We start from the raw sequence: 53,414 nt of genomic DNA, 5'->3' as shown, positions 1-53,414 counted from the left end.
CAGGATTTGCAGGGCTTGGGATCTTGCCAAACGGCCAATCAGTTGCTGCGGGCGAAGCCCAGAATGCTCAGCAGGCTGATGAACATATTGTACAGTGATACGTACAGGCTGACAGTGGCACGGATATAGTTGGTCTCGCCGCCATGAATGATATTGCTGGTTTCCCACAGCATGGCGCCAGCAGAGAACAAAATAAACAGGGCGCTGATCGCCAGGTGTAAAGCCGGGATCTGCAAGAACAGGTTAGCGATAACCGCCACCAGCAGCACCACGAAACCCGCCATCAGCATGCCAGAAAGGAATGACATATCTTTACGGGTAGTCAGCACATAGGCTGAACAGCAGAAGAACACCGCTGCGGTGCCCCCCAGTGCCAGCATGATCAAGTCGCCAGCGCCGGCGTTAAGGAATGAACTCAGGATCGGGCCGAGGGCATAGCCCATAAAACCAGTGAAGGCGAAAGCAGCCAGAATACCTGCCGGGCTATTTGCCAGCTTGTGGGTCAGGAACATCAGGCCATAAAAACCGACCAGCATTAGCAATAACCCAGGAGCGGGCAAGCCCAGCATGGTGCTGGCCGTAGCGGTCAGCGCAGAAAAGCCCAGCGTCAGTGACAGCAGGAAATAGGTGTTACGCAGCACTCGGTGCGTGCTCAGCAACGAATCGCGCGAGGAGGATGAGACGACAATGCGGTCCATAATGATCTCTCTTATCAGGTCATCACAAAATTAGTCACGATGATAGGCAGCACAACCGTTTGATTAAAGAGTGTTTACTCATCTTTACTCATTAGCGAACGCGCTGGGGTTCTGGACATGATAAATGGCGATTTCTTCAGCGCACAGTGGCTATATGCCTGTTTTTCACTCGGTTAAACGGTTTCAGGCTTTACAAGATGATCGGCTGTGTTTATAGTTCGCTTCGTTGCGGAGGGGTGGCCGAGTGGCTGAAGGCAACGGTCTTGAAAACCGTCGACGGGAAACCGTTCCAGAGTTCGAATCTCTGCTCCTCCGCCATTTATTCCTTTCAGTTGTTTCCTAACCATTTTCTCCCCAAGAATTCCTAGTGCTACACACAGATGCTACACAACGCTTCATTATGTGCACTCATCTGGTTAAACGTAACTCAAGCTATTACTTCCGCCGAAGAATCCCTTTATCTTTAATTCCCCATTTCCAACGCACAGAAATCCTCAAGGCTCTAGGCACGTCCAATTGCTCTGAAGCAGAAAGGCTGGTCCGACAGGAAGGTTGCCGCTGGGATAGCGAATTCGCTCGCCTGCAAGGTGAAGTCATTCAAGAGTTGCCAGATGACGAAATCCACCAAGGGCCCAAACTCACCGATCTCTACCAGCAGTGGCTATCCAGCGGGGAAAAAGCCCCGAAGACACGTAACCTTTACCTGAGGGCATTGGAGCGATTCGCCGCTATCCTTCTCTGTTATCGGCAGAACGGATTGCTGGGCCTTTCTGGGCGCTCTTTAAGGAGCAGCGATTAAGTGTCGGAACGATAAAACTAATCAGAGGTTGTGACGAAAATGTTACAAAGTGAGCAGGGTGGCAAATTAAAGGACACAGCCTAGCTTGCTGTGCGCCGGGGTTATCGCCTCAGATTGCCCCCGATTTACGCGCAGAATCACCAGCGCATTTTGTTTTAGAGCCAGCTACATCGCTGGATAACGGGGCAGGGTGTGGTTAGCTATCAGTTTTTATTAGCTATTATTTCATTGTTCACTAAAATGAAACCTCGATGTAATAGACGGTTTTTATTCTTATTTTTCTATATTTAATCATGGACTGATGTTTTCTATGGCGTCAATCAATGTTTAAGTGACGCCCCTATTTCCTGGAGAGCTTATGTTAGCCGGTTTTAAGAAAAATATTATTTCCCTGTCTTTTCTATCCATCGTGGTATTGGTATTAGACGCCTGTGATTCAAGCAACAATCTAACAGATACTGCCGTTGCTCCAGTTGTCGGCACCAGCGAACTGACGCTGGTTTCGACCACCGACCTTCATGCCAACGCCCTCAGTTATGACTATTTCAAGCTTAGCGAGGATAATAGCGTCGGGTTTGAGCGAACGGCAACGCTGTTGCGGGAAATTAAAAGTAAATACAGCAACGTTCTGTTATTTGATAACGGCGACACCATTCAGGGTACGGCCTTGGCAGACTATCAGGCGCAGGTTAATCCGATTAGTTGCGATGAAAAGCTGGCTATTTACCAAGCAATGGATGAGATAGGTTATGATGCGGCTACTCTGGGTAATCATGAATTCAATTACGGTTTACCTTATCTGGCCCAGGTGACTGGAGCAACCTTTAATATAGCGGCGCTGCCTGCGGTGAGTGAGCAAAAAAAGTGTGTCGGCCCCAACTTTCCGCTGGTCTTATCTAATGTCTGGAGCCAGAAGGACGGCAAGCCACTTTATAAGCCGTATATCATTCTGAATAAAAGCTTGAAAACCTATGACGCACAGGGTCAGGAAAATCTGGCGTCTATCAAGATCGCCGTGATTGGTTTCACTCCTCCTCCTATTATGAACTGGGACAAGCGCTGGCTGGATGGGCAGATCGGCGTCAGCGGCGTTGTCGAAGCTGCCGAAAAATATGTTCCCATGGCTAAAGCGGAGGGGGCCGATCTGGTTATCGCACTCTCCCACGGTGGATATAGCGCCGATGCTTACTCCGCAGAGATGGAAAACGCCAACTATTATCTTGCAAAAGTCCCTGGAATAGACGCGATCATTATGGGGCATTCCCACAATGAATTCCCGCTGGCATCCTGTAATAGCAACGCCTGCAATGCTTCAGGCGTCGACAGCAAAAATGGTTTTCTGAATGGCGTTCCGGCAGTGATGGCCAGCTATTGGGGGAAGGCGGTGGGTTTAATTCATTTAACCCTACAGCACGATCAATCTGGCTGGAAGGTTATCAAAGAAAACACCCGTGTTGAATTGGAAAAAACGCTATTAGATCCGAGCACAAAAACGCATGTCGCCGCCGATCCGTCAATTTTACAAACGATTCAGGCCGTTCATGAAGACGTGATTGATTATGTCAAAACGCCGATTGGAAAAAGTGATTTTGATATGACAACCTATTTTGCCGATGTTGGTGAAGCCTCTGCCATTCAGATTGTTAACGCTGCTCAGGCTGATTACGTCAAGGCTTATGTCGATCTTAATCTCCCTCAGTATCATGATATTCCGGTTCTCTCTGTCAGTGCGCCATTTAAGGGGGGCTTTTCTGGTGTGGGTGATTTTACGGTGGTTGAAGCGGGGGATCTCTCTATCTATAACGCCGCCGACCTTTATCTATATCCGAATACTGTCTATGCGGTGCTGGTCACGGGGGATATTGTCAAAGGTTGGCTGGAAAAAGCGGCGGAGCGCTTCAATCAGATTGATCCCGCTTCTGAAGTGGCGCAAAACTTGACCACCTCATTTCCCAGTTTTAACTTTGATATGTTTACGTCCGATGATCTGAAATATCAGATTGATATCACGCAACCCGTCGGCAAGCGGATTGTTGATCTCACCTATAAGGGGCAAGCAATAGATGCCAGCCAGCAGTTTATTATTGCCACCAACAATTATCGAGCAACCGGCGGCGGCGGTTTCCCAGGGCTCACGGCGGATCGGATCATTTATGCATCACCGGATAACAACCGCGATGTACTGATAAATTACATCAAGGATCGGGCAGTATTGACACGGGAACAGGATGGCAGCGCACGTAGTTGGCGTTTTGTCCCGGTGATCACCGCAGGCCCGGTTATTTTCCGTTCTGCCGCAGATAAGCTGACCTATGCGCAGAGCATCGGCTTGAAGAATATCAGCGTCTATAAAGCCGATGATGGCAATGGTATGAGCCTATACCAGATTGATCTCTCTAAGTAATCTAAAATTTAACGTCACATTGTTCGACAAAACTTTTCCATTACAGCAGGGTAATACTCCTGCTGTAATGGAACGATGATATAGAGATCCCTCTTATTTCCAATGTCATACTAATTACATATTTCCTTAATATATATACCATTATTTATCAGTATCTTTTTCTGGGATCACGTTGCCGATGCATGGCTTTTGCTACTTCCTGCCGTAACTTGAACAATACAAAGCATAAGGCAATGGAAAACGTGATATGCCCGAAGTCATTCGAGGGGCTGATAACGGGAACAGAGCGATTTGAACCGCGCTTGCGCTGGCCCGTATGGAACGAGTCATGCAGTCAGCATTCATGCAACATGAAGTATGACGAGTCTATATTCTAAATTTTTAAAAGGAGAAGGTTATGAGGAGAAATAGAGTATGTAATCTTAGTGCAGTCGCCGTAGGGGCGATATTTTTCACAGGCTGCGATGGTGATACCGAGTATATTACCAAGACGGAGACTGAATATGTGACAAAAAAAGAAACGGAATATATCACCAAGCTAGAGTACATCGAACCAGAACTCAAACCCATTAAGTCACCGATAATCATTGCTCACAGAGGCGCAAGCGGATATTTACCCGAACACACGTTAGGGGCCTACGAGTTAGCCGTTAAAATGGGAGCCGAATACATTGAGCCCGATCTTCAATTAACAAAAGATGGTGAGCTTGTCGCTGTTCATGATACGACCTTGGAACGGACGACCGATGTTTTGGAACGTTTTGGTGCCCGAAATGGTTCTACGAATGTAGGGGAGTATACCTTAGCAGAGATCAAGCAACTTGAAATGAAGCTAAATGGCACGGCTAAATATACTTACCCAGGTTTTACCCCAACGTCGAACGATCCTTTTAAAGTACCTACTTTTGATGAAGTGATTAAGCTGGCTCAAAGGCTTTCAACGGAGACAGCAAAAGAAATTGGCATCTACCCAGAAGCAAAATTAAAAGATGAACTTCAAGAAAATAAAATATTAGAGTCATTAGAAAAGTATGGTTACACTGAAAAGAATAAAATTTACATTCAGTCTTTTAGTGCGGAGACATTAAAAAGCTTAAAGAATAAAATGCAAAACAGAGGGTATCTATTACCTCTGGTACAACTGGGCAATGCGATTGATAGCAGCTTTAATGACACTGAGTATAGTGGGACTTTAGGCTTGGATTGCCAGGATTACTGCGTACTTACACAAGACAGCCCCCCACAGGTGATTCGTCTTGCTGATATCAAAGAATATGCGCCAGATATTGGTGTATCCCTCTCTACGTCAAAGGCGTTAACAACCAGTTCGAGCTGGCCTTTATATACACCTGATTTTTATACTTATGCTCATGAGCTTGGTATGACCGTTACAGGTTGGACGTTTAATAAATCAAGGCTGGATGCTCTGTCTATTGCTGAATATTTAGGTTTTTTTGAACTTGGAATGGATGGTTTTTTCTCCAATTATCCTGATATTGCCGTTGAAGCCAAAGCGCTGTTTATTGAAACGCAAAAACGCTTGCCTACAGAGACTCAGAATCCATAATCAGAGGGGTGAGCTAATTTAACGATAACGTGATGTTATACCTAAAATAATTTGAAGGAGCGGTAGGTTATTTTGCAGCAAAAGCACTCTTCTTTCTCACCGGCGATCGTCCGGTGAGAAGGGAGACCTCGTGCTCACGAAAAGGTTGGCTGAGGTATAAATAACGACAAGACGCGCCATACCCCCTGCATTGTTCATCAATTCGCCATCCCCACGTAACGCCATTGTCATCAGCGGTCGGCACCATAACGCTAACTTTTGTTATGGAGTGCCGATCATGAACGCCATCACTGCCTGCATATGCCACCAGTTAGATAACGTGTCGGAGTTTTTGCTATGACGCACTTATCTAGACATCCGACCAGTTACCCAACACGTTATCAGCAGATCGCCGCACAGTTGGAACAGGAACTGGGCAGCCAATACCGCTGTGGGGATTATCTGCCCTCTGAACAACAGCTTGCCGAACGTTACCAGGTTAACCGCCACACGCTACGCCGCGCAGTAGACCAACTGGTAGAGCGCGGCTGGCTGCAGCGTCGCCACGGTATCGGCATTCTGGTGCTGATGCGCCCCTTTAATTATCCGCTGCATGCCAATGCCCGTTTCAGCCAGAACCTGCTGGAGCAGGGCAGTCATCCCACCAGTGAACGTTTACTGGCGGTATTGCGCCCGTGCAACGGGCATATTGCCAGCGCACTCTCACGCGAAGAAGGGGAAACCATCATTCATCTGCGCACCCTGCGCCGCGTGAATGGTATTCCGATCAGTGTGATCGACCACTATCTGCCCGATCTGGATTGGTGGCCCGCATTGCAACAGTTCCATAGCGGTTCACTGCATCAGTTTATCCAGCAACATATCCATCAGTCGCTCACGCGCTATCAGACGCGCATCAGCGCGCGCCGTGCACAGGCGAAAGAGAGCCGCCTGCTGGAGATCGCCACCCATGCCCCTTTGCTGTGTGTGCGCACCCTGAACACCTGTACCGGCAGCGATCGGGTGGCGGAATATTCCGTCAGCCTGGCGCGCGCCGACATGATCGAACTGACGATGGAGCACTGAATGCAAGCCTTACAGCAGAGACAACGCTGGATGTCGGTATTGGCACACAGCCAGCCAGCCCAGTTGCGCAGCCACTGGCAGGCGCTGAACCTCAGCCCCGGCTACCACAGCCTGCGCGCACCGGAGATCGGCCTGGCCCAGTTGCAGGGGCGAATGGGCGCCACGGGTCGCCGTTTTGTACTGGGGGATATGACCGTCACCCGCGCAGTGGTGCAGTTGGAAAACGGCGGCCAGGGTTACAGCTATATCAGCGGGCGTGACAAAGCCCATGCCGAGCTGTGTGCGCTGATTGATGCCCTGCTGCAACAACCGGGCAGCCATGAACTGCTGCAACAGCGGTTGATTGAACCCTTGGCGGCACAGCAGCAGGAACAGCGCCAGCAGCGCGCCCGTTCGGTAGCGGCTAGCCGGGTGGATTTCTTTACGCTAGTACGAGGGGACTAAGCCATGACGTTACTGGCCGGATTTGACCAACCGATTGAGCAATCTCAACAGGCTTTCCGATTGATTTTAAAAGCGTTAAGCGAACCGGGGCAGAAGGTAACGCTACAAGGCGGCCCGGTGTGGGGCGCGCTGAACGCCGCCAGCACCGCACTGCTGCTGACGTTGGCCGATCGGGAAACTCCGCTTCAGCTCTCGGCGGCTTTAAACAGTGAGCAAGTGCTGACCAATATTCGTTTTCATACCGGCGCACCGCTGGCCATCAGCAACGCAGAGATCGGCCTGGCGCTGTTCGATGCACAGTTGCAGTCTGCCGAGCTGCTGGCATTACCGCACGGCAGCGAAATCTCACCGGAACTTGGTGCCACCGTGGTGGTGCAGATCGCCGCGCTAGAGGGGGGCTTAAGGCTGCGTTTGACGGGACCCGGTATTGAAAAACCACGGGAAGTCTCGCCCCAGTTGCCCAGTGCGTTGCGGGATTACCTGCTGGAGCGGCCACAGCGTTTCCCGCTGGGGCTGGATATTGTACTGACCTGCGGTGAATGCCTGATGGCGCTGCCGCGTACCACCCGTGTGGAGGAGTGCTGATGTACGTTGCGGTAAAAGGGGGCGAAAAAGCCATTGCGGCGGCCCATCAATTGCAAGAAAACCTGCGGCGTGGCGATGAAAGCGTGCTCGAGCTCAGCGCGGAGCAGATCGGCCAACAGCTTGGGCTGGCGGTGGATCGAGTGATGACCGAAGGCGGCATCTACGATCGCGAATTAGCAGCGCTGGCGATCAAACAGGCCAGCGGCGATCTGGTCGAAGCCATCTTTCTGCTGCGCGCCTATCGCACCACCTTACCGCGCCTGGCGGTAAGCGAACCTTTGTTCACTGCCCATATGCGGCTGGAGCGGCGCATCTCGGCGGTTTACAAGGATTTGCCCGGTGGTCAGGTGCTTGGCCCGACATACGACTACACCCATCGGCTGCTGGATTTTGCGCTGCTGGCGGAAGGAACAACGCCAGCGGCACCACAGGGGGATGAACTGCTGCCGGAAAGCTGCGTTCATGTGTTTGACTTGCTCTGTCAGCAGCAGTTGGCTCATGAAGAGCAGGATGATGGCAGCACGCCGGACGACATCACCCGTAATCCGCCGGTCTATCCCTGCTCGCGTTCGGCACGTCTGCAACAGTTGGTGCGTGGCGACGAAGGTTTTCTGCTGGCGTTGAGTTATTCCACCCAGCGTGGCTATGGCCGCAATCACCCGTTTGCCGGGGAGATCCGCAGCGGATCGGTTGCGGTGGAAATCGTGCCGGAAGAGCTGGGTTTTGCGATAGAGATTGGCGAGATCCTGCTGACCGAATGCGAAACGGTGAATGGTTTTGTCGATCCGCCCGGTCAGTTGCCGCATTTCACCCGTGGCTATGGGCTGGTGTTTGGCCGTTCAGAGCGTAAAGCCATGGCGATGGCGATGGTAGATCGCGCCCTGCAAACCGCCGAATACGGCGAAAGCGTTGCTAGCCCGGCGCAGGACGAAGAGTTTGTGCTGGCCCATGCCGATAACGTGGAGGCCGCTGGCTTTGTTTCCCATCTCAAGCTGCCGCACTACGTTGATTTCCAGGCCGAGCTGGAACTGCTTAAGCGCTTGCAACAAGGGGCCCGCGATGAGTGACGTATTAACTGGCTACAACCTGGGTTATCTGGATGAGCAAACCAAACGCATGATCCGCCGTGCCATTCTGAAAGCAGTAGCGATCCCCGGCTATCAGGTGCCGTTCGGTGGCCGCGAGATGCCGATGCCTTACGGCTGGGGCACCGGTGGCATTCAGATCACCGCCAGCATTATTGGCCGCGCCGACGTGCTGAAGGTGATCGACCAAGGGGCCGACGATACTACTAACGCCGTGTCGATCCGCCGCTTCTTCCAGCGCGTCGCAGGTGTAGCCACCACCGAACGCACGCCGCAGGCCACGCTGATCCAGACGCGCCACCGCATTCCGGAAACCGCGTTGCAGGCGGATCAGATCCTGATCTATCAGGTGCCGATCCCGGAACCGCTGCGCTTTATCGAACCGCGTGAAACCGAAACGCGCAAAATGCACGCGCTGGAGGAGTACGGCGTGATGCAGGTGAAGCTGTACGAAGATATTGCCCGCTACGGTCATATCGCCACCACCTATGCCTACCCGGTGAAGGTCAACGATCGCTACGTGATGGACCCTTCACCTATCCCGAAATTCGACAACCCGAAGATGCACATGATGCCCGCGCTGCAACTGTTCGGTGCCGGGCGAGAAAAACGCATCTACGCCTTGCCGCCGTTCACCAAGGTGGAAAGCCTGGACTTTGACGATCACCCGTTCAGCGTGCAGCAGTGGGATCAGCCCTGTGCGTTGTGCGGCTCGCGCCACAGCTATCTGGATGAAGTGGTGCTCGACGATCAAGGCAACCGCATGTTCGTCTGCTCCGACACCGACTTCTGCCAGCAACAATTAGACCAAAAGGTGCAGCACTGATGACTTCCGTTCCGTTGAGTTCCACGCCGTTGCTGGCGGTCAACAACCTTACCCATCTGTATGCGCCGGGCAAAGGTTTCAGCAACGTGTCGTTTGATATCTACCCCGGCGAAGTGCTGGGCATCGTCGGCGAATCCGGCTCGGGTAAAACCACGCTGCTGAAATCGATTTCTGCCCGCCTGGCACCGCAGCAGGGGCAGATCCTTTACCGCCCGCAAAACGGCCTGCAACAGGATCTGTACGCCATGGCAGAAAGCGATCGTCGCCGCCTGCTGCGCACCGAGTGGGGCGTGGTGCATCAGCATCCGCTCGACGGCCTACGCCCGCAGGTGTCTGCCGGTGGCAATATTGGTGAGCGTCTGATGGCCATCGGCCAGCGCCATTACGGTGAGATCCGCCAGCAGGCCAGCCAGTGGCTGGAAGACGTGGAGATCCCGGTTGCGCGCCTTGACGATCTGCCCACCACCTTTTCCGGTGGCATGCAGCAGCGCTTGCAGATCGCCCGCAACCTGGTGACGCACCCCAAGCTGGTATTTATGGATGAGCCTACGGGCGGGCTGGATGTTTCCGTGCAGGCGCGCTTGCTGGATCTGCTGCGCAATCTGGTGGTGGAAATGCAGTTGGCGGCGGTGATCGTCACTCACGATCTCGGCGTCGCGCGCCTGCTGGCTCACCGATTGTTAGTGATGAAACAGGGGGAGGTGGTGGAAAGCGGCCTCACCGATCGGGTGCTGGACGATCCACACCATCCTTATACCCAATTGCTGGTTTCTTCGGTGTTGTCGTAATTCAGGTGACCAAATGACGATTAAGATCCGGGTTGAACACCTCAGTAAAACGTTTGTTCTACACCAGCAGCATGGCACCTGTTTGCCGGTGCTGCACGATGCCAATCTGATCGCCCGCAGCGGTGAATGTGTGGTGCTGCACGGCCATTCCGGCAGCGGTAAATCCACGCTGTTGCGCTCACTGTATGCCAACTATCAGCCGGACAGCGGCCAAGTTTGGGTGCATCACCAAAACGACTGGATTGAGCTGGTGCAGGCCGAAGCGCGGCAAATCCTGGCGGTGCGCCGCCACACCATTGGCTGGGTCAGCCAGTTTCTGCGGGTGATCCCACGCATCAGCGCGCTGGAGGTAGTGATGCAGCCGCTGCTGGAATCGGGCGTCAGCCGCGCCGAATGCCGTGAACGGGCCGAGGCTTTGCTCAGCCAGCTCAACGTGCCGCAGCACCTGTGGCAACTGGCTCCGTCCACTTTCTCCGGCGGTGAACAACAGCGGGTGAATATCGCTCGCGGCTTTATCAAAGATTACCCAATCCTGCTGCTGGATGAACCCACGGCCTCCCTCGATAGCCGCAACAGCGCGGCGGTGGTGACGCTGATCGAACAGGCCAAGCAGCGCGGTGCGGCGATTGTCGGGATTTTTCATGACGAGAATGTCCGCCAGCAGGTGGCCGACCGGTTACACGATATGCAAGCCCCACAATTGCTGGAGACCCTATGATTATCAATAACGTCAAACTGGTGCTGGAAGATCAGATCGTTGCCGGTTCATTAGAGATGGATGGCGGAGTGATCCGCAGCTTTGCCGATACGCCGAGCCAGTTGCCGCAGGCGTTGGACGGTGAGGGCGGCTGGCTGCTGCCGGGGCTGATTGAGCTGCACACCGACAACTTGGACAAATTTTTCACCCCGCGCCCGAATGTTGACTGGCCTGCACATTCGGCCATGAGCAGCCACGACGCGCTGATGGTGGCCAATGGCATCACCACGGTGCTGGATGCAGTGGCGATCGGCGACGTGCGCGACGGCGGGCACCGGTTGGAAAACCTGCAAAAAATGATCGACGCGGTGATCCACAGCCAGCAAGCCGGGGTCAACCGCGCTGAACATCGGTTGCACCTGCGTTGTGAACTGCCGAATAAAAACACGCTACCGCTGTTCGAACAACTGATGGACAGGCCCGGCGTTTCTCTGGTTTCGCTGATGGATCACTCACCGGGCCAGCGCCAGTTCGCCTCGCGCGAAAAATACCGTGAATACTATCAGGGCAAATATCATCTGAGTGACCAGCAGATGAGCGAGTTTGAACAGGAGCAGATTCACCTTTCCGAGCGCTGGTCTACGTACAACCGGGAAGCGATCGCCGCCCATTGCCGGGCACGCGGCATCGCACTTGCCAGCCACGACGATGCCACCGCCGAGCACGTGGCCGAATCCCGTGCGTTGGGCAGCGCAATCGCCGAATTCCCGACGACCGAAGCCGCCGCCCAAGCGTCACACCAGCAGGGTTTGCAGGTGCTGATGGGCGCGCCCAATATCGTGCGCGGCGGTTCCCATTCCGGCAACGTAGCGGCTCATCATCTGGCGGCGCTTGGCGTGCTGGATATTCTCTCTTCCGACTATTATCCGGCCAGCCTGCTGGATGCGGCGTTTCGCCTCAGCAAAGACGAGCGCAATGCCTTCAGCCTGCCGCAGGCGGTACAACGGATCACCCGTAATCCTGCGCGGGCGCTGGGGTTGCAGGATCGCGGCCTGATCGCCGAAGGGTTGCGGGCGGATCTGGTACTGGTGCGGCCGCACGACGAGCATGTCTACGTGCAAAACGTCTGGCGCCAGGGTAAGCAGGTGTTCTGATGGCCCGGCTTATTTATCTGATGGGCCCGTCCGGCTCTGGCAAAGACAGCCTGCTCGAACGGCTGCGCGCCACTACCCGCGCCGGGCCGCTGGTGGCACACCGCTATATTACCCGCCCGGCAGCAATGGGTGGCGAGAACCATATTGCGCTAAGCGAAGCGGAGTTCCTGCGCCGCCGTGCCAAGAAGCTGTTCGCCCTTGATTGGCAGGCGCATCAATACCATTACGCCTTGGGGATTGAGATTGACCTGTGGTTGCTACAGGGCAACGACGTGGTGGTCAACGGCTCGCGTGCGCATCTGCCGCAGGCGCTCAGCCGCTACGGCACCCGGTTGCTGCCGGTCTGCTTGCAGGTGTCGCCCGCTGTGCTGCGCCAACGGCTGCAACAGCGCGGGCGCGAAAGTGCTGAGCAGATCGAGCAGCGGCTGGCGCGCGCGGCCGACTATCAGCAGAGCTTACCGGCGGGTTGCCACCTGCTGGATAACAACGGCGATCTTGAGCAGACCCTTGATGCGCTGCTGGCGGAGTATTGGTGAGTTTTCCTCCATAGAGAAACCATTATGCAACTGACCTTTCTTGGTACCGGCGGAGCCCAGCAGGTGCCGGTATTTGGCTGTGAATGCCCTGCCTGCCAGCGGGCGCGCAATGAACCGGCTTTTCGGCGGCGACCATGCAGTGCCATGCTGCGTTATCAGGGTGAAACGACCTTGATTGATGCGGGGTTGTGTTCGTTGGAGCGGCGCTTTGCGGCGGGGGAAATTCAGCGCTTCTTGCTGACGCACTACCATATGGATCACGTACAAGGATTATTCCCTTTACGTTGGGGCTGCGGTGAGACTATCCCGGTTTACGGCCCGGCCGATGAACAGGGCTGTGACGATCTGTTCAAACACCCTGGTATTCTGGCGTTTCAGCCGTCGCTGCTGCCGTTTGAAACCGTCGAATTAGGCGGGTTGAGCATTACGCCACTGCCGTTGATTCATTCCAAACTTACGCAGGGTTACCTGATTCAGGCCGCCGGGAAAACCCTGGCCTACCTGACCGATACCGTTGGCCTGCCACCAGAAACCGCACGCTATTTACAGCAGATCAAACTCGATGTGCTGGTGCTGGATTGCAGCCTGCCGCCACAACCGCAAACACCGCGCAACCATAACGATCTGACCCGTGCGTTGGAGATCCAGCAACGTGTGCAGCCGTGCCGCATGCTGCTGACACATATCAGTCATCAGTTGGACCTGTGGCTGATGAGTAATGCACTGCCGTCGGGGATGGAACTGGCGTTTGATAATCTTAGGATTGAACTCTGATCAACATCATTTTCTGTTCATAAAACCATCACCTCGATGTCATGAAAATCACCGTTAATAGAGCCACCTACTGATTCGCCATTAAAATTAGAGATATCACATGGTTCAGGCACTGTTAAAACTGGCACAGACTGATTATCCAGAACAACAACTGTTTCCTTTACGTAAAGTGTTATCCGTCAAAGGATTGGCCAAGGCTTACTCCTCTCAGCAGCGCGTACTGGATGACATCAATTTTGATCTGCATGCCGGTGAGTTTGTGGCGGTGATCGGCCGCTCGGGGGCGGGTAAATCCACCCTGTTGCATACGCTGAATGGCACCATTCCGGTTAGCTGCGGCGAGATGTTGCATTTTGATGACGACGGTGCAACCCAGGATATCGCGCAGTTCACCACCCGCCAGATGCGCCAGTGGCGCGCCCGCTGCGGGATGATCTTTCAGGACTTCTGCCTGGTGCCGCGCCTGGATGTGATCACCAACGTCCTGCTCGGCCGCCTCAGCCACACCTCGACCCTGAAATCCTTCTTTAAAGTGTTTGACGACGCCGACCGCGCGCGGGCGATCGAACTGTTGCAGTGGCTGAATATGCTGCCGCATGCCTTGCAACGCGCCGAGAATCTGTCCGGAGGCCAGATGCAGCGCGTGGCGATTTGCCGGGCGCTGATGCAGAACCCGAAAATCCTGCTGGCCGACGAGCCGGTAGCCTCTCTCGATCCGAAAAACACCCGCCGCATTATGGATGCGCTGCAAAAAATCAGTGAGGACGACATCGCGGTGATGGTTAATCTGCACTCGGTCGAGCTGGTGAAGGAATATTGCACGCGGGTGATCGGCATTGCTCAGGGGAAAATTATTTTCGACGGCCATCCCTCGCTGCTGAATGAGCGGGTTTTGCACCAACTGTACGGCGAAGAAGCCAATCAGCTCCATTAATCACCCGAGTTTTTTCTCCACCTTTATCTTTTCACACAGGGCAAGCGCAATGAAAAAATTATTCACTCTGACCAGCATCATGGCTGGCGTTATGTTGGCATTGAATGCAGGGGCAGCGGGGGCACCCAAGGAATTGAATCTGGGGATTATGGGCGGGCAAAACGCCACTCAGCAGATTGGCGACAACCAATGCGTGAAGCAGTTTCTCGACAAAGAGTTAAACGTGGATACCAAGCTGCGTAACTCTTCTGATTATGCTGGCGTGATCCAGGGGTTGCTCGGCGGCAAGATCGATCTGGTATTCGGCATGTCACCCTCATCAATGGCCTCTGTTTACATTAAAGATCCGCAAGCGGTCGAACTGGTCGGCATCGGCGTGGACGATGTGGACCAGTCCCGAGGTTATCACTCGGTGGTGGTGGTCAAAGCCGATAGCCCTTACCAAAAGCTGGAAGATCTGAAAGGGAAATCCTTCGGTTTTGCGGAACCTGATTCCACCTCCGGTTTCCTGGTCCCTAACCAGGTATTTAAAAAGCAGTTTGGCGGTTCGGCGGACGATAAATACAACAACTTCTTCTCCAGCGTGACCTTCTCCGGTGGTCATGAACAAGACATCCTCGGCGTGCTGAACGGTCAGTTTGAAGGGGCGGTGACCTGGACTTCAATGGTGGGGGATTACGCTAGCGGTTATAGCAGCGGTGCTTTTGGCCGCATGATCCGTATGGATCAGCCAGACCTGATGAAGAAGATCCGTATCATCTGGCAGTCGCCGTTAATCCCCAACGGCCCGGTTTTGGTGCGTCAGGCGCTGCCGGCCGATTTCAAAGACCAACTGGTTGCGGCAGTCAAAAAACTGGATAAAGAAGATCATGCCTGCTTTATCAAAGCTATGGGTGGTAAACAGCACCTTGAGGACGTCAAACTGGCTGAATATCAGACCATTATTGATATGAAACGCGATCTGACCAAAGGCGAGCGTTAATCTTTGCTCCTCTCCCTGACTCGGCCTGTGGGGAGAGGAGAAAGCTCTCTCTGTCACAACATGATGGAACGCTAATTTGAACACCGATTTCACACAGTATTACCAACGCATCCGCAGCAAGCAGAAGCGCGAAGCGTTGATCTGGTCACTCGGGCTGGCGGTGCTCTATCTCGGTGCGGGCAGCGTCGCCGAATTCAATCTGCATACCGTGTGGGTTTCCCTTCCTCATTTCTTTGATTATCTGGCAGAAACCCTGCCGGTGTTGCACTGGCACGCGTTATTTGCCGACGGCCGAACCGAAGGCTCCTTCGCCTACTGGGGTTATCGTCTGCCCATCCAGTTGCCGTTGATTTGGGAAACCGTGCAACTGGCGCTCGCCGCTACCCTGTTTTCAGCGTTGGTGGCTGGGGCACTGGCCTTTCTGGCGGCAAAAAATACCCACGGCTTGGCGAGCCTGCGCTTGGCGATTCGCACGCTGGTGGCGTTTTTACGCACTATGCCAGAGCTGGCTTGGGCGGTGATGTTCGTGATGGCGTTCGGTATCGGGGCGATCCCCGGCTTTATGGCGTTGGCGCTGCACACCATTGGCAGCTTGACCAAGCTGTTTTATGAGTCGATCGAAACGGCCTCTCACAAACCGGTACGCGGCCTGGTTGCCTGCGGTGCCAGCCCGCTGCAACGGATGCGTTTTGGCCTGTGGCCACAGGTTAAGCCGGTATTTTTGTCCTACAGCTTTATGCGCCTGGAAATCAACTTCCGCCAATCGACGATCCTCGGGTTGGTGGGCGCGGGCGGGATCGGCCAGGAACTGATGACCAATATCAAACTCGACCGCTACGATCAGGTCAGCATGACGCTGTTATTGATTATCGTGGTGGTATCGCTGCTGGATTATCTGTCCGGTGAACTGCGTAAACGTGTCGTAGAGGGGAAACACTGATGTCGGTTCAACCGCTATCCGCCGCCGCGCTGCAACAGCTCAAACAGCAGCATGCGGAAATTTTTGCTCGTCAGGGCCGCTATCTGCGCACGTTGGGCACGATCGCTGCGGCCATTGTGTTGTATTACCTGTTCTTTTTTCTGTTTTTCGGCATTGCCTGGCCACAGTTCACCAACGGCTGCCAACAGATTGGCCGTTACTTTGTGCGGATGTTTGTCTGGCATGATTTCGTCAACTGGCCGTTCGTGTATTACTTCCAGCAGATCTTCATCACCATTGCCATCGTGTTCGCTGGCACGCTCACCGCCTCACTGATCGCCTTACCGCTCTCATTCTTTGCGGCGCGCAATGTGATGTCATCACCCTGGTTGCGCCCGATAGCCATGATAGTGCGCCGTTTGCTTGATATCCTGCGGGGCATCGACATGGCGATCTGGGGGCTGATTTTTGTGCGTGCGGTGGGCATGGGGCCGCTGGCTGGGGTATTGGCGATCCTGATGCAGGACATCGGTTTGCTGGGCAAACTGTATGCCGAAGGGCATGAAGCGGTGGAGAAATCCCCCAGCCGTGGCCTGACGGCGGTGGGGGCTAACAGTTTACAAAAGCATCGCTACGGTATTTTCACCCAATCTTTCCCTACCTTTCTGGCGCTGAGCCTGTATCAGATTGAATCCAATACCCGCTCTGCGGCAGTACTGGGTTTTGTTGGTGCCGGAGGGATCGGCCTGGTGTATGCCGAAAATATGCGGTTGTGGAACTGGGATGTGGTGATGTTTATCACCCTGATCCTGGTGGTGGTGGTGATGATCATGGACAAGATATCTTCGATCCTGCGCAACAAATACATCCTGGGAGAAGAGGTTCCTCTTTACCAGAAAGATAAGTAAATAACCTGCATAACGCTATCCGGCCAGTGGTCGGATAGTCGTGTAACCACTGATTTATGAATGCACCTCCGCCGAGCCTACCCATATGCGTGGGTTGAAAAAAGTTCTGGATGTGTATTCCCTGGCTATGGCATTGAGTTTTCCGCCGTTGTTGGCAATCTAGGGTGTAAGCTGATGGGCTTTCAGCATATTTCGCTTATGTAAAGCATAAAAAGTAATTTAAGAGTAAATTAAGTTAATTCTTGAGTTTAATGATATTAAAACGCTTAAATTTCAATTTTTGTTTTTTGTTAATTGATTTTCCTGTGTTTTTTATTTTTATGATAAGTGTGTTTTTAATTGGATGAATCTGATTTTTTGTTAAAAAATAACGCTGTTTTGATTTATTAAATGTTATCTTTAGATATGGTATTTTTGAGGCATCTCTCGTTTTTATCCTTTTTTTTTTAATATGCTACGGCTGGTTTTATTAGTGTGCAAGGTGTTCCATTAATAGTTGTTTAATACGGGTGCAGAGGCAGGTTTTTTAGTCGCTGTTGGTTTTTCTATGTCTAATTTAAAGCAGTGGCTTTGCTCGCTGATATAATAATTGGCGGAGATGGGGTGTTGGCTTTTTGATTGTTGTTTTTTTATAAAAGGAATTAATGTGAAATGGGCCGTCCGATACTGACAATAAAATGGCGCCGGTTTCTGGTGCCTGCTTTTAAGTTGGTTATTGTCATTTGGTATTTTATCCACAGTTCAGTCACATTCGCTTTTGATTGTCTTATTGAACCCTTGCAGATGATTGAGCTAGGCAGTCCGGCAAGTGGTTTATTAGGGAAAGTCTATGTAGGCCGGGCCGATCGTATTGAGAAAGGGCAGGTTGTGGCCACATTGGAATCGCGGGCAGAACTATCAGCTGCTCAAGTGGCGTTGTTTAAATCCCAGCAAACTGGGGAGATGGCGATGGCGAAAAATAAAATAGACTTTGCCAAACGTAAATTTACACGCCTTAACTCCTTGTCAGAAAAATCATTTATGGCAAAGCAGGATATTGATGATGTTGAATCTGTGCTGCGTGTTGCCGAGTCTGAACTGAAAGTCGCAGTAGAAAATCATCAACTGGCGAAGTTGGAATATCAACAGCAGGGCGACTTACTCGACTTGCGAACTATCCGTAGCCCCTTCGATGGGGTGGTGGTGGAACAGTTGGCCTATCCCGGTGAGGTTATTGAATCAGGCAGCAGCAGAAAATCCGTGCTGAAGGTGGCGCAATTGAATCCGTTGCAGGTGCATATTGTGCTGCCGAAGCACTTTTTCGGTAAGGTAATGCCTGAAATGGGGGTAGAGATCGTTCCTGAATTACAGCTTATTAATGAAGAAACTCCCAAGGAATCTACCTTGCCGAAAATTTTTGGCAATATAAAAGCAACCGCTCAAGCAATGGCAAAAAAAGACGTCGGGCATTATGTTGCCAAGGTAAAAACAGTAGACAGAATTATTGATGCCGCCAGCGGAACCTTTGTGGTGCTGGTTGAACTACCCAACCCCCAGCTAACTATCCCCGCAGGTATTCGATGCCAGGCAACAATTCAAGGAATTAATGAAATGGTAAATAAAAGATAACGCTATAGGATTTTTTATCAATGTTATTACCGGGTATGACAGGGGATTTTTAAATTTAGGGACCACAGGGGACGTAAAATGGAAAAGTATTTAAATCACTCTTCAGAGAGTTCTAGTGAATCGATGAATGGCACTTTTTCTTGCTCCGCTGTTGAAATTAAAACCCCACCGGAAATAACAGATAAAAATACGCGCAATAATTCAATTGAACAGGAAAAAGTGAAGAGTGGTAAGCGTCAGACTGTTGTTTCTCCCATTCTGTTTGAAGCGGTTGAACCCCGAATCTTATTGTCTGGGGATCTGAATCCCGCCGTTTTATCGATTGATGGCAGCATCTCCGCACCGGGCGAAAAGGATTGCTACGAATTTACCGTGGAGGAATCGCATCGGGTTATTTTTGACAGCCTCACCAATCGTTCAGATTTGAACTGGACGCTGAATGGCCCCAATGGTCAGGTGACCAGCCGGAGCTTTAGCAGCACGGACAACTCCAGCGCCTCGTCCTTCTTTGAGCTAACCACCGGTAAATATCAGATTACCGTTGATGGGGATATGGATGCCGTAGGCGAGTACTCATTGCGCGTGATTGATGCCAATAATGCGGTGAACCTGACGCCGGGTAGTGATGTGGCAGGCATTCTGGAGAACGGTAACAAATCAGCACTTTACCGTTTCCAGGCTCAGGCCGGGGACAAATTCTTTTTCAACCCGTCGGCGGAAACCAATGGCACCGTGAACTGGCGTTTGATTGATCCTTATGGCCGTCAGGAGGGGGGCGTCAATTCGTTGTCTTACCTGCGTGACACCTTCGCCATCAAATCTTCCGGGGAGTATTTGTTGGTTGTCGAAGGAGGAATCTCTCAGACGAGCCCGGTCAATTACCGTTTTAACCTCCAGCCGGTTGTCGACAGCAGCGTACCGCTTGAACTGAATACCATTGCGACGGCGGAAATTGATCAACCGGGGAAAACCGCTAATTTCACCTTTACTCTGGCGCAACCCCAGGCGGTCTTGATCGACCGGCTGACGAATACCAGCTTCGCCTGGGCGCTGTCAGGCCCTGAAGGCGTGATGGTCAGCCGCACTTCGTCCTATACCGCCTCCTCTTATGCTAACAATTCGGGTTATTTATTGTTGCCCGCAGGGGATTACACCCTGTCGATTGATGCCGAGGGGGCCAACACGGGCTCGCTGCCTTTCCGCTTGCTCAGTATGTCTGCGGCTAAAGCATTGGATACCAACCAGGTGCTTAAGGCGTCGCTTGATCATGCTCAGGGAACGCAAGTTTATCAGCTTGATGTGAGCAAAAACGACAAGCTGTTTGTAGAGGGGATTGCGCTCTCTGCCGGTAATTTGACCTGGTATCTGCTTGATCCTCATGGAAAACCGCTGGCGCAAAGTGCGCTAATGACGGCGCAGGAGCCGATTATTGCCGGGGAGACGGGGCAGTATTGGCTGATCCTGGAGGGCGCTGATAGCAATAACGTGCAAAACCCTGTTGATTATCAGATCGCGGTTAATAAAGTCCCCGACCTGGTGGTTGAAATGACGCTGGACTCGCTGATCAAGGGTGAAATAACTCTGGCGGGGCAGTCCACCGTTTACACCTTTGATTTGGCCAACGCCGCCCAACTGGTATTCGATGGGCAAAGCAACCGTAATGACATCAAATATACCCTGGTCGGGCCGCGCGGGGTTGAAGTCCAATCAAGATATTTTGCCCAAAGTGATGGCAGCAATCTGTATAACCTGCTGAATCTGATGGCAGGTAAATACTTTCTCACCGTCTCCGGCAACGGTAAGGCGACCGGTGAATATGCCTTTCAGGTAACCGATTTGACGGTGTTGCCGAGTGTTAGCAACGACACTGAATTAAAAGCCACGCTGACGCCGGGTAATGGTTTGCTAGCCTACCGGTTTGATGCGGCGGCGGGTGACAAAATTGAGTTTCAAAGCCACAGCGTTACAGGCGGAAGCGCGACTTGGCGCTTAATCGATCGCTATGGGCGGGATGTGGTTGGCGTGAACAATCTTGCCAGCAATCGGGCAGCGTTTACCCTGGAAACCGGCGGTAATTACAGCCTGCTCATTGAGGGGCGCATAGATAACACAGAACCGGTTGAATTCAATATTCAACTGAATACCGTTGGGCATGAAGATCCTGCGGCATTACCGGTGGGGGATGCACTGACCTTGGGTTCCGTGGTGGCAGGAACGTCAGCAAGCTGGGATGAGCAAAAAGTCTATCGTTTTACGTTGAGTGCAGCAGCCCAACTGATCATGGATACGCAAAATCCGAACAGCAGTAGTGCCATCTGGACGCTGATAGGGCCACGTGGCATCGAAGTCAATAAACAGGAGTTGTACAGCAGTGACGGCTATTATGGCTACCCGCTACTCACGTTGCCGGCCGGGGAGTATGCACTGACGATCCAGGGCGGTAGCGGCGCTTACTACTGGAGTAACAATGGTGCCTATGCTTTTCAACTGATCGATGTCGCCAGCTTGCCTGAGCTGTCTGTCGGCCAGCAGATGAACGTCAACCGTTCCCCGGGGAATGCCACGCTGGGCTATCGTTTTGCCGCTAATGCGGGTGAGGTGATGGTGCTGAACTGGCGCGACTCCGGTAGCAGTTCGATCTGGACATTGGTTGATCCTTTCGGCCGTAAAGTTTCCACGGTAAGCAGCGACAGCATTGGCACCAGCTATGCCATGGCGTTTTCAGGCAGCTATACGCTGATTTGTGAAGGCTATTACTACAATACGGCCAACAATAACGTGACTTTCACGCTGGCAAGGCAGGAGCGCCTCAGCCAACCGCTGGTGTTTAACGACCAGGCCAGCGGCGTGTTAACTGGCTATCACAACCTGGCCGAGTATGATTTCACGCTGGATCAGACGACCACCCTGGTGTTCGATGCGCTGAATACCACCGCAGAAAATGCCAGCAATGTGCAATGGCTGTTGCGCGGGCCGCAGGGGGTGGTGACCAATTGGAGCAATATTAATAGCTATTCATCTTATTCTTTGAGCCACGCCTTGCCGCCGGGCAGTTACTCGCTGGTGCTGCGTAACAGCAGCGAAACTGCCGCACCTTATAAATTCAGAATGCTGAACCGCGACGCAGCACAAACGTTACCTGTGGATACCGGGGTCGATGAGACGATTGCGGCAGATGAAACGCAGCTCTACCGTTTCAGCGCCAAGGCGGGGGAGTCTTATTATCTGCATGGGCAGAACAGCGGGGGGAGCAATGAGCGAGGCCGTTGGGTATTGCTCGATCCCTTTGGCCGTACCGTTTATTCAGGTTACACCTACTACGATTCGCTTAATCTTGCCATCAAAGCCAGCGGTGAGTATCTGCTGCTGGTTTCTCCCGACGTCGGCGGCACTCCGCTGAAGGCGAAATTTACGCTCGGCCTGCAAACGGTGGTCACGGCACCGGTGCTGTTGAATCAGCCGACTCAAGGGACGGTGGCGCAACCGGCGGGTAGCGTTAAATATGGCTTTACGCTGCTGGCCCCGACGCGCCTGATGGTGGATGCCTGGAGTGGCGCAGGATTTAGCTGGAGCCTATCTGGGCCGCGCGGTTCTGAAGCCAGTGGTAACAGTATTGGCAGTACCAATCGCTTCTTCGATTTGCCGATGGGTACCTATGAGTTTGTGGTGGCATCGAGTGACTTACGCACGGGAGATTTCTATTTCCGTCTGCTGGATTTAGTCACGGCCGCGCCTTTGGCACTGAATACCGAAGCTCAGGTGGCTTTTGCCGCCGATGAATTGGCACCTGTCTATCGCCGTTTGGATCTGGTCAATGACGCCACACTGATCTTTGATGCCATTGGCAATCAGAATCCTTCAACCTACTGGCAACTTTACGATGCCTGGGGGGGCGTCACTGCCAGTGGCTACGCTAGCAGTGATTTGACCACCTCGCTGCTGAAGGCGGGAACGTATTTTCTGGTTTTCAATAAAGGCAGTAGCGACAAGGCACAGCAGATTGATTTTGCCGTGCGCCAACGCAGTGTTAAAACCAGCGCGTTAATCCTGGATTCACGGGTCGTTGGTGCTCTGGATCAGCCAGGGTATGAAAATCAATATACCTTCAGGGTTGAGGCTCTCACTACGCTGTTGTTGGAAAACCAGCTTATCAATAGTTCCCTCGGTTGGGTGCTGGAAAAGGCGGATGGTAGCCAGGTACAAAGTGGCTCTTTTGCTAATGACATGGCGTGGTTAAGGCAACTGGCGGCGGGTGACTATCGGCTGCGGGTTTTCTCATTCAGCAATGCAACCGGCGATATTGCCTTCCGGTTACTGGATATCCACAGTGCAACAAAAATGGCCCTTGGCGAGCAAAGCGTCAGCCTGACGCCGCTGGCGAACACCCAAGTGCTCGCGTTGGATCTGGATAATGTCACGGCGAATTATTTCTGTTACCAGTTTGGCAGCCTGTCTGAAACGGTGCCTACACGTGCCTATTTGCTGGATGCTCAGAGCAACCAGAAATGGCTGATGAGTGGCGATAGCAATGCCAGTCTGCTGCTGCCAGCTCCCGGCCGTTACTATCTGGTACTGCACGCGACAAGTGCCTTAGAAGCACCGCTTGAGCTGAATTTTACTACCCTAATGGCGGGCAATCAGCAACAGACGTTGGTGCTGGGTGAAGAACAACATGGGCGTCTGGAGTCTGGCATGCTGACTGATGCCTGGGATTTCACGCTGGATGCCGGGCAGCGCCTGTTGCTCGACGGCAAAGCGGGTAGCCAGGTGTCCTGGGTCTTGCGTGACAACTGGGGCAACCAGATAAACAGTGGGTCACTGATTTCCCCGGTGGTGATGGATTTGGCCGCAGGGCGTTATCGCCTGTCTATCAGCGATAGCTACCGCGATACTTACCGCCTGCCAGGAGACTACGCTTTCCTGCTGGCTGAGGTTGCGGGAATCAAGGCATTAGAAGAGAAGAAAGCCGTTACCGGCACTATTGCCGCGCAGGAAACGGGGGTGATCAGCAGGTTATCGGTTCAGGCGGGTCAGCAATGGTGTTTACAGGCTCAGGCGCTCGCCGGCTCTGGGAACATCACGGTTTTTGATACCTACGGCATGCTCGTGGCTGCCAGTTGGTTATCAGATAATGTCGTGCGGTTTAATACCGACGGGCAGGCGGGGGATTATCTGATCGTAATCGATAATACCAGCGGCGCTACCGACAGCCTGAGTTATAAACTGACGGCCAACCAGCGCGTTATTGCACCGTCTCAGCCCGCCAGTATCGGGGATACGCTCAGCCAGCGGATTACCGCTCCGTATGAATATCACAGCTATCGGTTTGATTTGGCAACGGCCAAACGCCTGATCATCAGCAGTACCGGCAGCGAGAGCGCTATTCGTTGGCAGATGGTGCCTGCTGACTCTGTATCCAACTTGGGGGACTGGTGGAATGCAGGCGACACTTGCCAATCACTGACATCAGGGGAGTGGCTGTTAATCGTCTCTTGCGAGAGCAGTAACGGCGGAGATTACCGCATCCAGCTACTGGATATGGACACCGCAGCACCGCTGCCTGCGGGTAATAGCCATAGCCGGTTGCTGGATAGCCGCGATACCGCCGTGTATGCCTTGACGCTGGAGCAGGCACAGCGACTCACTCTAGGCGTCGCGTCAGAAGATACCCAGGCGTTACGTTGGTCTTTGTTCTCAACCTCGAATAATGCACAGCTTAATACGACGTCGGCATCTGCGTTGGATACGAGTCTGCTCTCACCAGGCACCTATTGGCTGGTGGTCTATGGCAATGGCCTTGGCAGCGCAGCGGTTGATTATGACCTGTTGTACCAGCAGATTGCACCAACGGTCCTGTCAATCGGCGAGTCAACCCAAGGGGTTTTCTCGGCAACCGGTAACCAGGTGGATTACATCTTTACCCTAGCGGAAAGTACGCGGCTGATCTTCGATGCCTTGCAGGGCGATAGCCGATTTGGCTGGCAAATCTGGACCTTGGCCGGGGGAGGTGTCAGTAGTGGCACATTTGACTATGGCGTCAATGTATTAGCGAGCTTGGCACAGGGGCAATATCGTCTGGTGATTACCGGCCCCGGTATGCTAGCCGGTGGGATACCTTTTGAGTTTCGCCTGATGTCGGTAGCACAGGCGCAAGGCGCGCCGCTGGTCTACGGTACGCCGCTGGTGGCAACGTCAGCCAAGGGGACGGAAACGGTCACCCATGCGTTGGATATGCAGATCGGTGACTGGATCACCGTCGACTCGCAAGCGTTGAACGGGGGAGCATTTCGCTGGCAACTGTTGAATGCCAGTAGTTTTACCGTGGTGTCGTCGGGCAGTAACGATGCTCTGCGTAGCGGGATTCAGATTACCGCGACAGGGCGTTACCTGCTGTTGATCGACGGCATGCTGGCCAACAGCCAGCCGCTCGATTATCAGCTTACCGTCAAGCTGGAACGCCAGACCGATGAGCGGCCTGCGGGCGATGCTGTTGCACTGGAAACCCTGACGACGGCGCAACTGCCTTCATACGGAAGCAAAGCCTATCGATTCAGTATCACTGAGCCGACATTCATTGCCGTCTCGGGCAACAGCCAGGGCAGCCAATCGGTGTCATGGCAGATTCTGAGCGTGTTGGGCAGCATGGCCTGGGGCAATCTTGATCAGACAGGATCCTCGGTGGGAGGTTACTGGCTGGCGGCAGGTGATTATGCCTTAGTGCTGAATAACACCTATGGTACGGATCCGCTAACCGTTGCTTTCAAAATTGAAGAGGGTAAACAGGCACCGGTGGCGTTGCCCGGTGTGGATATTGTAGCAACGGATCATAACCTGTTCCGGCTTCATCTGGAGGCGGGTGAAACTTACTACTACAGCGCTTCAGAGGGTAGCCAATGGGTGATTTATGATGCTCAGGGCGGATATGTCGGCGGTTTTTATGGCAGTTCGTTTACGGCATTTACCCCGGTGTCTGCGGGTGATTACGTTATTCTTTCGCAAAGCCGTTCGGCGTCTGCCAGCGAAGCCCGGTTAATGGTACAGCAGGCGGTGACCAAGACCGATCCTCTGACGTTGGGTGTGGCGGTGGCCGATACCCTCAATGTTTTCACCACGCACAGCTATAGCTTTACGCTGGCGCAGCCGCAAACGGTGTTGCTCGACTTCTTGCAAAATAGCAGTGGCACCATCGCCTGGCAGTTACTGCGTGATGGCGAGTTGGTGAGCCAAGGCCGCACCGGTGGCGGTGGCCCAATGGTGCTGGACGTTATCGACGCGGGCAATACGGCCAATGTGTTGCTCAATCTGGCGGCAGGTGATTATCAGTTGGTACTGCGCGCTGAATGGGAGGATGCCTCTTATCGTTGCCAACTGCATGATTTATCACAGGTGCCAACGTTGGCGTTAGATAGCCTGACTCAGATCGCTAAAGTGCCAGGGGAGACTAGCGTATTCAAATTTACTGCCCAGGCTGGGGACAGCTTCGTGTATCAGGCGGTAGATATCCAGGCAGAAGGTGGGTATTGGTCGCTGTTTGATGTTGACGGTAATCCGCTTGTCACCATGGTTTCTCTGGATGGCAGCTATCTGTCCAGCCTGCCGCAAGACGGCGTGTACTATCTGGTGTGGGATACCCTTGAGAGCAGCGTGAAGTTGCCGGTGACCAGCACCTTTACCGGACGGGTGGTGACGCCGGTCACTCAGCCGCTGCCAGCAATAGGCCAATACGTCACGGCAGATGTCCTGCAAGCCGGAGGGACGCTGCGTTACAGCTTCCACGTTGATAGCGCCACCACATTAGCCGTTGATTTGCAGGGAACAGACTATTACTCGACAGGGGAATGGGCGCTGCTCGACGACTTAGGCAATACGGTGAGGACCATTTGGCCTTACGGGAGCAACCTCGGCATGTTATCCCTCGATCGGGCCGGTGACTTTACGCTGGTGATCAGGAAAACGGGGATGGTTTTTGCGGGAGAGGTCATTACCTTCCGCCTGCTCGACTTAACAGGGAGCAGCAGTGATTTAGCGTTGGAAGCACGCACCACCGATCGTCTCGAACCCGGTAGTAGTGCCAAAATTTATCGGTTGAACGTTGCAGGCAGCCAGAGTTTCAAATTTATCTCTCATGACAAGACGGCGGGAGCCACATGGCGTTTAGTCAGTCAGGACGGAAGATTTATCGCTGTCGGTGGAACTAACGATGACAGTGTGGCGTATACGTTAGACAGTTCAGGGATCTACTACCTGATTATTGATATTGATCCGCAGAGCACGACGGCGGTGAGTTATAGCTTCACTGCCAGCCGCGATTTATTGCAGCTCGACACTACCTATAGCGGGACGGCGTATCAGTATTCGCCCACCGTTTATCAGTTTTATTTGGATCAGCCTGGCCAGTTGCTGTTTGATGCATTTAAGGCAGCGGCAGGAAGCAGAGACTATAGCGTTTCTTGGACGCTGGAAGGGCCGGACGGTCAGATATTTAACCGTTCACTGTTTTCTTACGGGCAAGATCCGATGCCGCTGTTGGCTGCTGGGGGATATACCCTGCGGATCTTCAACAACTATTGGATCTCTACCCCTTATCAATTCCGGCTGGTCACCACGGCTAGCGCGCTGCCGCTCACGGTAGGGGCTACAGATACCCAGACCAGCGGCACGCTTTCCCCAGGCAACAGCGCGCAGATGTATCATTTTACTGCGGCAGCGGGCGATGTTTACTCTTTCCGCATGCAGAAGGCCGCAACGGGGTACTGGCGGTTGCTTGACCCTAACGGCAAAGAGGTGTTTAACGCGAGTTTATCCTCTCAGCAGCGTGGCGTTTCATTGTCACTAGCCGGGGAGTATCTGCTGGTGCTGGAGGGTGAAGCGACGAATTATGCCGCACAGAGCTACACCTTCAGCGTGGTCGCTACTGTGGATAAAGGTGAGATTGATTTTAACAGTGTGATTGAACAGCCGTTGGCGGCCAATGGTTCGGTACGTTATCACCTGCAACTGGGTCAGGCTGGGATCGTCGCCTTGGATAACCTGAGTACGGATACTAATCTGAGCTGGCGCCTGGAGGGGGCTGACGGCCTGATTATTGAAAAAGACATGGTACAGGGTAGTTACTCCTGGTATGACCCGGTTGCTCAGCAGTACCGCACGATTTCTGATTATGCCGGTAGATTGGCGGCCGGTAATTACGTGCTGACCATCTTCAACAATAGCAGCGCGTCAAAAAACTATGCTTTCCGCGTTCTGGATCTGGACTCTGCCACCCCGGTGACCCCAGGAACGCCGGTGTACACAACGGTGTCACCGGTTAATAGTGTGCAACTCTTCACTTTTGATGCCACGGCCGGTGAACGCTACTATTTTGATGCGTTAATGACGAAATCCACCCTTTCTGACAGTTCCCCAGGAGCTAAATCCGTACCTGTTTGGACGCTGTTCGATCCACAGGGGCAAGTGGTGTTTTCTAATACCTCAATGGGCCGGAGTTACAATAACTCTTCCTGGTACTCGGCATTGGGGAAATATCAATACTGGAGTGAGTTTTTCGGTACCGATCAGGAACCTGCGATATTAAGTCTGACAGGAACCTACACGTTAATGATCGAAGGGTTGAATACGGCCACCCAGCCGCAGGTAGAGGTGGCATTTAACCTGGTCAAAGTGCCGTCAACGCCAACGGTGTATCTCGATCCTTTGGTGATCACGCCAGCGCCGGATCTGGTGCTCAATTCCGTCACGCTCGATCCCGCTGCCGGATTATACACCGGGCAGACGGTGGATATCCGTTGGGTGGTAGAAAACCGTGGTGTTTTACCGACCAGCGGCAGTTGGTACGATCGGGTAGTGGTGCGCAATCTGGATACCGGCGAACTGATCGCCAATGTTTCCGTGCCGTATGACGCGACGAGCAATGGTGATATTGCCGTCGGCGAGAGCCGGGCGTGCCATCTGGCACTGCAACTGCCGGTGGGGATGCTGGCGGCGGGGCGTTTGAGTTTTGTGGTGTTGGTGGATGCCGATCGTCTGGTGAGAGAAAGTGATGCACAGGGCGTAGGCGAAGCCAATAACGGGTTGCAGATTGAGGCGGAGGTTGCGTTGGCATCTTATGCCGATCTGGTGGTGGAAGATTTTACCCTGCAACCGGATAGCCATTTCCAGCCGGGGCAAACCATCGCGGTGACATGGAACAGCGTCAACCGTGGCACGGTGGCCATTGATCACCCCTGGAGTGAGCGGTTGGAAATTTACAACCAATCTACCAACGAAGTCGTTGCCAGCCTGGTGGTACGTGATGAACTTACGGCTGGGGCGTTGGCCGTCGGGGCCGCGCGCCCGCGCAGTGCGCAGCTTGACTGGCCGACAGGGAGTGCGGCATCGGGCCACTTTATTATCCGTATTGTTACCGACACTGCCAATGAGATTACCGAGGTCAATGCGGCGGGCAACGGGGAAAGCAACAACAGCGTTGAATGGGTGCGCGATGTCGGGCCGGATATGCAGGTGCGCAATCTGAGCGTTGACAGTACGCAGATTCAGGCCGGTGGCTTGGTCACCATCAGTTGGGAAGACTGGAACCTGGGCAGCAGTGCGACGGGCACGGGTTTTGACGATCGCATTGTCATTAAAAATACGGCAGGCAACCTGGTGTTGCTGGATACCAGCCTGGCCTATGACCCGATGCTGGTGGTGGGCGGCCAATTGCTGGGCGCGATCCAAGCTGGCGAGTTTCGTGTGCGTAGCTTCACCTTCCGTTTACCAGAAGGGCTGAAAGGCACGGGGGATATCAGTATCACCGTCACGACGGACCAAAACTCTGCCGGTCTGGGGGTGCTGTTTGAAACCAACTTGACGCAGGATGCGGAAGAGAATAACAGCGCTGAAATCCATGCTCTATCCGGTGAGGCTGCGTATTGCGATCTGCGTGTGGATAAAGTCACGGTCCCAGCAGCGGGCATTGCGGGCGAAACAATAACTCTTGAGTGGCAGGTCAGTAACCAGGGGCAGGCTAACGCGGAAGGCAGTTGGGCCGATCAGATTATTTTCAGCACCGATGCCGTATTTGGCAACGCCGATGACATCATTATTGGCACGGTCCGCCACGCTGGCGGGCTGAATACCGGTGAGTCTTATACGCAAACCGCCACGGTCAAATTGCCTTTCCGTCCTGAAGGCCGCTATTACCTGACGGTTAAGGCCGATGCGAATGCTGAAACCACCGAACAGGATACCCGTGCCGATAACCTTGCGCCCGCACAACCGATCGCGTTGTCGGTCGCTTTTGCCGACTTGAATCTGCTGGCGGTGAATGCGCCAGAAACGGCGCTGAATGGCGAAAATATTCTGATCTCTTGGGAAGTCAGAAACGACGGCGATGGAACGACGAATCTGGCGCTGTGGAACGATCGCGTGGTGTTGTCGACGGATGCCATCTTAGGCAATAGCGACGATATTATTCTGGCAGGTTCCGTCACGCACTCGGGCTTTATTGCCCCTGGAGAAAGCTATATCGGCCGGGCGACCATCACGTTGCCACGGGAGCTGACCGGGGATTTCTACGTCATTGTCAGTACCGATATTGCCCGCTCGCTGGCCGAGCAGGGCCTGACGGGCAACAATACGCGCGTGAGTGTAGCCAAGTTGCATGTTGGTCAGGCCCCGGTTGCCGATCTGGCCGTCAGCAACGTCAGTGGCCCGACTCTGCTGTGCCCTGGAGAAACTGCAACCTTAAGCTATACCGCAACCAATCTGGGGAACGGCAGCACCGGAAGTGCCTGGTACGATCGGATCTATATTGATCGTGGTGCTCAGGGCGGTTTGTATCAGGTTGCCAGCGTGCTGGTCAGCGACATGCTGGATGCCGGTGCCAGCACCGTGCGCAGCGTCAATGTGACGCTGCCGAGCTGGTTTACCGAAGGGGAGTACCGTTGGGTCGTCAAAACCAATACGGAACAGACGGTTTATGAGAAGGATGACGGTAGCAACAATCAGGCGTTATCGTCAGAAACGGTGCGTGTTGCCCGGCCTGATTTGCAGGTGGATGGGCTGAGTGGCCCAAGCCTGGTGCAGTCCGGCGAGACGCTACGCGTTGAGTGGACGGTGAGTAATCAGGGCGGTAACGTCAGCGGCAACTGGAACGATATTCTGTATCTGGTCAAAGACGGTGTGCGCCAGAAGTTTGCTGAGGTGGCGCATTCCGGCGGGTTGCTGGCAGGCAGCAGCTACACGGCAAGCGCTGAGGTACTGATCCCGCTGGGCTATGGCGGTGAATATGAAATTCTGCTGATTAATGATGCTGGCCAACAGGTTGACGATGGTCATCGTGATAACAATCAGAGCCAAGCCAATCTGACGGTGAATCTCACCCCTTATGCCGATCTGGTGGTCAGTGCTATCACGGCACCGGAGCAAATCATTGCCGATCCGGCAACGATGGCGGTGAGTTGGACGGTGACTAATCAGGGCACCGGTGTTGGCAATGCGACGGCGTGGACCGATCGTATTATTTTGTCGACCGATGATATTTTAGGCAACACCGACGATCGGGTCGTGGGGGAATATCAGCGCCAGGGGGCATTGGCGCAGGGGGATTCCTATAGCTGCACTGAGAGCATCCTGTTGCCACCGGGAACGGCGGCACGCTACAAACTGTTTGTCTTGACCGACGCCAAAAACGACGTTTTCGAGAACGGTGCAGAGGCTAACAACGTTGGCCGTGCCGATCATGATGTCGATGTGATGCCGATCCCGTATGCAGACTTGCAGGTCGCCTCGGTGACGTTCTCGGGCACACCGGCCAGTGGGAAGCCGTTGCAGGTGAGCTGGCAGGTGGTCAATCAGGGGATTGGCCTCACGGATAGCGCCAGCTGGTCCGATCAGATCTGGCTCAGCCGTAATCCGGATGGCACTGACGTCGTGACCTTTTTCAGCGCCAGCCGCCATCTTGGCAAACTGGCGGTCGGTGATAGCTATAGCCAAACGCTGAGCATTACCCTGCCCGAAGGTGCCGAAGGTTTGTATTACCTCAACGTGCGCACCGGTGGCCCGTTTGAGTTTGTGTTTACTGACAACAACATGGGCACTTCGCTAGCCGTTCCTATCACGCTATCCCCGTCTGCTGATTTGGTGGTTGAGAGCATCTCTCTTCCTGACAGCGTGCAGGAAGGAAGCCTGATAGACATCTCCTGGCAGGTATTGAATCAGGGCGAAGCGGCGGCGAGTGGGCTTTGGGTTGACTCGGTGTGGTTAGTCCCGGCAGACGGCAGCGGTCAGGCGGTGTCACTGGGTAACTTCACCTATGACCGCACGCTGGAGTCCGGCATGCGCTATACGCGCACCGAACAGATCCGCGTGCCAGCGAAACTTGAGGGGCTTTATCGCGTTAAAGTAGTGACCAATGCCGATCAGCTCACGAAAGACAGACAGATTTATGAGCACGGCACCGCCCGTGACAACAATGAACAGACCTCTACCGACCTGATGGAGATCAGCCTCTACGATCGGCCGGATCTGCGTGTTACCACCATCACCGTTCCTGAGCATGTCACCGCAGGGACCGGCGCGGCGATTCGTTACACCATCAGCAACCTGGGGTCTGTTGTGGCCAGCGGGCGCTGGACGGATAAAGTGTATCTGTCGCTGGATGGCATTCTGAGCAGTGATGATGTGCTGGTGGGGCAATTTGCCAATGGTTCTGCGTTGGCACCGAGTGAATCCTATGCCAATAGCACGGCGATGGTGGATATCCCGATTCGCTATCGTGGGGAGGTGTACCTGATTGTGGTTGCTGACGGCAATTACAATATCGACGAATACCCGAACGACACCAACAATGTTAAGGCGGCGCAGCTCTATATCGACCCGGTACCTTTTGGCGATCTGGTCACCAGCAATGTGGTTGCCCCGAGTCAAGCGGTGCATGGTGCCAGTATTGAAGTGAGTTACAAGGTCGCCAACCAGGGCAGTGCCACCACTCGTGGTGATTCAGCGGCGCTGAATACCTGGACGGATACCGTCTGGTTGGCGCGTGACAAGCGGCAACCCGGTGCCTCCAAAGGCGATATCCTGTTGAGCTCCTTCACGCACGTGGGCAACTTGGCGGTAGGGGAAGATTACCTGAATCAGGTGCGGGTCACGATCCCTGAGGGCGTTCTATCCGGTGAGTATTTTATCACCGTCTGGAGTGATGCTTATAACGTCATTCTGGAAGATACGCTGGCGACCAACATCAATCCTGATGATGCGACGCAAATCGACAACAACAACTACAAAGCCCGAGCAATCAGTGTGATCGGCGTGATGCCACCCGATCTGGAAGTCACGAAGGTGATCGTCCCTAGCACGCAGTTGGCGGGTGAGGATTACACCTTCAGTTATACCGTACAGAACCGTGGCGATATCTTTACGGGTGAATGGAACGATGCGGTCTGGCTGATTGATACGCCAGATTGGGAAAGCGCGAAAACGTTCTGGAAACTGGGTGAGTTTACCCAGAATCGCCAGTTGGGTTATGGCGAATCCTATACCGTCAACCAGACGGTTCAGCTCGCACCGTCGGTGCGGGGGCTTTATCTGGTGGTGCGCAGCGATGCGACCAACCGGATTGCCGAGGCCAATGAGAACAACAATAGGTTTATTACCTCCTCGCCGGTGATCGACCAACCGGCAGATCTGCAGGTCACTGACATTCAGACCGAACCAGAGAATTTCTCGGGTGAAGAAACCACGATTACCTGGACGGTCACTAACCTGGGGGCGGCAGTCTGGTCCGGCACGCGCAGTTGGATCGATGCGGTTTATATCAGCACCGATCCGACCTTTATTCCTATCCGGGCTAAGCTGTTGGGGACCGTGGTGCATGCCAACGTGGAAGGGCTGGCGGCGAACGCCAGCTATACCGCTAGCGCTAAATTCACTTTACCTGCGGGTACCGATGGCCAGTACTACATCTATGTGGTGACGGACAGTGATAATGGTGAAGACAGAGTTGAACGTGCAAAACCCGAGCTGCTCGAGGGTGAGAATGAGATTGCGCGTCTCTATTATTCTCTGCCACCTTATGGTCGTGCGGGCTCGGTCTATGAAGGGGAACGCAATGACAATAACCGCGCGCGTAGCTCGCTGAATATTCATTATCGCGAGCCGGATCTGATCGTCGGCGATATCAAAGTTTCCAATGCCAATCCGTCTTCGGGCCAGGAGATCACGGTCACCTGGACGGTCACCAACCAGGGAACGCGCGCCACCCGTACCAACAGTTGGAGTGATGGGGTTTACCTGTCACGTGATGATGCTCTGGACTCCGGTGATGCTGCCGTAGTGCAAGATTGGGATTCACTTCTTGGCCGCCTGTTCCATATTAAACCCATTAGTCTGTTTGAAAACTTTAAGCCCAAATATCTGCAACCCGGCGAGTCTTACACGGTTTCGGCCACCATTCTGCTGCCAGAGTCGATCAGCGGTGATTTTCACCTGATAGTGAAAACGGACACCTCAATCGGTACTGATTCTGTGCCAAGTACCATCCGCAGTGGGCTAAGCGGGGTGGATTTCTTCACCACGGCGGACGGTAGCGTGCTGGAGTTTAAAGACGAAGGCAACAACCTGGCCTCCATCGCCTTACCGATTACCTTAGCCACGCCACCGGATCTGCAAGTGGCGGAGGTTGTCGCTCCGCCTCATATTTATGCCGGGCAGAGTTTTACCGTTGATTACCGTACGGTTAACCTTGGTGGTGATACTCCAGCCAGCCAATCGAGCTGGTATGACATGGTTTATCTTTCCAAAGATCGTTTCCTGGATGTCAATCAGGATCGCTATCTGGGTTATGTCACGCATAACGGCGGGTTGGCCGAGGGCGGTGAGTATCAGGGAAGTTTTACCGTTACTGCGCCGAAAGATCTGGAAGGGCCTTATTATGTGTTTGTGGTGAGCGATCCGGCCTATGCCTGGAATTCCGGCTCATTCGGCAAAGTGCGTGAATTCGGCAATGAGCAAAACAACTCGCTGGCGGCGGTGCAGCCGATTCTGATTGACGTGCCACCACCGGCCGATCTCAGAGCTACGGAAGTGGTGCTGCCTGGCAGTGCCAATGTGGGGGACAGCATTCAGATTGATTACACCGTGGTCAATGATTCGATTAACCCTGCCTATGGCCGTTGGACCGATGCTCTGTACCTGTCGACAGATAATGACTGGGATCTGGGCGATATCCTGCTGGGTAAAGTGGAGCATGTTGGCGATCTAGAGGCTGACGGTAGCTATGTTGGTCAGCTCATTGCGCAGTTGCCACCGCTAAAAGAAGGCCACTGGCGCATCATTGTGCGCCCGGACATCTATAACGAAGTGTTCGAGGGCAAGATCACCTATACCGCCAACGGGCTGTCGCTGCCGCCAGGTGAAGCCAATAACCGCATTGCTTCAGGCGTCACGCTTCAGGTCAGCGTGCCGGAGTTGCAGGTAGCCAACCCGCTGGAAACCACCTTAAGCCCGAATCAGGAACGGCTCTACAAAGTGACCGTGCCTGCGGGTGAAACGCTGCGCGTCAGCCTGGATGCGCTGGCGGTGAGCGGTGATAACGAAATCTATATTCGCTATGGCGATATCCCGACGGGCTATGTGTTTGATGCGGCTTACAGCAACCCGATGGCGGCCGATCAGGAGGCGTTAATTGGCAGCACGCTGGCGGGTGACTATTACATCCTGGTTCGTTCCCGCCAAGGTAAGCTCGATGCGCCTATCACCTTACGCGCTGAACTGTTGCCATTGTCGATCACCCAAATCACGCCGGATCAGGGGGGCATTGGTGACGACGAGCATCGCTGGGTGACGTTGGATATCTACGGGGCACATTTCAAGGCCGGTGCGCTGGTTAAGCTGTCCCGCCCTGGGGTTTGCGAAGCCGAGCCCGATCGCTGGCAGGTGCTGGATGCGACCCATATCCGCGCTATTTTTGATTTGCGTAAGTTCCCGGTCGGTTTGTACGATGTGGTGGTCACTAACCCGGATGGCCAGCGGATCACCGAGGCACAGCGTTATCTGGTGGAGCGGGGCATTGAAGCCGATGTCACCATCGGCATGGGTGGCTACGCCTCGCTGATCCCAGGTGAAAACGGCCTGTACAGCATTTCTCTGCAAAGCCTGACCAACGTTGATACGCCTTATGTGCGCTTTGATTTTGGCTCCCCGGAAATGGGCTACAGCGAAGATGTGCTGAGCGGCCTGAGCTTGCCATACGTGGTCTTCGGCAGCAACGTGGCGGGGCAACCTGCGGGCGTAACCCTGGATACGGCAGGCAATACCCAGACCTACGGGCAAACGCCAACCGATGGCACCACGCGGCAGGATATCCCTTGGGCCAGCCTGGATGGTGCGCAGAATCTGGCCGGTTATAACCTGGCTCCTGGTTATGCGTTTGATGTCTCTGCCGGTGGTTTTGTTGGCATGAGTTTCAATGTCCAAACCTACCCAGGATTAGCCGAATGGATGGCCTATGATTTTGAAGGTCTGAGAGACAAACTCTATCTGTTACACCCGGAATGGAAAGCCGAAGGCTTGCTGGATAATGGGGTGCAGGATCTGGACAAAATTTCACGTGGGCTCACCGCAAAATTCCTGTCGCCAGAACCTGAAGTGCACCTGACCAAAGTGGAAACGATGGCGCTGCCGTTCCGTTTCAATATTACCGCGGCGGCTACGGCGATTACCCGCGACGAGTTCATTGCGGATCAGGTTAAACATGCGCAAAAACTGCGCGCGGCTATTTTGAGTGATGCACAGGCATCGACGACGTTGGCGGTGTTGGCGGCAGACGAAATTCAGTGGGTCAACGGCTGGCTGGGGGCGCTGGAGGCGGCGGGGTTATTACGCCCGGTCAATGAAGCGCCACCGATCCGCAATAATCCGCTGGTGCTCAGCCTGAATGCCACCTTGGCGAGCGGCATCTTGCTGTCGAAAGGCGGTGAGAGCTATCGCACGCAGGCGGATCTGCTCGCTTTCTTTACCCAGGTACAGAAGTGGTATGGCGATACCGCCCGCTATGCAGGCGATCCCGATGCGGCCAAAGCCGGCATCGAGTATTGGGAAGAACGTCATGATGACGAGGGCAACAGCGTCCTGATCCCGGTGCCGAACATGGCCGATCCCGCGCAGTTCGATCTGAATGCGCAACAGGATACCCACTTTATTAACTTCAACGTCTTTACCGGCGGTGTTAGCGAACTGGAATACCTGCGCCATATCGGGGTGCTGGATAATGAGTTCCGCCCGGTGGATGCGCAAGCGCTGAACCTGGCGCAATACCTGCTGCAAACGTCACAGCAGGAAAGCACGGCTACCGGCATCAGCGTGCGTGGCCCGCAGGCGATTACCGCTGCGGATGGTAACCAGTACGTGCCTGTCGATACAGCCCTGCCGTATACCGTTTCGTTCAGTAATGCTTCAACCTCCCCGGCCGGGGAGTTAAGGATTGTCACCCAGTTGGACAGTGACTTTGACGTCCGTTCTTTCCGGCTGGGGGATATAAAGATTGGCGATATCAATATCCATATCCCGGCGGGCAAGGCCGTTTTCCAGGGGGATTTCGATTTCACCGCTAACCTGGGTTATATCCTGCGGGTCAGTGCCGGGGTGGATATGGAAACCCATATTGCCACTTGGCTGTTACAGGCCATCGACCCGGATTCCGGCGAAGTGCTGCATGACGTTACCCGCGGTTTGCTGATGGCCTTGGCGGGCGTGTCGCCAACCACTGCCGAACAGCAAAGACGCGGTTTTGTCAGTTACACCATCAGCGCCACCGGTAATGTGGCCTCTGGCGCTGAACTGGTGACCTCTGCGCGGATTATCATTGATGCGGCACCACCGATCGACAGCACCTCTTCTTCGGTCAAATTGGATGCCAGCGCTCCGCGAACCCAGCTTACCGTGAGTTCACTCGGCAATAACACCCAAGGCGCGCCGACGTTTGACGTGCGCTGGCTGGCGGAAGATGACGCCAGCGGCGTGAAATCGGTCACCCTGTATGTGGCGGAAAATGGTGGTGACTTCAAGATCTGGCTGCGTCAGGTGGCCGCGGATGTCACTCAGGCGCTGTTTACCGGTGAAACGGGTAAACGCTATGAGTTCCTGGCGGTCGCCACCGATCGTGCCGGTAATCGCGAGGCGGTGAGCGTCTATCAGGCAGTGCTGCCGGACGACGGTGCTCGTCAGCAGGTGATCGAGGAGCTTGGTGCCAACGATTCGCTCAGCCAGACGGCGGAATTACCGCTGGCCACGCCGGATCGCAGTTATCCGGCTAACGCCTTGTTTGAGCAGGCGGCCCAGTACCTGCCGGGCGCGGTGGCCAGCAGCCAGAAAGGGGATTTGCAGACCGTACTGGCGCCGTTCACCCTACGCGGCTTTGCCGACGGCTATGGCAGCAGTGAGGCCGATATTGGTGCTCAGGCGATGGTTGAAATGCCGGACCACAGTTTCCTGGTCAGCGCCGGTAGCCTGCGTAATGAAGTCTACAGTTATGCGGTAAAAGGCGGGCGCAGTACGACACCGCTGTTCACGCTGGATGCACCGATAGTGGACATGGCGGTAGATGCCTTCGGGCAACTGTGGGTGATGACCGGAGCCGAGCTGTTGCAGGTTGATGCGGCCACCGGTGCCATCCTACAGCGGCTGACCGGGCCGGGTGATGAACCCTTGACTCACGCGCTGGCGATCCATCCGCAGAGCGGTGAAATTTATCTGTCGTCAGGCAACGGTATTGAGATTTTTAATCCGCAAGCGACCGATCCGAATCTGGCCTGGCGGCACTTCAGTAATCTGCGCGTCGGCGATCTGGCATTTGGCCCCGATGGCCGGTTGTGGGGCGTGAAGTGGAGTGGCGGTGTGATTTCGGGAACTGCGGTAAATGCTACCACCGATATCGTCAGCTTCCCGATGACAGGGCGCAATATTGGGCGTGCCGAGCTGGAGTATCGCCTCAGTGGCACTATCGATAGCATCGCCTTTGGCGCTGCGGGCACGGCGCTGGAAGGGGTATTGCTGGCATCGAGTAATCTGAAGCAGCGCCCGGTCACCGGTACAGGGGCCGATGTGCCGCACCAGTCCGTAGTCTGGATGCTGGAATTGGCCAGCCAGCGAGTCTTGCAGTTGGCAAGCGGTGGAACGCGCGGTGAGTCGATTATCGCCACCAGCGATGGGCGTATTCTGGTAGCGCAAACCGGGCATATTGATGAGATAGCGCAGGCGCAGGCACCACAGGTTACCGCCGTCAGCGTTCCTGATGGTGCGCTGGTAGCGTTGCCAATGAACCGCATCAGCGTGGTCTTCGATCAGGATATGTGGGTCGGGGACAGCAGCCAGCCGGGCAGCGTACTGAACCCGAACAATTACAGCCTGACGTTGCTGGAAGAGGGCAAGGAAACCCTGTTTAACCCGCTTGCTGTGGTGTGGGATGCGGCCACGAACACCGCCTGGCTGGATGTGAGCACATTACAGGCGGGGCAGTATCAGCTTGAGATCAAGCCAACGCTGCAAAGCGAGTTGGAAATCCCGCTTTCGCTGGCTTACATCAGCAATTTCACCGCGTTAAACGACATGAGCAGCCAACTGCGGCTGGAGTTTTCCAACACCCGCGCCGATCGGGCGACGGGAGAGATCAGCTACGACATTAATATCACCAATATTGGCTTTGACGATCTCAACGGGCCGTTAATGCTGTTGCTGGATCCAGGCCGTTATTTTGACGGTGGCGTGACCGGGGGAACCCTTGGGGATGGCGATCGTGCCGATCTGTGGATCCTGGACTTAACGGCGGCGTTAAAACAGCTCGGTGGCAAATTGGCCACCGGGGCGACGCTGCACGATCAAACGGTAACATTGGTGCCTGCCAGCCTGTTTGCCTCAAGGGAAGGGCTGGCCGATCTGGTGAAAGTGAACCTCGGTCATGGGGTTTATGCGGTTCCGCAGGCCAATATTCCGCCGCAGCTCACGGTTGCCGGAGTGAGCAATCCGCAGTTGCCTTCTGCTTTTGCGCTGCCTGATGCCAAGGCTGGGGAAGCCTGGACGGCCGAGATCGAAGCCATTGACGAAGACGGCACGCGTTTTTACTGGCAACTGATTCAGGCCCCGGCGGGCATGCGCCTGACACCGGCAACCGACGTCACTAATGACGAAAATGGCTATCACAACCGCGCCACCCTGAGCTGGACGCCAACCGCCAATGCTGACATTGACAGTGAAATACTGGTGCGGGTGCAGGACAGCCGTGGTGGGGTCGCTTACCGCTATTATCAGTTGACCGTGACCGATGGCAATCATGCGCCGGTTATTCGTTTATCCGGCGATCAATCGTTGGCGGAAGGCCAGACCCTGACCTTACCGGTGATGATCTCGGATGCAGATGGCGACACTCTGACCTTGATGGTGCGCAATTTGCCAGCGGGTGCGGTGTTTGATGCGGCCTCTGGTCTATTGAGCTGGACGCCGGGCTACGATCAGGCCGGGGTTTATAAAGGCATTACCGTGACTGCCAGCGATGGCAAGCGCACGGTCAGCCAAAGCCTGACGATTACGGTCGCACAGGCTTACCCGCAGCCGCTGCTGCCGCCGATGGCTGAACAGATACTGCGCGAAGGCGATAAATATGCGCTGCAGTTAGCCGGTAGCATTCCTGGTGGCGCCAGCCAGCCCGACGGTGTAACGGTCAGGTTGGAATACAGCGTGCCTTGGCTGCCGGGCGGTGCCACATTGAACTCTGAAACCGGCTGGATTGAATGGACGCCGGGTTATAACCAGCATGGCAGCTACAAAGTGCCGGTGACGCTGATCGCCAATTGGACAGCGTTGGATGGTAAGGTCAGCAAAACTGCCATCACGCGTGAAATCCTGTTCACCGTGGCCAACGCCAACGGCGCACCGGTTTTTGCGCCAACGGAGACCTGGAATGTCCTTGAAGGCCAGCCGTTGCGTATCAGCGTGTTTGCGTTTGACCCTGATAATCCGGATTTTGAACCGAAAACCCGGTTGCGCCCGGAGGGCACGGCCTTTGGCGGAGACACCACCGCAGCAACGGTACAATACAGCGTCAGCGGTTTGCCGGAAGGCGCGCAGTTTGACGCCGAGACGATGGAAATTGTCTGGACGCCGGGTTATACCCAGGCCGGAAGCTACAGCATCACGGTGACCGCCACCGATGAGGGCGATGGTACCGGAGTGCCCGCAGTCAGCCACCTGATTGTGCCGATCGTGGTGGCGAATACCAACCGTGCGCCACTGGTGGGCGATATCAGTAACGCCTTTATGGATAAAGGCGACGTGCTGGAGATACCGATCAATGCGGTTGATGTGGATGGTAATCCCGTTGAACTGACGTTTGTCGGGCTGCCTGCCTTTGCCAGTTACATTCAAAATACCTCTGAGCCTGGCAAAGCCAGCGGCATATTGCGGTTTGCCCCAGGAGCCAACACGCGCGGCGATTATGCAATTACCGTCATCGCCAGCGATAACGGCGATGGTAACGCTAATCAGGTACTGACGCAGAGCGTGAGCTTTGTGCTGACGGTGCGCAGTGAATCCGAAGCACCGGTGCTGGTGGCACCGAAGCAGATCGTCGCTCTGGAAAATCAACCGCTCTCTCTCGATCTGTTAGTGACCGATCTCGATCAGGATGCGTTAACCTGGAGCTGTGAAGGGTTGCCGCTGGGGGCGACGCTGACCCCTGGCGTGCAGTACGGCCACGCGACGCTCACCTGGACGCCAAGCGCGGAAGATGCTGGCGTGCGCGATATCACGATTATTGTCACTGACCGTGGTTTACCGCCGCAGGATGCGGGTTACACCAACCCGACCAATCCGGTGCCTAACGAGGTGCGGCATACGCTACGTATCGTCGTGCGTGAAACCAACGCTGCGCCAAATGTTCTGGGTCTGGAAGTTAATGGGCAGCCATTGGCTGAAACCGCTCAGGATGAGGTTGTACAGTTAACCGCCAGTGAAGGCGTGCCGCTCAATCTGGTCCTGTACGGTTACGATCAGGATGCCGATTGGCTGCAATGGTCAGCCGACAACTTACCGCGCGGCATGGTCTTTACGCCAGCGGCCAACGGCGCGCGCGCAGAATTGAACTGGTTACCAGACTTCTTTGCCGCACAAGAGGGCAATACCGGTACGCCAGGGCTGTGGCGCTTGGTGGTCACCGGCAGTGACGGTGCTGCCAGTTTCTCCCGTACGGTAGAAATCACGGTGGCCAACGTCAACCAGACTCCGCGCATCCTGCCGTTACCGCTACAGTTGATCAACGAAGGTGAAACGCTCAGCTTCACGGTGCGCACGGTCGATCCCGATCTGGATGCGGTGAGTTTGAGCTTGGTCTATGACGAAAACACGCCAGCCGGTGTGCATTTCGACGCGACCAGTGGTTACTTTGAATGGACGCCGACCCAGTCGATGGTGGATAACCTAGCCACCAATAACCGAGCCATCACCTTTACCTTTAAAGCCACTGACGGTAGTGCCATCAGCTTCCAAACGGTTCAGGTCCGCGTATTCGACGTAAACCGTGTGCCGCAACTGAGTACCAGTAATCATGCGGTGGTCATCGGAGATACCTTTAACCTGCCGATCGTGTTTGGTGCAGCGGCGAATGGCGAGATCGCGGCCAACGATCCGGATGGTGAAGCGCAAACTCAGGCACTGACGTTCAGCTTTACCAACCTGCCCGAAGGCGCAGAATACGATAGCCGCAATCAACGGCTGATCTGGACGCCGGGCCCAGGGCAAATGGGGGATACCGTAGTGACTGCGGTAGTCTCCGATGGTTATAGCAGCACGCGGCAGACCTTTGTGCTGCGCGTGGTGGCCGAAGCGGCCAGTAATGTGCCGAAGATCCTGATCGCTACCACGCCGGGAACGCCGGTATTACCGGGGCAAACCGTGGTGGCAACGGTACGTACCGAGTCCTGGAGCGCCATCAGCACCCTTGTGGTGCAAATGCGCGAAAGTGCAGACGGTGCCTGGCAGGATGTGGCGCTTGATGCGGCGGGTCGTATCAAGATCGCCCCATCAGTACCTGGGCTGATTGAATTGAAAGTGACCGCGACCGATCGTGACGGTTTTACCGCCACCACTCTCCAAACGTTGCGGGTTAAAGATCCACTGGATAACGCAGCTCCGCAATTGAGCTGGGGCGGCGCGTTGGCTCAGGCTCACGAGGACGGCGCACCGCGTACGCTGACGCAGGCGACGGCGTTACTCGCCCAGATTGCTGAAAAGCAGTTAATGGGTTGGCAATTGCAAATCGCCGTTGCCGGTAGCAACCAGTGGCAGATGTTGGCGCAGAATGATAATTCGGCTGCGTCCGTTAATCAGATGCTGACGTTGGCTAATCTCGACCCGGCCCAGTGGCGCAACGGGGTTTACCAACTGCGTTTCACCGCCTGGGATCTGGTGGGCAGAACCAGTGAAATTAGCGCCAATATTATTATTGATAGTGTCGATAAAGCACAGGATCAGGTGCTGCAAACCGATGCGTTAGTCAGTTTGGCTGGCCATGACGTTGCGCTGGTGCGTCAGTGGAGTGCGGCACCAGAGAGTGCCAACAGTGATTTTGGCAACTGGACGTTGCCATGGCTAGACACCCGCCTGACTACCGATCAACCGGCCACCTTGCCTTCTGGCGCTACGGCCGCCTGGAGCGATGGCGCACGGGTATGGATAACCCTACCGGCCGATCTGGCGAATTCAGCGGCGGGAATTAAATCGCTTAGCTTCACCCTGACAACCACCAGCGAACGTTTGAGTACGGAAGCGGGGGCACCACAGGTGTGGTTGCCGCAGTTCACGGCCTCTCAGGGTTGGCAACTGGTGGCGCATGGCGATAATTTTGGCGCCTCCGGCACCCTGAATACCACCGAAGCCTTGGTGCGCCAGGGCGATCGGCTCTATAGCCAGGTGACCGGCATGCCTTGGGTACCACTCGGTTACACGCTGACCGGGCCGGATGGCACCCAGTATGATTTGGATCGTACTGGCCGCATCAACCGGATCACCTTTGCCGACGGCGTGAGCTGGCTGGTATCGGATACCGGGATTGCCACCGTTGGCACCCCAACGGTTGAACGCATTGATATTCAACGCGACAACAGCGGGCGTATCAATCGCATCGCTTATCCGGATGAGAACGGCGAGAGTAAAGTTCTGGCTTACCGTTACGACGGCAGCGGGCGATTGCTGCTGGTGCGTGTGCTTAACAGCACCGATCAGGGCACACCAATTGCTTACAACGCGGATGGCACGCCGATCGTTGAAACGTTCAGCGCCAATTTGGGCGCGGTAGTTAATTGGGGAACCAGCAACAGCAATAGCTGGCAGGGCACATTAGTGGCCGGGCAGAGTGCCGCGTTGGCCTTTGTGATCCGCGACAGTGAAATTGCCAGCACGGTTCACACCCCAGGAGCCGCCGGTGCGGTAACCCTGGCACTTGAGGCACAACTGCCAGCAGGCGCAACGCTGCAAGTGGCCGGGGCGCAAATTATTGGCACCACAACGCTGAACGGCAAAACCACCTATTTACTGCGGGTGACCGAAGCTGGCGTCAAGCTGATCCGCGTCAGCGGAACCGGTGAGGCACAGATCCGCCTGTCGATTGCCGGTGATGTAAACCTCGACGGCAAGGTAGATGGTGCAGACAGCACGGCATGGGCACAGGCGGTGCGCGACCAGAATCTTGATGGCGATTTGAATGGCGATGGTTTGCTCAATAGCGCCGATCGCCAACTGCTGTACGCCAATAGCGGTTTTGTGGCTAATCAGGCACCGGTGGCAAATGGGACGCTGCCAGAGACCAAAACCCATGTGGATCTCGGCGTGCGCGCAACGCTGGCGGATATTGCTGACGATCTGGAAGGCGAAACCGTTTTCTGGCGCATTATTGGTGGCACACACGGTAATACCAAGCTGGCCGCCGACGGGCAAACGCTGATCTTCACGCCAGAAGCCGGTTATGCCGGGGAGGCCACCATTCTGTTGCAGGCCGACGACGGTTTTGCCGCCGGAGCGCCGATTGAGCTGAAGGTCAATATCAGCGATGCCAAATTGCTGTACATCAACATTGCTCGCCTGGGGGTATTGGGCGTCGGGGAAAGCGTCCATCTGAGAATTACCGGCGATTTCGCCGATCAGACCGGCGTTGAGCTGTTCGGTTCTTACCTGACCATCACCACCCAGAATAATGCTCTGCTGCATATTGATGAGCAGAACATGATCCGTGGGCTGAGCGAGGGCGAGACGTTCTTCAGCGTCGCGGCGCGCGGCATTACGGCGGTGAATGCGCTGTCGGTGGAAACCGATCCGATCTGGTTATTCCCTTATCGCAATGAGGAGGGATTTGAGGTCGATGTCTATCCAAAAGCGCTGATACTGACGGAAAACGGCGGTGAACGGCAGCTAAAAATCAAGTCGATATTCGACAGCAGCGACATTAGCCTGGCGTCGTCAGGCACTCGCTACGTGGTCTCCGATCCAACGGTGGTGGAAATCAGCGCCGACGGGTTGATTAAAGCCAAAGCGGCTGGTGTAGCGCGGGTTTATGTCATTAACGGCGGCCAGCAGCGGATTATTGAGCTGCGGGTAGAGGCTCCACACCTCGGCGCGTTCGAGGTCAAGGCGCAGGATGGTGCCGTCATCAGCGATGGGGTGGGTAACACGGTGCTGATCCCGCCGGGTGCGCTGAATAAAGACGTCACGGTTTCCGTAACGCAATTGGCGCTGACCGATCTGGGGATGCCGTTACCGGCTCCGGAAGCCTTTGATGCCTTGGGGGCGATGCAGATCGATATCGGCGATAGCGATCCTACCTTGCCAATGCAGTTAGCGATGAAAGTGTCTGATACGGTCGCTGCCGGAACCGAAGTGTTCTTCTTACGTAAAGGCGTGATTGTTGACGAAAACGGCAAGTTGCAAGACATCTGGTGGGTGGTTGATAACGGCTATGTGGGAACGGATGGCGTGGCTCGCACCGCCAGCCCGCCTTACCCTGGTGTGATGTTTGGCGGCTCCATACTTTGCGTTGCCGCTACCTCGACGGTTGATGAACGAACCGGCGCAGTGACGACGAAAAGTGCGATTTTCAACACGGATATTTTCGTGTTGCAGACCATGAATATGGCGATGATGGCTCCTGTGGGGTTAGCAGGGTTGATGGGGGGGATGGCGGCTTCGCTGCTGATGGCCAGCCCGCTGTATATGCTGACCCGTACTTTTGATGGTGCCTATGTCCGGCGTGACGTGACGATGGCCAAGCAACAGGACTCGATCGAGTTCACAATCAAAGATCTGGCGTGCCGGGCACCGACATCACCGGTTATCGACGCGTTCTCGTTGGCGATTGACGATGCGGGCGTTGCCTCTGTCACCATTTCCGGGACTATCGAGCAGGACGAGGCCAACTCTGCGATGGCAAACTCAGCGAAGTACCGGCTGTGGATTAAGCCTAAGTACAACAGCTTGTTTGACCAACCGACTGATAGCCCAAGCCAGGGGATGACCTGGCAATTGCTGGGTGAAATGATGGGGGGAGAATTATCGGCACAAAACGGTCGATTTACCTTCAGTAACATCCAGCTCCCGGCCAATCTCGCCCTTTCGCAACACGTTTTTGTGGTTGAACGGGTGCCAGGTGGCCTGGATGACAATGGCGTGTTCCGTTTCCAACAAGCTGGCATGTTCAGTAATGCGGTTGAACCGAGTCGCGCAGAGAAGCCACGCTTAACGCTGACAACGGATAACGTTTCTATCGCTATTTTCCAGGACTCGGGGAAACCTGGAGCAGGCGTTAACGTATCGGATCTGCAACTGCTCAAGAAAATCTCGGTGGATGAAAAAGGTAATTCGCTGGAGCTCTCGGGATCGAAAACCGACCAGATCGTCCTGGCTGAAAATGACGAAATGGCTTACATCGCCGGTAGCCACGGGAAGATATACGTAGTTGACCTGATCCTGTGTCGCGTGGTGAATACCATCAGGGTTTCTGGTGGCGAAGGGGCCAATATCTCTTCGTTGGCACTGGCTAACGGCTGGCTCTATGTGGCTGAAGGGCAGCGGTATGGTTCAGGTGACAGTTCCAGGCTGATGCGGGTAAACGTTAATTTGGCCGATCCGCTCTATGTCTGGCAACAGCAGCAGGTTCAGGGGATCCCGCCAGGAGTCTGCGGTTATCTCGATCTGGCGATCAGTGATGGGCGGTATCTGGCTGTTACCGCTCCGGTTCAGCCGATCCTGTTGGATAACCGATCCTTTACCACTCCTAAAGGCGATGTCTATGTTATTGACCTGAGTTTTATCGACGTCAATGACGGGAAATTAGCCTCCGACGGCTTGAGAACCATTACTTTTACCGGCATGGGGGCAGGTAAAGGGCCGCAGTATATTCAGGCTGGTAATCTTCCGGGTGAGTTCGTGCTGGGGAGTTCGATGGCCTATGACCGGGGTTTTGGTTCAATTCATTTTGACGTTGACCCGACAACGGGTGAACTGGCTCCACGGGCGGTGATCAAAGAGTTGTTGCTGACACCGGGGGACCAGTGGACCAGTTCCGGGTATTGGCAGAATATTCAACACACCAACGGCGTGGTCTATCTTAACTACCAGGGCGAAGAGTACGCGCTGGTGGCGGATTATAATTTCCTCTATTACTCAGCAAGTTTCACTGTTGAGGAGTGGTTGGCGCCAACTCGGCAAGTTGGCGGGAAAATCGGCATTATCCAAGATCCGTTTGGCAAGAAAGGCGAGCCAAAATTCTTGGGTGCCACCACCCCAATTATGGGGGGCGCTCTGGATCAACTGGTGCTGTCATCCGATGGGACTCAACTGATCGCTACGGTATTCCAGGAAACGCCGCCGCGTGGTGTGATCACCTCTTCGTTTAACTCGGCGATAATGGTCTGGAATGTTGATGGTTTGATGGCGGCGGCGCTGGCACCGAACCTAAACCCGTTGAAGCCGATTGATTTGCAGGTGGCAGGCCAGCCGAATATTGCGGCGCAGCCTTTGCGGATTGACCAATACCTATCAACGGATGCTGAAAAAATGTGGGGGATCCATTCGGTCGTCCAGACCAGTGGCGTATTAGATCTCTTGTCACCCGGTATCAGTGTCGACGGCCTGGCAACACAGCAAGCTACTACGGAACCGACGTTTACCTGGAAGATTAACGGCGAGTCTACGATCACCAGCCTTAAGTTCTACCTCAGTGCACATTCCGCCGGGAAAGGGCTCTGGCCTGACGATCCGTTGCCGGAGGCGTTGGATGAAATCGGGCTGAAGGTCAATACCTATATAGAAAACACGTGGAATGGGGATGCCAATGCCAAGCGTATTTTCTCGCTAGAGATTACCGACCTGACCAAACTGCCGAGCTATATCACCTACGATAAAGACACAGGGCAGTATGCGTTGGATGCCACCAAGATCGCCGGTTTTAACCGCCTGACTGCGGCACAACAATACTATTGGGGCATTGAGGTGACGACCGACAACGGGGGAGACTATCGCGGATTCAAGTCGTTCGATGTGACTCCGGTTGCGGCTAAAAATGCAAACTCTTTCCCGTCGGTCACCGTTATTACGCACGGTTTTCAGCCACCATTAGGGAAAATCACCGCGACGGGTACCGCCTCTTTTGATTTAGCGAAATCCATCGTTGCCACCTCCGGCGGAACGATTATCATGCTGGACAAGGCCACTGGCCAGGCAAAACGGTGGGATCCGAAGATCGACTCCAGAACAGGGAAAGTGATAGATGAAGAATGTTTTACTATTATCGGCGATCTTGCCTCTATCGATAAAACGAAACCGTTAATTATTCTCACTGACTGGGCGCAAGAGTCTGGGATTAACGACTCCGGTTTTGCCGAAGCCGCTGCCAACGCGTTATTTGCCTTCTTGGTGAACCTGAATAGCAGCCTGCCGATCTTCAACTCGCCACTGCATTTTATCGGCCACAGTCGTGGCACATCGGTAAACAGTGAGGTGATTCAGCGTTTAGGGGTTTACTTCCCAACGGTAAGCAATATCCAGATGACAACGTTGGATCCCCATGAGTTTAATCAGGAAACACTCGACATACCGGTCAAGAGCATTTTGAATTTGATTGAGCAAGTGCTCGGTCTGGCGAATATGGCTACATTGGGTTCTCTGGGCTCACTGGACAATTGGGTGAAGGTGGCAGGTAACGCCGCAAAATGGCTTGGTTTTGGCACCATTAAGTATTCAGAGTTTTATGATCCTGATGCGACGGTATGGAATAACGTCAGCTTTGCTGACAACTATTACCAGACCTTGGGTTACGCGACAAAAGGGGCCTTTACACCGTCAATATTAGGCTTTACTGCTACGCCAAATGGCCGGTCTATCAGTAGTGCTGAAGTTGACGTTTTATTGAATGGGCGCGCCTGGTTTGAGAGTGACACGACACTCTACAATTTTGGTATCGCTATTCCGCACAGCCGGATACAGACCTGGTATTTGGGAACGACCGATCTTGCTCTAGAAAAAGGTGATGATCTGTTTGGATTCAGTAATTATATCTGGCGTGACAGTTATGATTGGCGGTATGAGCAAGAATCTGATTCAAATCGCCCAAGTTTGGTTACTAGCAAATTTGATGTTAACCAGGCGGCGGGTAACCCGTGGTACAACTCTTGGGAAACCTCGGCCAATTCTGCTGTTACTGACCATCTGTCCTGGGAAGGTGTTGGTGCTGGCTGGGCGTGGTCTGTATTAGGCGGTGCAACGCCAGAAGAATGGCAAGAATATCAGAAAGGTCAGAGTACGCAGGTTACTGTTAATAATACCGAATACGGCAGTAATAAAGCGGAGTATGGCATTGACGCCGGTACCGCCATTCCTTTGGTATTTAATGGCGATTTTCAGGCGAGCTATGCGCCGATTTATGGCCGACTCCCATTGCAATCATTGAGCGGGGTATGGACTGAAATACCGGGCTGGTCTACGCAAGGGGGGATTAAAAATACCGCGCAGGGATTATGGCTGGTACCTGGTTTTAGCCAAGATCGGTTCGATATGGTCGTCAACGAATTGTTGGCTAAAGGCAATACAGCGAATACGGTCAACAAGCTCAAAGATTTCTTTGTTAACTTAATTAAGGATGTCGGAAAAGAATTAATTGAGAATGTGCTGAAAAAACTGATCGCTATTCCGGCCAGTGAGTTCTTAAAAGAAGTGCCTAAGTTACTTGCCGCATCAATACAGGCAGAAGGTTTAGAACGCTATGCGCTGCCGAAAGAGGTGCTTAAGGCACTTAACGACTTGGGTGGAAGTAAAGGGAAGGAGGCATTAGTTAATATTCCAGATATCTTCATGATGCTGCAAGAGTACTTTATCGACTGGTCTTTCCGGGTCACTGAAAGTTCACCCCTGCAACATGACTGGATGTATTTTAGCGCCGAAGCCCAGCAGTTAGCATTTGATGTCCAGGCCGTAGGTGACTGGGATGAGGACACCACACTGCAAGTCTATTTTGAGTCTTCAGTCCTGTGCTTCCCAACAACCGCTTTTAGCATCAGCGATCTGGGCAGCGGAAGTACCAAACGCATTACAGTTAATATTCCATCCGAACTACGAGGACTGGCAGGGCGCTTTACATTCAGTATTGGAAGCCATTCGGCGCAGGATAACGCGGGTGTCGATATAGATAACGTGACGATCCTCAGCAGCCATTTATTAATGGCGGGATCTCCTGTTGACGAAACAGCCACCGCTCAATACAACGTGACATCCGATCTGACGGCGGTCAAAGAGGCGGCACTCAGCTTATGGCAGCAAGCAGGCATCAGCGCTGCCGTGATTGATTCGCTAAAATCCGTCGAGGTTGTTTTCGAGGATCTGGCGGCGAACGTGCTTGGCATGACGCGCTTCAATGCCGATGGTACGGCGGTGATCGCGCTGAGCCGTACCGGTGACGGGCGTGGATGGTTCCTGGATGCTACCCCGTTAGACAACGAAGAGTTTGTGGCGGCAGAGTTGGGTTCGCTGGTGGCGGTGGGTGAAAGCCAGAGCCAGGGGAAATATGATTTGCTGACCGTCTTGCTGCATGAATATGGTCACGCCTTCGGCCTGCGCGATTCGGTAGGACAGGCGGCTAACGATCCTGTTATGGCCGAAACGTTGAATGCAGGCGTGCGACATCTGCCTGCTAAGGCGGCACCAGCAACGGCAAGCTCAACGACGAATACGGCGGAAACCACCGCCACGGCGGCTAAGCCGGGAACGGTGACAGTTTATGGGCCAGAGGCTTATGCGGGCGCCACGCGCTCTACCGATGCTGATGTTAATACGGGGCTTCAATATCAACAGTTCAACGGTAACGAAGGCTGGAACACCACGGGTTCCGTGGCCTTTGAGCATGGCGCGGCGGTACTCACTGAATCGGCAACCACCCAAACCCGCCTGAACCAGGTGTTTGTGCTGGGGGCCGACGATCGTTATCTCTCTTTCACGCTGTCGGCGATTGCGCTGGATGATGTGGATAATGCCCCGGATGATGCCTTTGAAGTCGCGCTGATCGATGCAGCGACCGGTTTATCCTTGCTGGGGAGTACCGGCCTGAGTCATAACGATGCGGCACTGAATCTGCAAGCCGATGGCCGTGAGTATAAAGCCAGTGGGGTAACCACGGTGTTGAATGCCGATGGCAGCCGCACTGTGCTGATCGATCTGACGGGTATACCGACAGGAACAGTGCTTAACCTCTCCTTCGACCTGATCGGTTTTGGCCGAGGCGCAGCGGCGACCAGCAGCCAGGTTACCGTAGGGCAACTGCACTTGGGGGCCACTCCGACCGAGGAACTGCATGCGTATAACGATGCGGTGACGTTGGAGCAGGGCGGTAAAGTCACCATCGACGTGGCGGCCAATGACGTGGATAACGGGCGTGCTGGCGTCGCGCCGGTGTTAGTGACTGGCCCTGCGCACGGCAGCCTGACGCAGAACCTGGATGGCAGCTTTACCTATACCCCGGATACCGCCTGGTTTGGCCAGGATCAGTTCAGCTATCAGCTTACCGATGGCCAGGATTACTCCAACGTGGCGACCGTCACCCTGACGGTGACCGCCGTCAATATCAATCACACGCCAGTGGCCAACGATGCGCAGTTGATGCTGCGCCAAGACGGCAGCCTGTCGATTGATTTGGTGGCGTTGAGCAGCGACGTGGATGGCGATCCGCTCAGCGTTGCGATCGTGACGCAGCCTGCGCACGGCGTGCTGACGTATAACCTCGATGGCAGCGTTAGCTATACGCCAACCGTAGGTTGGACCGGCGAAGACAGCTTCACCTACTTGGTGAACGACGGTGAACTGGATTCCAACGTGGCGACCGTCACCCTGACGGTGACCGCTGTCAATATCAATCACACGCCGGTGGCCAACGATGCGCAGTTGATGCTGCGCCAAGATGGCAGCCTGTCGATTGATTGGGTGGCATTGAGCAGCGACGTGGATGGCGATCCGCTCAGCGTTGCGATCGTGACGCAGCCTGCGCACGGTGTGCTGACGTATAACCTCGACGGCAGCGTCAGCTACACGCCAACCGCAGGTTGGACCGGCGAAGACAGCTTCACCTACTTGGTGAACGACGGCGAACTGGATTCCAACGTGGCGACCGTTACCCTGACGGTGGCTGCCGTCAATATCAATCACACACCGGTGGCCAACGATGCGCAGTTGATGCTGCGTCAAGATGGTAGCTTGTCGATTGATTTGGTGGCATTGAGCAGCGACGTAGATGGCGATCCGCTCAGCGTTGCGATCGTGACGCAGCCTGCGCACGGCGTGCTGACGTATAACCTCGATGGCAGCGTCAGTTATACGCCAACCGCAGGTTGGACCGGCGAAGACAGCTTTACCTACTTGGTGAACGACGGCGAGCTGGATTCCAACGTGGCGACCGTTACCCTGACGGTAGCCGCCGTCAATATCAATCACACGCCGGTGGCCAACGATGCGCAGTTGATGCTGCGACAAGACGGCAGCCTGTCGATTGATTGGGTGGCATTGAGCAGCGACGTGGATGGCGATCCGCTCAGCGTTGCGATCGTGACGCAGCCTGCGCACGGCGTGCTGACGTATAACCTCGATGGCAGCGTTAGCTATACGCCAACCGCAGGTTGGACCGGCGAAGACAGCTTTACCTACTTGGTGAACGATGGCGAGCTGGATTCCAACGTAGCGACCATTACCCTGACGGTGAGCGCCGTCAATATCAACCATGCACCGGTGGTTAACTCTATCGCGGCAACACTGAAGGAAAATGGCAGCCTGATTCTGGATCTACTTGCTCATGCCAGTGATGCGGATAACGACCCGCTGACGATCACGGTGGGTTTACCGGGCCACGGGCAAATCAGTCAAAACCTTGACGGCACCTGGAGCTATACGGCAGCAACCGGTTATGTGGGCGAGGATGCGATTGAGTGGCAGGCCAGCGATGGTCAAGAGAGTGCTCGTGGTTGGATCCGGTTGACGATTATTGCCGCAGTGAACCATGCGCCGGTCGCACAGGATGCGGCATTGGCGCTGGACGAAGATGGGCGCATTACGTTGGATCTGCTGGCCTATGCCAGCGATGTGGACAGT

Annotated in this window: 20 protein-coding genes and 1 tRNA gene; 20 read left to right on the top strand and 1 reads right to left on the bottom strand. The window is 54.5% G+C overall.

The window, feature by feature from the left end; all coding sequences use genetic code 11:
- Nucleotides 1-38: 38 nt before the first annotated feature.
- Nucleotides 39-698: an FtsH protease modulator YccA gene (gene yccA, locus AC2A1E_RS19925; RefSeq protein WP_484385197.1), complete on the bottom strand. Its 660-nt coding sequence runs from the start codon at nucleotides 696-698 to the stop codon at nucleotides 39-41.
- Between the two features lie 230 nt (nucleotides 699-928).
- On the opposite strand from yccA, the gene AC2A1E_RS19920 reads away from it, so the two are divergent.
- From AC2A1E_RS19920 to AC2A1E_RS19825, 20 genes are all read left to right on the top strand, one after another.
- A tRNA-Ser gene (locus AC2A1E_RS19920) sits at nucleotides 929-1,016 on the top strand.
- Nucleotides 1,017-1,098: 82 nt separating this feature from the next.
- Nucleotides 1,099-1,497, top strand: coding sequence for a DUF6538 domain-containing protein (locus tag AC2A1E_RS19915; protein ID WP_484385198.1), 399 nt, complete (start codon nucleotides 1,099-1,101; stop codon nucleotides 1,495-1,497).
- A 358-nt stretch (nucleotides 1,498-1,855) separates the two neighbouring features.
- The gene (locus tag AC2A1E_RS19910) at nucleotides 1,856-3,901 is read left to right on the top strand and encodes a bifunctional 2',3'-cyclic-nucleotide 2'-phosphodiesterase/3'-nucleotidase (RefSeq protein WP_484385196.1); all 2,046 of its coding nucleotides are present in this window, start codon (nucleotides 1,856-1,858) and stop codon (nucleotides 3,899-3,901) included.
- Nucleotides 3,902-4,298: 397 nt separating this feature from the next.
- Nucleotides 4,299-5,468 (top strand): glycerophosphodiester phosphodiesterase family protein, encoded by a 1,170-nt coding sequence (locus tag AC2A1E_RS19905; RefSeq protein ID WP_484385195.1) that lies wholly within the window; start codon nucleotides 4,299-4,301, stop codon nucleotides 5,466-5,468.
- A gap of 336 nt (nucleotides 5,469-5,804) precedes the next feature.
- On the top strand, nucleotides 5,805-6,533 hold the full coding sequence (gene phnF / locus AC2A1E_RS19900; protein ID WP_484385194.1) for a phosphonate metabolism transcriptional regulator PhnF: 729 nt from the start codon (nucleotides 5,805-5,807) through the stop codon (nucleotides 6,531-6,533).
- Nucleotides 6,534-6,977, top strand: a complete 444-nt coding sequence (phnG, locus tag AC2A1E_RS19895) for a phosphonate C-P lyase system protein PhnG (RefSeq protein ID WP_484385193.1) — start codon at nucleotides 6,534-6,536, stop codon at nucleotides 6,975-6,977.
- Nucleotides 6,978-6,980: 3 nt separating this feature from the next.
- Entirely contained in the window at nucleotides 6,981-7,562 is a 582-nt protein-coding gene (gene phnH / locus AC2A1E_RS19890; RefSeq protein ID WP_484385192.1) for a phosphonate C-P lyase system protein PhnH, read from the top strand.
- On the top strand, nucleotides 7,562-8,629 hold the full coding sequence (locus AC2A1E_RS19885; RefSeq protein WP_484385191.1) for a carbon-phosphorus lyase complex subunit: 1,068 nt from the start codon (nucleotides 7,562-7,564) through the stop codon (nucleotides 8,627-8,629). The genes phnH and AC2A1E_RS19885 overlap by 1 nt, the downstream gene beginning before the upstream one ends.
- Nucleotides 8,622-9,473 (top strand): alpha-D-ribose 1-methylphosphonate 5-phosphate C-P-lyase PhnJ, encoded by an 852-nt coding sequence (locus tag AC2A1E_RS19880; RefSeq protein ID WP_484385190.1) that lies wholly within the window; start codon nucleotides 8,622-8,624, stop codon nucleotides 9,471-9,473. Before AC2A1E_RS19885 ends, AC2A1E_RS19880 begins: the two co-directional genes overlap by 8 nt.
- Nucleotides 9,473-10,261, top strand: coding sequence for a phosphonate C-P lyase system protein PhnK (gene phnK, locus AC2A1E_RS19875; RefSeq protein ID WP_459402256.1), 789 nt, complete (start codon nucleotides 9,473-9,475; stop codon nucleotides 10,259-10,261). The genes AC2A1E_RS19880 and phnK overlap by 1 nt, the downstream gene beginning before the upstream one ends.
- Before the next feature lie 13 nt (nucleotides 10,262-10,274).
- Nucleotides 10,275-10,979 (top strand): phosphonate C-P lyase system protein PhnL, encoded by a 705-nt coding sequence (phnL, locus tag AC2A1E_RS19870; RefSeq protein WP_484385189.1) that lies wholly within the window; start codon nucleotides 10,275-10,277, stop codon nucleotides 10,977-10,979.
- Entirely contained in the window at nucleotides 10,976-12,112 is a 1,137-nt protein-coding gene (phnM, locus tag AC2A1E_RS19865; RefSeq protein WP_484385188.1) for an alpha-D-ribose 1-methylphosphonate 5-triphosphate diphosphatase, read from the top strand. Before phnL ends, phnM begins: the two co-directional genes overlap by 4 nt.
- Entirely contained in the window at nucleotides 12,112-12,648 is a 537-nt protein-coding gene (phnN, locus tag AC2A1E_RS19860; RefSeq protein WP_484385187.1) for a ribose 1,5-bisphosphokinase, read from the top strand. The genes phnM and phnN overlap by 1 nt, the downstream gene beginning before the upstream one ends.
- 24 nt (nucleotides 12,649-12,672) lie before the next feature.
- Complete coding sequence (gene phnP, locus AC2A1E_RS19855; protein ID WP_484385186.1) at nucleotides 12,673-13,422, top strand: phosphonate metabolism protein PhnP; 750 nt, start codon at nucleotides 12,673-12,675, stop codon at nucleotides 13,420-13,422.
- Nucleotides 13,423-13,522: 100 nt separating this feature from the next.
- On the top strand, nucleotides 13,523-14,356 hold the full coding sequence (phnC, locus tag AC2A1E_RS19850) for a phosphonate ABC transporter ATP-binding protein (protein WP_484385185.1): 834 nt from the start codon (nucleotides 13,523-13,525) through the stop codon (nucleotides 14,354-14,356).
- A 49-nt stretch (nucleotides 14,357-14,405) separates the two neighbouring features.
- Nucleotides 14,406-15,338, top strand: coding sequence for a phosphonate ABC transporter substrate-binding protein (phnD, locus tag AC2A1E_RS19845; protein ID WP_484385184.1), 933 nt, complete (start codon nucleotides 14,406-14,408; stop codon nucleotides 15,336-15,338).
- A 76-nt stretch (nucleotides 15,339-15,414) separates the two neighbouring features.
- Nucleotides 15,415-16,278, top strand: a complete 864-nt coding sequence (gene phnE / locus AC2A1E_RS19840) for a phosphonate ABC transporter, permease protein PhnE (RefSeq protein ID WP_484385183.1) — start codon at nucleotides 15,415-15,417, stop codon at nucleotides 16,276-16,278.
- Complete coding sequence (gene phnE, locus AC2A1E_RS19835; RefSeq protein WP_484385182.1) at nucleotides 16,278-17,165, top strand: phosphonate ABC transporter, permease protein PhnE; 888 nt, start codon at nucleotides 16,278-16,280, stop codon at nucleotides 17,163-17,165. Before phnE (AC2A1E_RS19840) ends, phnE (AC2A1E_RS19835) begins: the two co-directional genes overlap by 1 nt.
- Before the next feature lie 651 nt (nucleotides 17,166-17,816).
- A complete protein-coding gene (locus AC2A1E_RS19830; protein WP_484385181.1) occupies nucleotides 17,817-18,773 on the top strand; it encodes an efflux RND transporter periplasmic adaptor subunit in 957 nt (318 codons plus the stop codon).
- A 78-nt stretch (nucleotides 18,774-18,851) separates the two neighbouring features.
- Nucleotides 18,852-53,414, top strand: a 34,563-nt coding sequence (locus tag AC2A1E_RS19825) for an Ig-like domain-containing protein (protein ID WP_484385180.1), incomplete at its 3' end; no start/stop codon positions are given.

It is taken from the genome of Serratia sp. HNCC26DJ206 (genome assembly GCF_057180605.1).
This window is presented reverse-complemented; position numbering and strand designations above follow the sequence as displayed.

Coding starts and splice junctions, on each gene's coding strand:
- phnG (WP_484385193.1), top strand. CDS start 6,534: ATGCAAGCCTTACAGCAGAGACAACGCTGGATGTCGGTATTGGCACAC.
- AC2A1E_RS19885 (WP_484385191.1), top strand. CDS start 7,562: ATGTACGTTGCGGTAAAAGGGGGCGAAAAAGCCATTGCGGCGGCCCAT.
- AC2A1E_RS19880 (WP_484385190.1), top strand. CDS start 8,622: ATGAGTGACGTATTAACTGGCTACAACCTGGGTTATCTGGATGAGCAA.
- phnL (WP_484385189.1), top strand. CDS start 10,275: ATGACGATTAAGATCCGGGTTGAACACCTCAGTAAAACGTTTGTTCTA.
- phnP (WP_484385186.1), top strand. CDS start 12,673: ATGCAACTGACCTTTCTTGGTACCGGCGGAGCCCAGCAGGTGCCGGTA.
- AC2A1E_RS19910 (WP_484385196.1), top strand. CDS start 1,856: ATGTTAGCCGGTTTTAAGAAAAATATTATTTCCCTGTCTTTTCTATCC.
- phnD (WP_484385184.1), top strand. CDS start 14,406: ATGAAAAAATTATTCACTCTGACCAGCATCATGGCTGGCGTTATGTTG.
- phnN (WP_484385187.1), top strand. CDS start 12,112: ATGGCCCGGCTTATTTATCTGATGGGCCCGTCCGGCTCTGGCAAAGAC.
- AC2A1E_RS19905 (WP_484385195.1), top strand. CDS start 4,299: ATGAGGAGAAATAGAGTATGTAATCTTAGTGCAGTCGCCGTAGGGGCG.
- phnE (WP_484385182.1), top strand. CDS start 16,278: ATGTCGGTTCAACCGCTATCCGCCGCCGCGCTGCAACAGCTCAAACAG.
- yccA (WP_484385197.1), bottom strand. CDS start 698: ATGGACCGCATTGTCGTCTCATCCTCCTCGCGCGATTCGTTGCTGAGC.
- phnF (WP_484385194.1), top strand. CDS start 5,805: ATGACGCACTTATCTAGACATCCGACCAGTTACCCAACACGTTATCAG.
- phnC (WP_484385185.1), top strand. CDS start 13,523: ATGGTTCAGGCACTGTTAAAACTGGCACAGACTGATTATCCAGAACAA.
- phnK (WP_459402256.1), top strand. CDS start 9,473: ATGACTTCCGTTCCGTTGAGTTCCACGCCGTTGCTGGCGGTCAACAAC.
- AC2A1E_RS19830 (WP_484385181.1), top strand. CDS start 17,817: ATGGGCCGTCCGATACTGACAATAAAATGGCGCCGGTTTCTGGTGCCT.
- AC2A1E_RS19915 (WP_484385198.1), top strand. CDS start 1,099: ATGTGCACTCATCTGGTTAAACGTAACTCAAGCTATTACTTCCGCCGA.
- phnM (WP_484385188.1), top strand. CDS start 10,976: ATGATTATCAATAACGTCAAACTGGTGCTGGAAGATCAGATCGTTGCC.
- phnH (WP_484385192.1), top strand. CDS start 6,981: ATGACGTTACTGGCCGGATTTGACCAACCGATTGAGCAATCTCAACAG.